This is a genomic window from Gammaproteobacteria bacterium (assembly GCA_029862005.1).
Lineage (GTDB): Bacteria > Pseudomonadota > Gammaproteobacteria.
In genome coordinates this window covers 57,672-106,982 of sequence record JAOTYD010000011.1, presented here as the reverse complement: position 1 = coordinate 106,982, position 49,311 = coordinate 57,672, and the positions used below count along the sequence as shown (strand labels likewise).

Genomic DNA, 49,311 nt, shown 5'->3' with positions numbered 1-49,311 from the left:
TGGTTCCGGTCAACAAGAACGCAATCAAGTCACTGAAGTCCGATCCGGTACTGGCCGAAATGCTGCAGCTGGAGCCTGAGGATATCAAAAAGCAATTGCGTGTCGATTACTCGAAGGCGGACATTTCAGATTGGACTGATAAATGGAATCGTTCGGTTTCCGGTCAGTAGGCATTGCGGGACAGGCTCTCAACGCCATTTTGAATCCAGGCCCGTCGGCCGAGTTACGGCCGACGGGATCACCTGGTAACAATCGCCCGATTATTACCGAACAGGGCAGCTTTAAGCACCGAGTGTGATATGTCACGTGTAAAATTAAGCAGTATTGTCAAGCGATTCGGCGACTTCACCGCATTGCACGAACTCGACCTGGAAATACAGGAAGGCGAATTTTTAAGCCTTCTGGGTCCTTCCGGATGCGGCAAGACCACAACCCTGCGCCTGATTGCCGGTTTTATCCAGCCGACCCAGGGAACGATTCTGCTTGGCGATGAAGACGTGACGCGCGTGGCACCGCAACATCGCGAGATCGGCATGGTATTCCAGGATTATGCGCTGTTTCCGCATATGACGATTGCCCAGAATATCGGATTTGGATTGCAGGAACGGCGCTATCCAAAAGCGCAGATCGATGAACGCGTTAAAGAACTGCTGGACCTGATACATCTGTCCGATGTCGGTGATCGCTATCCCGCCGAGGTCAGTGGTGGTCAACAGCAAAGAATCGCGGTCGCACGCGCGGTCGCCTATCCGCCGAGAGTGCTGTTAATGGATGAACCGCTCGGTGCGCTCGATTTGAAACTGCGTGAAACCATGCAACTCGAATTGCGCCGCATTCAGCAGGAATTGAAAATTACCACGGTTTATGTCACCCACGATCAGACCGAGGCGATGAATATGTCTGACCGTATCGTGGTGATGAATACCGGCAGAATAGAGCAGATTGGCGGCGCAGAAGATATATACAACGAACCGCGCACGCGTTTCGTCGCCGATTTCGTCGGGCAGATCAACTTGCTCGATGGTGAAATCCTTGGATCCGAAGGTGAATTCCTGATGGCACAAATATTGGGCACGAAAATTCGGGTACCCAGGGTCAATGGCACTGAACAGGGCGAGGTGTCGATCGCGGTGCGACCCGAGCATTTACATTTACTCGACAACGATGCGACCGACGGGGATTTAAACGTTATCCGCGGCACGCTCTCGGGCAGAACCTTCGCCGGTAACCTGACGCGCTTGTTTGTCGACGTGGGCGATGAAAAACAAATTGTCATCGAGGCCAGGTCGCAGGATGCGCCGAGACAAATGGGCACCAGCATCAATGTCGGCTGGCAACCCGCGGATTCCAGGGTACTGATGAAATAAGGCTGGGTGCCGGTTTGTGATCGGCATGCCCCGGCCCGCAAGACGGTAGTAATGCCGAATCGGTTCGATTATCATATTACATAATTCTTGAATTTGATTAGGCCAATTCCAGTAATATTATAAGTTGTTTGATGAAAACCCGATAACCGTTTGTTTTAAAAGTAGAATTCCCAGCTAATCCGCAGCGCGGTGGAACATGAATCACTCATGAAGAGCTACGACCACTTTATCGATGGCGACTGGCGACAGCCCGATAGCGGAAACTATATCGACTCGATCGATCCGGCGACCAATGCAGTATGGGCCCGGTTTGCACGCGGTAACGATAAAGACGCGGATGCCGCGGTAACGGCGGCCCAGCGTGCGTTATTACACGGCCCCTGGTCGGAATATTCGGTACCGCAACGGGCCGCTGCCCTGAACGAAATTGCCGATGTGCTGCAGCGAGACTGGGAAAAGCTGGTGATGTCCGAAGTGCGCGACAATGGCAAACGCATCAGCGAAGTTAACGCTCAGTTCGCGGGACTGCATAGCTGGTATCGGTATTTCGCCAACCAGGCCCTGCAGATAGAGCCCCAGCGACTCGATAACCAGGTACCCGGCGTCGTCAACGAGGCGCACTATCTACCCTACGGGGTAGTCGTCGCAATTACGCCGTGGAACTCCCCGCTGATGATCGCCGCATGGAAAATAGCGCCCGCGCTCGCCGCCGGCAATACGGTAGTGATCAAACCCTCTGAACTCGCGTCGGCATCGACTCTCGAATTCGTCATGCTCTGCGCCGAAACCTCGCTTCCATCTGGTGTTATTAACGTCGTCACCGGTTTCGGTCAGGAGGCGGGAGAAGCACTGGTCCGGCATGATCTGACCCGCAAAGTGACGTTTACCGGCTCGGATAGCGGCGGTCGTAATGTGGCGGCCGCGGCCGCCGCCGGTGTCAAACCGGTAACGCTGGAGCTCGGCGGCAAGTCGCCGCAGCTGCTATTTGCGGATGCCGACCTGGATAATGCCGTGAATGGCATCCTCTCCGGGATTTTTTTATCGAACGGTCAGACCTGTGTCGCGGGTTCGCGCCTGCTCGTCGAAAACAGTATTCACGATGCGGTCGTCGAACGCATCGTGGCGAGAGTCGAACGTCTACGGGCAGGCGATCCGATGTCGCCGCAAACCGAGATCGCGCCACTGGCCAACCAGGCCCAGCTGGACAAGGTAATGTCGATGATCGAGCAGGCCAGGTCGCAGGGCGCCTCGTGCGTTTGCGGCGGGGCCCGGCAATATCCGGCCGATCGACCCGACGGGTTGTATGTGCAACCGACCGTTTTCACCGGGGTAACAACCTCGATGACGCTGTGGCGCGACGAGGTGTTTGGCCCGGTGCTGGCGGTTACCGGATTCGACAGCGAGGACGAAGCCGTGGCACTGGCCAATGATTCCAGGTACGGACTCGCCGCCGGCATCTGGACCTCCGATGCCGGGCGTTCCGAACGCATAGCCGCAAGGCTGGTTGCCGGTACCGTTTATATCAATCACTACCGCAGCGTCGACCCGGGATCGCCGATCGGCGGATTCAAGATGTCGGGTTACGGTCGCGAGCTGGGACCGGATGCCATCAGGGATTTTATGCAAATCAAGTCAGTCTGGTCGGGATCGGCGGCTTGCGCGGATCCGTTTCCGCCCCGACTGGACTAACAATTTTTGGAGTAGCGAAAATGTCAGCAAATTTTGAAGTTCCGAAAGGTGATTTTCGAGGCCATCAGCGGCAGTTTATCTGGCAGGCTGAGCCTGATCCCGAGTTGACCGAGGTCGGGCCGGGTACGCCCTGCGGCGAATACCTGCGACGTTACTGGATGCCGGTGGCGATGATCGATCAGGTTGGCGATCTGCCGTATCGAATCCGCATCATGGGCGAGGACCTGGTCATGTTCCGCGAAACGGGCGGACAACTGGGTCTGGTGCACCTGCATTGCGCACATCGCAGCATGTCTCTCGAATTCGGCATCATCGAGGAAGGCGGCATTCGCTGTAGCTATCACGGCTGGAAATACGGCATCGACGGCTCGATCCTGGAAAGACCTTGTGAGCCAGCTGCGAGCCGGCTCAAGGAAGGGACCTGCCTTGGCGCTTACCCTGTGGTTGAATACAAGGGTCTGGCGTTTGCCTACATGGGTCCCAACGAAACCATGCCGCCATTTCCGGTCTTCGATACCATGGTCGAGGAGGGCGATGACATGATGCCTTACTTGATCGAATCACCCTGCAACTGGCTACAGGTGATGGAAAACGCCTGGGACCCGTTCCACGTGGTTTACCTGCACACCAAAGCGGTGCGCACCCAGTTTACCGATGCCTTTGCAGTGATGCCGAAAATTGAATATTTCGAACGACCGCTCGGGGATTTCTATACCAATACCCGCCGCGTCGACGACATCATCTGGTTGCGAATTCACGACCAGATGCTGCCAAGCTTCACCCAGAACGGCGGGCATTTTCCACTGCCCGAACAATCGCTGTATTTCGGACGCTGCGGCCTGTCGCGCTGGATTACGCCGATCGACGATACCCATACCCTGGTTATCGCCTGGCGGCATTTTCGCGGCGACGACGACCCGCAGGGGCTGACCAACAAGGATGAAGTCGGCTTTGGCAAAACCGATTTCTATGGCCAGGGTCCGGATCGCAGCTACGAGCTGCGCCAGCGTGACCCGGGCGATTACGATGCCTGGGTTTCGCAAGGGCCAAAGAATGTTCACAAGCGTGAACACACCGCCTTCACCGACCGCGGCGTGTCGCTCGCCAGGCGTAAGCTGCGCAAGGCCATTCGTAAGGTGAAAGCGGGTGAAACCTTGCCGCAGCCGACCGATATCTATAGCAACCCGATTCCCACCTACGGTGGCGACACCATGTTGCGCATTCCGGTACAGGCCGGTAAGGACGATGACGATTTGCTCAAGGAAGTGGCGCACAAGGTTGCAGAAATATACATGGCCAACGATGGCTTCCAGGGCCAGCAGCGGGCCGATAATATCCGTACGGCGCTGCGGGAGTACGAGGCCGGCTGGTCATGAAGAGAATATCGATCAATCCCGGCCGGGTAGACTGGAGCGGCGAAAATCCGGGCATCTATCTCAAGCATCATCAGGACGACGAGGCCTATTGTCTGCTGTCGCTATTTTTCCGTGTGGTTTTGTCGCCTTATGGCAAAGGGCATGCTGCTATCGTGTTAGCGGCGCCTGACACGGCCCAGGGCTGGCCGCAGGAGACTAATTTTATCATGACTGATAACCAGCGCATGATGCGCTGGATCGTCGACGGCTGGGTGAGCAAAATGCCGACCTTTGTCGGCCGCGCCGGGTTGCAGCAGATGAGCTGGCTCGATCTCGACTCGGTGCAACGTCAACCGGGCGACCTGAAAACTGATTACCGGGAAATTCTGCGCGGTTCCGGCGTTACGCTCGAGATGCACTGGTCGAACCTGGGTGACCCGCTGCCGGTTGAAGTAACCGCTGAAAACTCCGCCACCAAAGAACATGAAATGTATTCGGTATTTCTCGAGGCGAAATCGGCCGCGGTAACGGTAAACGGTACCGAGTTGCCCGGTGCGGTGCAGTCGCGCCAGTTTTTCGGGCGCACCATGAGCACCGCCTTTCTCGCATTTTCAGAAACCTGGGTTACCCCAGCCAACCAATAGGGATCGACATTATGCCGCTTTCTGAACCCATCACGCCTGGTGTCGTCGACTGGACCGGCGAAAACCCGGGCATACTGCTGAAAAACGACGATGACAGTTTTGCCGCCATGGCCCTGTTTTTCCGGGTTGCCTGGTCTCCGGTCGGGCAGGGGCAGGTGTTGTTGCTTTACGGCTCGCCCAACGAGGTCGACGCGCCGACCGATGCGCCCAATATCCTGGTCAGCGACAATGCCGACTTAAGCGAGTATCTACTGGAGAATTTCATCGGCAGACTCGCTGCGTTCCGCGACGCACCGGCATTCGACAACCTGCATCACATCAACGCGCAATCGATTCACAGTTCCGGGGATCCGATGAGCCATCGATATACCGAAACCGTGTCCGGCGAAGGTTACACGGTCGAGCTGGTGTGGGAAGACCTGGAACCGCCGCGCGCGCTGGAATTGATGCCAGACCAGGTCGGCTCCGGCGTTCACACGATGTTTACGGTACTGGTACCGGCACAGGCCGCGCAGATCATCGTCAATGGTAGATCCCTGCCGGGCAAGCTTGGAACGCGGGTACAGGCCGGGTTCGAAACTACCTCGGCGTTCCTGTATTTCTCGGAAACCTGGATTATTCCGCCGCAGGTACCGTGACATGGAAGAGATCGAATTACATGCTTCCGATCGCACTGCCTTCGAACAGGCGATACAGGCGGTTCCGGTCTGGGATCGAATCGAGTCTGCGGCGAGTGCCTTTGGCCTCGGTGAAAATATACTGTTGCATGCGGGCCCGGCCTTCGAATCGAAGGCTTCGATTTCGAAACCGATTTTGAACTCGGCCTGCGTGGCCGCCGTTTATGAAGGCATTGCCGCCGATTTCGAACAAGCGCGAGCGATGATTCAGGCGGGTGAAATCGAACTCAAACCGGCGCAGGATTTTGCCACCGTCACGCCGCTGGCCGCGGTCGTCAGCGCCTCGATGCCGCTGCATCGCGTGGTCGACGCGTCGAATCCCGGGATCAGGATCTATTCACCGATAAACGGCGGCGGGCGACCGGCGTTGCGCCTGGGATTGTGTGCTGACGCGGTGCTTGATCATATCCGCTGGTTAAACGACGAGTTTTGTGATCTGCTCAGCGCCGGCCTGACCCGGCCGATCGAAATGCTGCCGATAGCCGTTGAGGGCTTAAGGCATGGCGATGACTGTCACGGCCGCACCCCGCACGCGACCGAGGTGTTGATGGCGCGGCTCACACCCGGAGGCATTGACGATAGCAACCTGCAGGATTTTATCAGTACCTCCCCAAGTCTATTCCTGAACCTGTGGATGGCCGCCAGTAAATGCATCATGCAGCGGGCAGTCGGAATTAAAGCTTCGAGTTTTGTCACCGCCGCGGGTGGCAACGGGATCGCCACAGGGATCCAGATTTCGGCCTTTCCCGGGCGCTGGTTCAGTGCCGCGGCCACAGCGCCGCGCGGCAGGTTTGATGTCGATTTGCCGCCTGCAAGGGGCTTGCCTGCAATAGGCGACAGCGCCGTGGTCGAGGGATTAGGTCTCGGCGCTATGGCGATTCGGCATGCACCCGAGCAGGAAAAAAACCTTGGCGATTTCCTGCCGGACGATTATCGCGAACGGGGGACGCACTTGCTCGCCGGGGTACATCCTGAATTTAACGAGCTTGAATGTAGAATCGGATTGCTGGCACGGGCCGCGGTTGCGCGACAGCAGGGCCCGATTATTGGCCTTGGTATACTCGATGTCGAGGGTGAGCTGGGCCGTTTGGGCGGCGGCATCTACGATATGCCGGTTACCGTTTTCGAAGCGGCGCTAACCGCGCTCGAAACCTGACGGGCAAGCCGGGCGTGACGCTGCCTCTCAACCAGTCAGGTATGGCCGCAATCGCGCGCTTGATTCGCGACCGCGAGGTTATTGCCGAGGACGTTATGCAAGCCTGTCTCGAGCGAATTCGCGAGCGCGAAGACGCAGTCGGCGCGTTTACCTGCCTCGACGAAGCAGCAGCAATGGCGGCGGCGCGGCAGGCCGACCAGTCGGAAATCGGTGGGCCGCTGCACGGCATCCCGGTCGGGATCAAGGATATTATCGACACCGATCAATTTCCAACTGGCTGGGGCACCTCGTTTTACGACGGCTTCCAGCCATCTCGCAATGCCAGTTGCGTGGAAATGTTTCAACGCGCCGGCGCGATTATCGTCGGTAAAACGGTAACCACCGAATTTGCCTACTTCAAACCGGGCAAAACCGCAAATCCGCACAATCTGGGTCATACCCCCGGTGGTTCTTCCAGCGGTTCGGCCGCGGCCGTTGCCGATGGCATGTTGCCGTTTGCTTTCGGTTCGCAAACCGCGGCATCGCTGATTCGGCCGGCCGCCTATTGCGGGGTAGCGGGCTACAAGGCTAGCCACGGCAGTTTCGATCTGCAGGGCGTCATGGCGCTGGCGCCGAGTCTGGATACCCTGGGCTTTCTCGCCCGCGACATCGAAGACTTCGAGCTGGCGCGCTCGGTACTTTGCGGCAGTCACCCCGCGGATCTGCCGGATACCGAAGAACGACCCCTACGCGTTTCGCTGTTTCGCGGTCCGCACTGGTCGGAGGGTTCGATTGAAATGCGCGATGTTTGCCAGCGTGCGATGACGGTGCTACGAGACACAGGCGCGCAAACCGGTGAGTTGGCCTTTCCCGAAGTGTTCAACGATCTGACCGAGAGCCAGAAGATCGTCATGGCCTACGAAGTGGCACGCGCGCGAATTTACGAGTACAGCCGCTACCGTGAACAAATCAGCCCGGCGTTCATCGACCTGTTCGAAAGCGGGCTGAGGGTAACCCGTGAGAGCTACGAGCAGGCCTGCCGTACGCGTGACCGCGCGGCGCGTATGTTGCAGAGCATGTTTGTCGATACCGACGTGATTCTGACTCCGGCGGCCCCGGGCGAAGCGCCTGCTGGCCTCGACGCCACTGGCGACCCGCTGTTCAGCCGCGGCTGGAACCTGCTGCAGGTTCCTTGCCTGTCGATCCCGTTTGGCAGCGGCCCCAACGGGTTGCCGTTATCGGTGCAACTGGTCGGACCCATGGGCGGCGACGACGAACTACTTGCGGCTGCCAGGTGGATCCACCGGCAGCTCAATCCGGAGGCTTGATCGATGATGGTTGCAATAGCAAAGATGCGCATTAATCCTGATGGCACTAAACTGGTAATTAAGGGCATTCCCGCGCCCCGGGTCATTCCCGCCCAAGCGGGAATGACTTTTGACACTGAATATGGGACAGACGAGGCTTACCCGGATGGAAACAGGATCAATTCCGAAAATCGGAATTCGACTCCTATTGCTTCAAACCGCACATTTAGAATTTAGTATAATGCCGCTTTAAACTCCCACACAAACATCAATGCCCGACTATTACGAAACAGGCGCACAGGTCAATGAATACCTGGTTTTCCATTATGCCAATATTGAACAGACTTTACCCTGGGAATTTGGCCCACACCAGGCGTTCGGTTTTCATACCCGTCTTGCCGAATGTATCGATTCGTCACAACTACCCGAAAATTCGCGCGCTCTCGATCTGGGTTGTTCGGTCGGCCGTACCAGCTTTGAGTTGTCCCGATTTTGTTCGGAGGTTGTCGGCATCGATTTTTCACATGCCTTTATCGAATCGGCCAACAACATTCTTCACAGTGGAGAAATACCGCTGGTACTGAAGCGGGAAGGCCAGCTGGGTGATGCTGTCACAAATAAATTACCGGATGGCGTACATCCCGAGCGGGTCAGTTTTTTACAGGGTGATGCCGAGGCATTGCCCGACTCGATTGGTCGGTTTGATGTGATTACCTTCGCCAATGTACTGGACCGACTGCCCCACCCGGGACGTGCCCTCGATAAACTGGCTGAAATTACTAATCCTGGTGCCCAGGTAGTGATTTGCTCGCCATTCACCTGGTGGGACGAATTCACCATCCCCGAAGAGCGTTTGGGAGGCTTTAAACGAAATGGTAAAGAAGTCACATCACATGACTCCATCGTATCGGCGCTTGAACAAAATTTTACGCTGAAGGCGACTTGCGATCTGCCATTTTTAATTCGTGAGCATGAACGCAAGTATCACTTCAGTATTGCGCAAACCAGCATCTGGACTCGATTAGCCAGCTAAACTTATATTGGCTTTTTTAACGGCTTAGCATCGAAACTGCCGGGGATAAAAGGAATCCATCCCCTTTATTCACTTTTAGCAATTCGGGGGACGGTATACCTATCCATTCGAAAAAGACCGGCTCTGACTGCTAATCTGAATTAAGTATACTGTCCCCTTAACACCCCGCATCAGTGGCGCGGCTTTGCTGCGTCCGATTGCAGTGCCTTGTTAGGCACGGCACTTTAGTCCTGCTCACCACTTCTCTTTGTATGGAGAGGATTCTGTCTTTGCCTGCCATAGAGCGCTCTAAGTTCATCCTTTGCCTCCTCTAAAAGCTCACGCTGTGCGGCCGGAAGATGCCGGCCTGCTCTATTAATGTAAAAAGTGAGCATGGACATGGCGGACCGGAAAGGCCCTGATTTCCTGCGCCGGCTATTGTCCGCAGCATTTTTAAGCGATTGGGCAATGTCTTTGGGATTGGCGAGTGAAAATACACCAGCCTCCAGGTCCAGGGCATCACTTGTTTCGCTTACATGCTGTGACCAATGATCGTCCCCTGCGGCTGTTTTCTCAATATCTTTTTGAATAGACATGTGTTGCCTAAAGCGAATTAGACAGAATCCATGCTAACAGAATTAGGCTGATTCTGGATAAAACCGTAACACCGGTATTCCACGAAAAGAGTTTGGGCACGCTATTCCTTTTCCCGCGAAATATTTATTGTGGTCCCCGAAATTCCGGATTCATTCCCGATCGACCCGTATGTCCAGCAGGTAAGGGTGTCCCTCGGCCACGACGGCAAGTGCTTTCTCGAGCTCGGGGACCAGGTCGCCGTAGCGCGTTATCGGGCCTTCTGCGGCGACGCCCTGAGCGATCGCCAATGCGGCCAGGTCGATCGCGGGATCGTCGATGTGCTGGCCAATACCACTGTTTTGCAGTGGGCGGGCGCGTTGGCGCGCCATGGTTTTCTGGTGCGCCACGTCGGTGTAATTTGAACGATTATTGGAGATGATAAACAGCGCGGGGATGGCATAGCGGGCCGCCGTCCACAGGGCGCTCGCGGCTTGCATAAAATCGCCGTCGCCCAGAATGCCGATTACCCTGCGATCGGTGTTGCACAGACCCAGGGCCGCGCCGATGGTGTTACCGGGACCGGAACTCAATCCGCCGCCGCCGTCGTATCCGAGGAAGTCGAGCGGCTCCTTGAAGGCATAAATGTCGCCCTCCCAGGCAATCGGAACTCTCGCCAGGGTGAGTTTATGCTTGTCGCGGAAGCGATTCAGTACCAGGCCGATATCGGACGGCGCGATGCCGTCGTCGTCCGATTTACTGTTTTGGCGTGGCGCTGGTTGCACTCCCGCGTTAGCGGAATCTACCCATTTCGGCCGGCTGTTTAGTCGGGAATCGACTTCGCTCAACAGATCGGCGACAAAGGATTCCGGATCGGCCAGCACCGATATATCAGCCGGCGCCAGGCCGTAATGTTCCATCGATGCACCGCTATGCACGTAGGTATCCAGCGAGCAATTGATAATCCTTGCCGAAATTTCACCGCCGGCCTCGCGCAACAGGCTTGCACTATCGATCCAGTCGAGTAGCAGCACCAGGTCGGCGTTACGCACCGCCGCGATCAGCTGCTTGCTGATACGCAAGGTCAGGCCGGAAAGATGCAGCGGATGATCGGTCGGAAACGCGGCGGGTGACTTGAGATCGGTCGCCACGCACGCACCGCTCAGCTCGGCCAGGCGTACCCGCTGGTCCCAGGCGACTGGCGAGCGCGAGCTTCGGCCCACCAGTATCACCGGGCGTTGCGCGGCGACCAGCGCATCGGCAACCGTGGCAACCACCTGCGGCGAGACCATCGGGTTCTGCGCCGGTTGAAAGCGCTCCACTGCCGGTATTTCGACCGGATCACACAGCTTCGATTCCTGTAGTTCGACATCGAGACAGATGTAGACAGGACCCTGCGGCGGCGTTCGCATCAATATGTTGGCCCGCAGCATGCTCTCGACCAGGGCGGCTGCAGAGCTCGGTTCGTCGTCCCATTTGACGCTATTGCGCAGCAGCGCACCCTGGTCCTTTTGGGTGTGAATCCAGTCGATCCAGGGACGTCGCCGGGTCGTATCGAAGGGCCCATTGGCACCGATGACGAACATCGGCACACGATCGCACCAGGCGTTAAATATACCCAGTAGCGCGTGCATCAGGCCGACGTTTGCGTGGAGCGCAACCGCCATGGGCTTACCGGTCGCCTTAGCATAGCCGTGTGCAATGGCAACCGCATGATCTTCGTGCAGGCACAGCAGGATTTGCGGATCGTGATTGCCGAGGTAATTGACCAGGCTGTCGTGGAATCCGCGAAAACTGGCCCCCGGGTTTAGCGTAATGTATTCGATATCGAGGCGGCGCAGCATTTCCGCGGCGACATCGCTGCCCCAGTCCATCGACATCTCGTCTTCGATGTCCGGTATTTCTGGCCGTTGTGGATCTGTCATACGCTTTCTCCGGAAACCTGGCATCGCGGTTCGGCATCAGGTCGAAACGTGATCGAGGCCCTTCCTGGTATTGCAATTCCTGGGCCCGGCCCGCAGAGGCCATGCATTATCTTGTTGCCGTATCTCGGCTTTTGCCGGAACCTTGTGTTGTCGCAGAGTTCTGCCATCTGCAACCGCTTAACCTGGATCTGAAATGGACACTTATAAGAATTCCAGGTGGCCGGTAAATCAAGCAGGCAGCGCCTAGAAAAACTTGAGATAACGGTCGCGTTCCCAGTCGGAAACATGGTTCAGGTAGCTCAGCCATTCGGCGCGTTTAAACTCGAGCCAGGCGTCGAACATCACATCACCGAATACCTGGCGGGAAAGCGGGTCGGCAGCAAAGGCTTCCACGGCTTCGTCGAGGGTTCGCGGTAACCAGGATACGCCCTCGGCCATGCGCTCCTCATCGGACTTGTAATAGAGGTTATCGCGGTGGGGTTCGCCCGGGTCGATCTTGTCTCGAATGCCTTCGAGGCCGGCCGCCACCATCATCGCGATACCGAGGTAGGGATTACAGGCACTGTCGGCTGATCGGAGCTCCACGCGACCGCCACCGCCGGGTATGCGCACCGTGTTGGTGCGATTATTGTTGCCGTAGGAGATAAAGCAGGGCGCCCAGGTGTAACCCGAGGTACTGCCTTTTACGATCAAACGCTTGTAGCTGTTAACCGTGGGCGCCGATACTGCCTGCACCGCAGGCAAGTGTTTTAACACGCCGCCGATAAAGTAATATCCAAGTTCGGACAGCCCGCATCCCCGCGGATCGTCGCCGTCAGCCACGAACAGGTTACTACCGTCTGCTGTTGCCAACGACACATTATAGTGCGCGCCGCTGCCGGCCTTGTCGCCATAGGGTTTGGGCATGAAGCTCGCGTAGGCGCCATGTTTGCGCGCCATTTCGTGCGCGAGCACGCGCAAAAACACGTAACGATCCGCCATGGTCAGGGCATCGGTATAGCTGAAATCGATTTCAAACTGACCGATCCCGTCCTCGTGATCGAAGGAATAAACATCCCAGCCCAGCTGATTCATCGCGTCGATCGTGTCGGCTAGCCAGATATCGAGATTATCCATCAGCCGCACGGTGTCGTAGGCGGGTTTTTCGAGGTGCGGTAACGGGCTTAGCGGCTCCGTCCGATTGTCGTTATCGGCGAACACGTAGAATTCGGCTTCGATACCGCAGTTGACCTGGTATCCCATGTCGGCGGCCTGCGACAATACTTTCTTTAAAATACCACGGTTACAGGGCGCAAACGGTTTGCCCTCGGTCCACAGGTCGCTGGCAAACCAGGCGCAGTCGTCGCGCCACGGAACCAGCATGCAGGAATCGGGATCGGGGTGCGCCGCCACTTCTTCGTCGGAAACATCCTGGGGCACACCGTCCAGGGCAGCGCCGGTAAACAGTTCCGAGCCGCCCATCATATGCTCCAGGTGGGCGATCGGCACCATCTTGGTTTTGGGCACCCCGTGCATATCGACGTAACTGGGTATCAGGTACTTTACCCCCTGTTCACGGAGTTGCTGCTGTAACTGTTTTAAATCGGTCTGACTCATAAATTATTCTCCGGCTTTTGCTGGTGGCGGGATTTGACGGTTTTTAGTATTCCTAGCAGCGCTTGTTTGTCCGGCGGAATCCGGTAATGCGCACAGTGCTGCAGGTCACGCTCGAGCGAATCCCATTGAATCGCCTGCAACTGTTTTTTGCTAAAGACTTCGAAGACGCGTGGATCGCCCATTTGCGCAACCGGGTTACAGGTTCCCTCGATAAAGGCAATTTGCACCGCGGTTTCCGGTTGCAGCATAAACTGCAAAAATTTTACCGCAAGGGACGGTGACTGCCCGTGCTTTAGCAACGACGTGATTTCCGAAAACACGATGCCGCCCTTGCCGTCGATTGGTCCACGTTCAGGCGTTACCGCGAAGATATTCGTGTAACCTGCCAGTCGGGCAGGCGAGGCGGTATAGATACCGCCGCTCAAATAAAAGCTGATGTCACCATCGGCCAGGGCGCGATTCAGGCGGTGATGGTCATCATCGATGATGACGGCCTTACCGAACCAGCGCTCCGCGGTGGCTTCAAAACTTGCCAGGTTGTCTTCAGACATTGTTACGAATGGATTGAGGCCCGCGCCGATGGCAACATGAAAAAGGTTGAAATCGGGGTAGTCGAGAATGGCATAGCGGCCGTGATTAGAGGGCTCGTCGGCGAGACCAAAACCCTCGTCTATGGCGGTTTCACGGCTGATCTTATCGAGATTGACGACCAGGTTGAACGGGCCGAAGCGCTGGCCGATGCCGATCAGGTCGCCGGCGGCATTGTAGCTCCAGGGCAGTAATGGTTCGTACACCGGGTGCATCGAGTCGAGGTAGGTTGCCCGCAGATCTTCATCGAGGGTTTCGATCAGACCCGCGGGTTCGAGGCAGTCGCGCACATATGCGTTGTTGATATTGATGATGTCCCAGTCGCGGTACTCGCCGTCGAGCAACCGCTCGGCGGCGGCTGCATCCGACAACAGGGTTTGCGCCTGCAAATCGAGATCGGTCGCCGCCTGGAAACGCTGCCGGATCGTATCCGCGTCGTAGCCTTCCCAGCACAGCATCCGCAAGGACGTTTCGTCGACCAGGTCAGCTAGCATCGGTGTTAGTGTCCGAGCAGCTGGCTCAGGAATAATTTCGCCCGCTCGGTTTGCGGGGTGTTGAAAAATTCTTCGGGTTCGGCGACTTCGACAATTTCGCCGTGATCCATGAAGACGATCCGGTCGGCGACGCGCCGCGCGAAACCCATTTCGTGCGTGACGCAAATCATTGTCATGCCCTCCTCGGCGAGTTCGATCATGACATCCAGAACGCCGGCGATCATCTCCGGGTCCAGCGCCGATGTCGGCTCGTCGAACAGCATGATCTTGGGCTTCAGGCACAGTGAGCGGGCGATCGCAACGCGCTGTTGCTGGCCCCCGGACAGCTGCGGCGGGTATTTATGCGCCTGTTCCGCAATGTGAACCCGGTCCAGGTATAACATGGCGCGCTCTATTGCCTCGGTTCTGGAAACGATTTTGTTCCTGATCGGACCGATGGTCAGGTTTTCGACCACGGTCAGGTGAGGGAACAGGTTAAAACTCTGGAACACCATGCCGACGTCGCGGCGTACTTCCTCGATTTTTTTCATGCCGGGTTTTACCTCGCGGCCATCGACCCGGATGGTACCGGCCTGGTGTTGTTCCAGCTGATTAATGCAGCGAATCATGGTCGACTTACCCGAACCTGACGGGCCGCAAACAACGACTTTTTCACCGCTGGCGACATGCAGGTCGATATCGAACAGGGCGCTGAAATCACCGAACCATTTACACAGCCCGGTAATTTCGACGAGTGGGGTTTCGGGAGTGTTTTCTATCATGGGGTAGCGTTTACCTCTGGCTGCGTTTGGCGCGTCTTTCGAGGTGCGCGAACAGCACCGCGAAACTGTAACAAAGTACGAAATACATCGCACCCACCAGGATCCAGGTTTCGAACACCCGCGTGGTGGTCGCGGCGACTTCGTTGGCGACGAAGGTCAGTTCCTGGATCGAGATCAACGAGATGATCGCCGAGTCCTTGATCAAGGTGATGAATTGCCCGGCCAGCGGCGGCAGGATCTTGCGGACCGCCTGCGGCAGGATGATGTCGCGTAGCACATTGAAATGCGACAGACCGATCGACCGGGCCGCCTCCCATTGACCCCTGGGGGTCGACTGGATACCGGCACGCACGATTTCGGTGATGTAGGCCCCCTCAAACAAAGACAGGCAGATCATGCCTGCAAGGAAATTCGAAAACAACGACGCCTCGCCGAACATGAAAGTGAAGATCGGGCTCGAAAACAGGGGATCGTCCCGGTCGATGTAATCGATACCGATTGCCGGGAAAATCTGGCTAGAGACGAAGAAGTAGAAAATAAAGATAAATACGACGGGCGGAATGTTGCGTATCAACTCGACGTAACAGCGGCTGACAATTCGTAATGTCAGGTTTTCGCAGGTACGCCAGTATCCCATGATGACGCCGACGAGCGTGGCGAATACTGTCGCCCAGATCGCAAGCCTCAAGGTCGTCGCCAGTCCCTGCAATAGTAGATTGGCAACCCAGGATTGGGATTCGGCATCGAACTTGACCAGGAAACCCAGTACCCGCGTCCAGTTCCAATGGTAAACCAGCACGTCGTTGACTCGATAGCCGGCATATAGAATCAGCGCCGCGACGGCACCAAAAAGCAGCAGATCGACGCCGCTGAACGATTTCTTCTGCGTTGCAGGGGGAGGTGAGTTTCTATCCACGGGGCATCGGTTTTCGGGGGCTGGCCTCCACCAGCCCCCGAATCACGGATTTATTGTGGTGCCACCATGTCCTTCCAGCCCGACTGATCCTGGAACCAGTAATCGTGACGTTCTTTCAACCAGCCGTTACTGGTATTGACGATGATCCAGTTGCTGAAGAAATTAAGCGCGTCGGGATCGGCTTTACGCAATGCGAAAGCTTCATCGCCCCGGGTCAGGTTTTCGTTGCCAAACGGTAAAAAGACCTTGGTGGGGTGGGCATCCGACCAGAAGCGCGGCTTGGGTGCGCTCGAAATCATAGCATGCGCATTGCCATTGACCACTTCCTGGAAAGCCTGCGCATCGTCGTCGAAACGGCGTACGGTGGCCTTGGGGAACAGTTTCTGCGCGGCTTTACAGGGTGTCGCGCCGCGGCGGCAGGCGATGGTGACGCTGCTGGAATTGAAATCGCCCCGGGTTTTGAAATTACCCGCCAGTTTGGTGCTGGCTGCCATTTGCTGGCCTGAGTGCGCATAGGGTGTAGTAAAGTTAACGGTCAGGTTACGCTGAGGCGTAATCGACATGCCACCGATGATGATATCGAATTTCTTGGCGATCAACGCCGGTATGATACCGCTCCAGGCAGTCGGTACGAATTCGACCTTGACGCCCATGTCTTCCGCGACCTTGGTGGCGACATCGATTTCGAAACCGATCAGGTTGCCGTCCTTGTCACGCATCGCCCAGGGCACAAAGGTCGACATGCCAACCCGCAGGGTGCCGCGTTTTTGCACGTCCTCGAGCATGCCGGCTGCGGCAGTGGTTAGTGTGGCTAGGTTACCCGTCAGTACCAGCAATGCCGCCAGTAACAGGGGTTTCAGGTTTGTACGAAATGTCATGAGTATTTACCTCCTTAGGTCTTATTACTCGAATGTGCAACGTTCATTTTCTTCTCCAACTGTCCCACGGCCATCGATAGTGAAATAGTCAGAACAAGATAAATACCGGCAACTATGAACCAGATCTCGAACGCCATAAAGGTATCAGAAATCAGATTCAAACCGGTGGTCGTCAGTTCGGAAACCGCGATGACACTGACGATGGCGGAATGCTTGATCAGCGAAATCAGCAATCCGGTGAGCGGTGGCAGTATAAGTGGCATTGCCTGCGGCACGATGATATAGCGGTACTTGTCGACGATGTTAAGTCCGACCGCATCGCCTGCCTCGTACTGGCCGCGGTCGACGCCCTCGATGCCGCCGCGGATGATCTCGGCAGCGAAGGAACCTTCGAAAAATGCGAGACACAGTACGCCCGACCAGAAACGATCGATGCCGAAAATAGGGGCCAGGACAAAATAAAACAGGAACAGCTGGACCAGCAGCGGGGTATTGCGGATCGCCTCGAGATAACAGGTTGCGATAATGCCGCCCGCCCTCGAGTGGGACATCCGGGCGAACGCTGTGGCAAACCCGATCGCGATCGCGAGTATGCCGCTGACGATTGCGAGTTTGAGGGTTTGCACCAGACCCCAGAACAGCGGTCCCCAGATGAACTCACCGTCGACAACGCGATAAAAAAACGGTTGAACGCGGTACCACTGCCAGTTGTATTCCATCGCTTCGGCGCCACGCCAGATCAGCCAGGCAATGGCGACAAAGGTGAAAATTGCCCACCCGATCTGACGCCAGGTGCGGAAGAAATTACCCAGATGAAACGTCTGGTCCGGGCGCCGACGTCGGTCGAGGTCGCTCTCGGTTTTGATGTCGATAGACACGAGCCCTTCCTTAATTATTTTAGTAATCGGGGGCGCAGCGGGTAACTGCCGACTCTCTACCCTAATTAATCCATCGAGTTTGCGCAACACGTATAGCTTTGTCAACCGCATACCAAAGGCAGCTTTAAAAAATATTATATATTAAACCGCGCCTGTAGTATGGTTACTGCGGAATATGGCTGCTTTTCTGCGATTGATATTCAGGTTTTTGACGAAAAATAATTCGAACACGATACAGGGAATATAATGCCACGCTATGCACCGCAATACGTAAACCGGGAATCGTCGTTCCTCGACAATGCCTGGTACGTCGCTGCGCAATGCCATGAAATCGACAGACAGCTGAATTCGATACGTATTCTCGGTGACGATATCGTTTTTTACCGTAACAGTAACGGCGTGCCGTTCGCGCTGGAAGACGCCTGCCCGCATCGTAAGCTGCCCTTGTCGATGGGAAAGCTGATCGACGACGTGCTGCATTGCGGTTATCACGGATTACAGTTCGACTGTACGGGTAAATGCGTGGGCGCACCAACCCAGGATAAAATCCCCGGCAATGCGTGGGTACGCAGTTATCCCGTGGTGGAGAGATACCGGCTGATCTGGATCTGGATGGGCGATCCCGAACTGGCTGACCCGGCCGATATTCTGCAAATCCCCGACTACGAGGATCCGGACTGGGGTCTGACCGATGGCGGGGTGCTCGAATGCAACTGCAACTATCTGTACCTGTTGGATAATCTTCTCGATCCTTCGCACGTCGCATGGGTGCATGAGACCTCGTTTGCGTCGGCAGGCACCGAAGACGCGGCGCTCGATATCGAGCAGACCGATACCGGGGTGCTGGTGTCACGCTGGATAAAAGATATTGAGCCGCCCCCCTACTATGCGGAAATGTTGTCGTTTGCGGGACATGTCGACCGTCTGCAATATTACCAGGCGGTGATTCCGTCGATCGCGATCAATATGAGCACCTATACGCGTGCCGGGTGCGGCGGTAACGACCGGGAATTGCCCGACGATACATATCGTATGCGTTCGTATCACTTCATCACGCCCATCGACGACGACAGTTCCCGCTACCACTGGTTTCAGCATTACAATACCAATACCCGTGACGAGGCCACACGTCTCAAACTCAACGAGGGCGCGCGTAACGCGTTCGAGGAGGATCGGCTCGTACTCGAGGCGGTACATCACGGTATGGCAAACAAACGCACGGCCAATCTCGACCTGCGTCTCGATATCGGTTCGCGAATGTTTCGCCAGCAACTGGCCGCGCGGGTAAAGGCGGAAAAGGCCGCAACCGGTTTATAAATGCCTTGAAAATTACCTTTCGCCAGATCGACGCATTCAAGAGGGTGGTACAAACCGGTAGCGTTACCGAGTCCGCCAGGATTCTCGGCATCTCGCAGCCGGCGGTAAGCCGGCTGTTATCCGACCTCGAAACTCAGGTCGGATTCCAGCTGTTTAGCCGTTCCGGCCGCAACCTTAAAGCTACTCCTGAAGCCTTGCTACTGGTTGAAGAAGTTCGCAGGGCGCTCAGCGGGCTGGAGCAGATCAAGCACACCGCGGCCGCGATCAAAAACTTCAAACACGCCCAGTTGCGCCTGATTTCGACGCCGGCATTCTCGACCTTGATCGCCCCACAATTAATCAGGCAGTTCGCGGCACGGCAACCCGCGGCGATGGTGTCGCTGGAAATCCAGTCGATCGACGTCGCGCTCGAGTGGATGGTATCGCAGAATTTCGATTTCGGGATTGCGCCGGCCACGCTGGTCAACCCGGCGATCATGAGCCATTCGTTAACCGATACCCAGTCGATCTGCGTACTCCCGAAAGGGCACCGGCTCGAGGCTAAGGAGAGCATCGAACCCGGGGATCTCGACGGTGAAAGTTTCGTTTCCTACCTGCCCGATTCACAGTTCCGTTTCGAGGTCGACGAGATTTTCAGCAAGGCAGGCATCCAGCGCAGGCTACAGTACGAGGCCCGCACCACCGATGCGATCTGTCGCCTGGTAGCGCAGGGGCTCGGCGTATCCATAATCGTCACCATGGGCACCGGGTCGGCTGCCGGTGAAGATTTCTCGACCGCCCCATTTGCACGAGAAATTCCGTTCAACGGCGCGCTGATCTGGTCGCAACAAAAGGCCATGTCGGCGGTGGCCAAGGATTTCCTCAAAATGGTCGAGACCGAGTTCAGCTCGATGCCAGCGCGTTCCTGAAGCGCGCTCGCGCCTCGGCGCTGTGTATATAGGCGTAATCCCGGGGGTAGGATTTCCCGGCTTCGATCTGCATCGCCGCCAGTGCCGGTCCGGGTTGCGCCAGGAAATCGCCAAGCCCGTGCTCGAATTGATCCAGTTCACTAAAGCTAAGCGTGTGCCGGTAACCCGCAGCCCTTGCCATGGCAGCGAAGTCGATCTTGTCGGCGCCCGGGATCGGGTGCGCGCCATTGACTTCGTAGACCTTGTTGATAAAAACGAAATGATGAAAGTTTACGGGGGCCGCGTTGGCGATGGTGACCAGCGAGCCGAGGTTCATCAACAGGCTGCCGTCACCGTCGAATACCAGGACTCGCCGACCGGGACAGGATAAGGCCAGCCCGAGTCCATGCGACGATGCCTGGCCCATGGCACCGGTAGCGACGTAGTTGAGGTCGCGCGGATTGATGACCATCCAGTCGAACAGGGTTTGGTAAACAGCGACGACGATTTCATTGCTGACGTGACGTTTCAGGATTTCAAGTGCGTGATCGCGTCTCATGCCGTGGGGGAGCGTCCAATCAGAAAACAGCAAACCGACGAATCCCGATAAGCCAGTTCGATATCGGCCGTTATATGGGCGACATCTGCGGGCGCTTCGATCAGCCGAAAGGGAATATCCATCGCCTGCAGCACGGGTTCGACGATGCGTACGCCGTAAGCGGCCGACGCGTCGGGTTTCAATTCCGGTTCCTTACCTTGTAATCCGACCATCATGCAGATCGGCAACTGGTAATCCATGCCAATCGCGCGGATTGCGTTGAGTGAATCCATCAAGCCCGTTTGTTGCATCAGTAACAACGCGCGGGTCCCGCTGTATGACATCGCACCGCAGATAGACACGCCCTCGTCTTCCTTGCAGACCCGCAACAGTTCGAGATCCGGGTCACTTGCCAGTGGCCATAACAGGCCCTCGCTGGTCACGATATCGGGTACCGACACGACAAATTTTATCCCGGCCCGCTTGAGCGCATCGATAATTGCAGCGCCCGAGGGATGCTCGATTGCAGACGAGGCCTGATTGCCATTCATGCTTCAGGCAGCCAAAAATTGGGTGATCGCATCCAGCGTCTGCTTCATCTCGGCTTCGAGGCCAATGCTGACGCGAATACAGTCCCGGTAAGCAGGCGCCGCGAACCGCCTTACCGCGATACCCTGGCGACGCAGGTAATCGTCGCACTCGATCGCGGTTTTGCCGGCATCGGCGAAATTCAGTAACACGAAATTGGTCTGGCTCGGATAAACCCGGAGGCCGAGTTTGCTGATGGCGGCGGAAAATTCATAACGCAGTCGACGATTGGATTCGAAAACCATGGCCTGGTGCGGTTTGTCGTCGAGCGCGGCGAGTGCCGCGGCCAGGGAGCTCGATGCCAGTGGAAAAGTGAGCCCGATACGGGTTACCAGGTCGATAATTTCCGGCGCGGCGTAAATCCAGCCGACACGGGCCCCGGCAAGACCATGGATTTTGGAAAAGGTGCGCGCCATGACGACGTTTTCGGCGCTGCCTGCCAGATGCTGCCCGGACTCGTAGTCATCGGCATCGACGTATTCCTCGTACGCGCAGTCGATCACCAGCAATACCTTAGCGGGCAACGACTCGTGAAGCCGCCTGATCTCGCGGCCGCCAAGATAGGTACCGGCCGGGTTTTCCGGGTTTGCCAAGTATACCATTCTCGTGTTGTCGGTGACTGCAGCCAGTATCGCATCGACCGACGGGGTAAAGTCATCGTCAGCCGCCGCCACTGGTTCGGCGCCGTTAGCATAGGCATAGTTCGGCGTCTTCAGATAACCGTTGCAGCTACGGATCATTTCGCTACCCGGTTCGAGATAGATTCGCGCCAGGCGCGCCAGTAACTCGTCCGAACCGTTACCGATCGTGATTCGCCGGGCATCCAGACCGTGGCGGCGCGCCAGCGCGGGCGCGAGCAGGGAGGCGGGATTCTCGAGGTAGCGGTGCAGCGTCGTTGCTGCCGCCCGCGCCGCCTGAACCGCATACTGGCTCGGTCCAAACGCACTCTCGTTCGAATTCAACAGGATAGCGGGCGGCGGGTAATCGCCGGGCTCCGCAGACAACATATGCGCCTTGATCCTGTCGATACTCTGTTTCGGGCGGAGCTGGGACATGTGGGGTCAATTCCTGGCGCGGTGGTAGCGGCTAAGGGTATGCGGTACCATATCACAAACACTTTCGATTTCTCTATCTCGATTCCAGATATATTATGTATCGAATGGTTTAGCGGGATAGCGAATAATTGGCAGTCCCGCGGCTGGAATTCCCAAACTCATGAACAAGCCATCGATACCAACCAGAATACAACTCGACATCGACCTCGAGCAAAAGGGGCGACAAATCGGTGACCTGCACCTGAAATGGTCGGATAATCACCGCCCATTGGGGGTGTACCCGGTACCGATCGCCTGCATCGCAAACCGGGACGGGCCGACGATACTGTTGACCGGGGGCGTGCACGGCGACGAGTTTGAGGGACCCGCCGCGTTGATGCGTCTGCTGCAAAACCTGGCGGCAGAGGATATCAATGGCAGAATCATCATTATTCCCGCTTTGAACGCACCCGCATTACAGGCCTCGAGCCGGGTATCGCCGCTGGACCTGGTTAATATGAATCGCGCTTTTCCCGGCGACGCCGATGGCGGGCCCACGCATATGCTGGCGCAGTACGTCGAACAGGTTCTGATGCCGGAATGCGATGCCGTGATCGATTTGCACAGCGGTGGCAAGGCTTCCGTGTTTGCACCCTGTGTGCTGACGCAGGCCGGTACCGATAGCGAAATCGGCGACCGTAACATGGCTCTGGCCAGGGCATTTGGCGCGCCTTATATCTGGTTATCGGGTGCCCATAACGACGACCGTTCGTTGAATGCGGCCGCTACCCGCAACGCCGTGCCGATGATTGCCGCCGAGCTCGGTGGCGGTGGCGGTTGCGATCCGGCAATGACCGATTTTGCCGAGCGCGCGTTGCGGCGTTGCTTAAAACATGTCGGGATTATCGACAACGCGGACAGCGGCGATAGTGCTGACCCACTGCTGGTCGAATTCGGCTCGTCCGAGCAAAATTTCATCGCCCCGGCTGCCGGATTGCTGGATCGCAAATTCGATATCGGCGACGCGGTGACGGTAGGTCAGGCGGCGGGTTTTCTGCACTTTATCGGCGAGCCGCAACGGCCATCGATGGAATTATATTTTCCGGTGTCGGGTATCGTTTTCGCTTACGCCAATCGAGGCATGGTCGAGCGCGGCGAAACCATCGCGCTGATTGCTCAGCAGGCCGTGGTGCGCGCCAGGTAGTCTTCAATCATATCGGCAAAACTCGACTCGACGGCGATCTCGAATCCCCCGGGAATACGAATCAGCAGTCCCTTGAGACCGAAGACCTCGGTATAGCTAACGCCATTTTCAGGAAATACTTTGGCATGCGTATCGAGCGGACTGGCGATGGCCACGATCTGCTCGGCATCGGTGCCTTCGATGCTGAAAAACTGCAGCGTATCGCTGACCAGCACGATGCTGATATCGACCGGCGCCGATTGCAGCCGGCTAATCGTCTGCAGCTCGTCTTCCCGCCCGGCAGGCGCACGCAGCAACCATTTTTCGGGGGCGAGCCAGTAAAGTGACAGTCCCTGGTGCGTGACCGCGGTATTGGGGGTGGTCGGAAAATCCGGAAAACCCGGATCGACCCAGTCCCGTATCCGTTCTTGAGCGCCCTGCAAATCGATCAGGGCGCAGGTTTCGAGTCGCTGGATATCAACCTCGTAACTCATGTCAGTTTCTCAAGCGCAGTCCCGCGGCGTCGTGGAAACAGGGCGCGGTAATCTGCGCCGTGACGACGTCGTCTTTCATACGTATAAAAACGGTTTCACCGATACGGTTTCGACCATCCATCAGCAGTGCCAGCGCGATGGCGCGATTTTGCACCAGACTCCAGACACAGGCGGTGACGAAGCCTTCCGTCTTTTCGCGTCGCCCGCCCGGTGTGATTGGTGCGTTTTCTTCGACCAGGCGCTCGCTGTCGTCGATCAGTAAACCGACCAGTTCGCGCCGTGGCAGATTCGCGCCACGGCGTATTTCGACGGCGCGTTTGCCGATAAAATCGGCCTTCGACGACGACATGATCCAGCCCATACCCAGATCGTAGGGATCCGTGGTTGCATCGGCTTCGTGACCCAGTGACAGAAATCCTTTTTCCACGCGCAGTACATGATTGGCTTCCGATCCGATCGGGGTGATTTCATACTGTTGGCCGAGCGTGATGATCGATTCCCACAGTCGCCGGAAATAACGTGGCCAGACGTTGATTTCGAAGCTCAGTTCACCGGTAAAGCTGACGCGACAGACACGCGCGGGCAAGCCGGCAACGATGCCATTGCGCATTGCCATGAACGGGAACTCGTCCGCCGACAGGTCGATATCGGTACCGAGCAGGTGTAGCAATTCCCTGGCCCGGGGGCCGCAAATCGTGGCATTCGCCCATTGCGTGGTCACCGTGGTGATGCGGACCTGCCACTCTGGACGGTGGGTCTGCAGGAAAAATTCCATGTGTTGGTTGACCGCATCGGCATTCCCGGTCGAGGTCGACATGAAATAATGGCCGTCGGCAATTTTGAAGCTAAGGCCGTCGTCGAGGATCCTGCCGTCCTCGGTCAGCATGATGCCGTAACGGCCCATGCCCGTTTTCAGGTTGGTGAAGTTATTGGTATACAGCATTTCGATAAAGGCGGGTGCGTCCCTTCCCTTGATTTCGAATTTTCCAAGCGGCGCGCCATCGTAAACGCCGACATTGTTGCGCACCGCGAAACTTTCACGATTCACAGTTTGCTGAAAACTTTCACCGGCGCGCGGATAGTACCCGGGTCGGCGCCAGCGTGCGCCGGCCTCGTACATACAGGCGCCGTTTGCCTGGTGCCATCGGGTTATCGGCGTATGCCGGTAAGGAAGATAGACGCTGCCTTCGCGGCTGCCGCTGAGTGCGCCGAATTCGATCGGCACATAAGGCGAGCGAAACGTCGTCGTGCCGATTGCCTGCGGCTCGACACCTGTGGCGTTGGCAATCGCGCCGATAACGTTGAGATTTCCGGTCTTGCCCTGATCGAGTCCCATGCCGGCGGTCGTATAACGCTTGACGTGTTCGACCGCTTCGAAGCCCTCACGCAGGGATAAATGCACGTCGGCCAGGGTGACGTCGTTCTGCAGGTCGATAAAACTCTTGCGTGCGAGCCTGGCGTTGCATTTGACGTGCCATAGCGGTTCGATGGCGTAATCGGCTTCGGCTTCGCAGTCGGGAAGATTGGGCTCATGGCGGACATTGATGCCCAGCTTTTCGAGCAGGTTGCGCATTTTACAAAGCGCATCGGCAAATACTTGCGGCAGAGAAAAATTACCCGCGGCTGCACCGATGCAAACGCATTCCTGTGATACGCCGGCCGCAACAAAGGTAGCGAGGCCGTCATCCCAGGCAAGTTTGCCGCGCGCCTGTGAAAACAGGTGCAGGGTTGGATTCCAGCCGCCGGAAACGCAGATCAGGTCGCAATCGATCTGGCGGGCTTGACCGCTGTTGTTGTCGCACAGTGTAACGCCCTTGACGCGGCGTTGACCGTGGGTAGTTACGATCATGTGGTTGGAGATAATTTCGATGCCCGCTACCAGCGCGGCAGACCTGTCACCTATATCCTGCCGGCTGTCGATGATTGCCTGCACTTCGATACCGGCTTTACGCAGGTCCGCGGCAACACGGTAGGCGCTGCTGTTGTTAGTGAAAATGACCGCATGTTTTCCGGGTTTTACCGCAAACCGATTGACGTAGCCCTGCGCTGCCGAAGCCAGCATGATGCCGGGGCGGTCGTTGTTGGCGAATACCAGGTTGCGTTCGATGGCGCCAGTTGCCAGTAGTACCTGTGCGCTGCGTACCCGCCAGCCACGCTGGAAAATACCCTCTGTTTGGGGCGAGCGTTCAGATATCATCAACAGGTTGTCTTCGCGATAGGCCCAGACGCTGGCCTCGTGCAGGCGGAGGACGTTGTCGCAAGTGTCGAGTTCGGTTATCACCATGTCAACCCAGTCTAGTGCCGCCATGCCATCGATGGTCGTATTCTGATTCAGCAGCGACCCGCCGGGCTCGATGCCATCGTCAGCAAGAATGACGCGGGCACCATTACGTGCGGCGTAAAGCGCCGCGATCAAACCAGCTGGACCGGCGCCGATAACGAGAAGATCGCAATGCGCGTTGCGCACCTCGTAGCGCCCCTGGTGCAGATTTTGCTCCGGTGCCGAAGCGAGACCGGCCGCGCGCCGGATCGACGGTTCATACAGCCTCCAATGTGGCCACATGAAAGTCTTGTAATAGAACGCGGCCGGAATCATGCGCGCAAACATCTGGTTGACTGCCATCAAATCGAATGCGGCCGATGGCCAGCAGTTGACCGATTTTGCTTGCAGGCCTGGCCGGATCATAATCCGGGTGATCGACTGGTTGCCGGATTGCTCGTCACCGATTAATTCGACCAGCGACGAGGGCTCCTCGTAACCCGCGCCGACGATGCCACGTGGCCGGTGATACTTGAAACTGCGCGCGGTCAGGTAAATACCGTTTGCGATTAATGCCGAAGCCAGCGTATCGCCGGCAAAACCCTGGTAAGTTTTACCGTTGAAACGAAACGGGATCGGTTGCGTGCGATCGAGGCGACCGCCGACAGGACAGCGCATATCCACCGCCACTAGGCGTCGCTCCCCGATTCGAGTATTTCGTGAGTTAAGGTGTCGCGTCTTATCGTGATCCAGCGACCGCAGCCGCGCACATGCCACCAGCGCTCGTCTATCGGTCCGATCGGGTTTGGTGGCACCGTCAGGTATTCGATCCATTGCGGTTCGCTGAGCTGTCCGGGATCGTCCGTGCGGCGTGGTTTCAGTGGGCCGCCGTGAATAAATTCGCTTTCGTTGCGCGGACCGCAGAACGGGCAGATTATTTTCAGCATGCCGTCACCATTTTATGTTGCCGTAGTGGTGCCGGCTTCGAGGATGAAGTCGAGCCGGCGAAAGCGCGCCAGCGAGAACGGCGCGATCAAAGCGTGAGGCTGGTTAGTTGCGATCAGATGCGCGAGCGTGTAACCACCCGCGGGCACGGCTTTGAAGCCGCCCCACCAGCCGGCCGAAACGAACAGCCCGGGAACGTCGGTTTTGCTGACGATTGGAGAAGCGTCGTGTGCGATATCGAGCGTGCCGCCCCACTGGCGCATCAGCTTGAGGCGTTTGAACGACGGAAATAATTCGAGCATCGAAACGACCGCGTCTTCAAACACATTTTGCTTGATATCGCGGCAAAACGATTGCCCGGGGTCGGGTGCGCCACCGATTACCAGTTCGCCCTTGTCAGACTGGCTTAAGTAAACTCCGATGTCGGGGCAGTTGACGACGACATCGATCAGGGGTTTAACCGGCTCGGATACGAACGCGGTCAGGTTAAACGATTTGAGTGGCAGCTTGAGTCCGATCGTATCGGTGATCGACGTGGTATGGCCGGAAACGACCACGGCGACCTTGTCGGCGTAAATTTTGCCCTGGTTGGTTTCGACTCCGGATATTTCACCGTTGGGGCCATCCCGCAGCAACCGGGTGACCTCGGTGTTTTGATGGATTTCGACGCCGCGATCGTCGGCGGCACGCGCATAGCTCCAGGCCACGGCATCATGTCGGCAAACCGCAGCCTGGCTGTGTACCATGCCAGCGATAATCGGCAGCCTCGAATCGGGCCCGCCACCGGTCAAAGGTGGTATGCGCCGGCGGAGTTCATCCACGCTGATTCGGTCGTAGGTGGAACCGTAGAGATCACCATTAAACATGCGGCGTTTGATTTCGCGCAGCTTGGGGTAGGTTTGCACCACGTCGATCATGCTGCGATTCGAGTACATCAGGTTGTAATTGAGTTCGCTGGTCAGGCCTTCGTAGAGTGCGACCGATTTGACGAAAAACGGGATGCTTTCGTCGCGCATGTAATTCGAGCGAATTGTCACCGTGTTGCGTGCAATATTGCCGCCGCCCAGCCAGCCGCGCTCGATGACCGCGACATTGGTGATGCCATGGTTTTTCGCCAGATAATATGCGGTGGCGAGGCCGTGGCCGCCGGCACCGATGATGATGACATCGTAGCGCTGTTTCAAAGGCGGACTACGCCAGATCCTGGACCAGTCGCGATGTTCGCTGAACGCGTTCCGCGCCAGGCTGAAGAGGGAATAACGTTGCATGGTGTAGTAGTTTAAAACTTAATGCTAAAGATATAAAACAAGAACTTATATAATTCTATATTATGTTTTAATTCGGCAGATATGTTGCCGACTCGCCGCTAAGTTTCAAAATCAGCCAGTTGGATCGACTTTTCATCGGGCATAAAAATTTGGCTCACTTCGTCGTGGTTGGGCAACGGACGCTCGGTGGGCAGAGTATAGACAAAGGAGCGATGCATTAAGCGGTGATCGTCTTCGTAGGTCAGCGTCGGCGTACCGCTGTGCAGCATCGCGTGGTTATCCCAGATAATCAGGTCCCCTGGTTGCCAGCGGTGGCGGTAAACGAAATCCGGCGTCGACGCAATTTCCAGCACTTCCTCAAGCAGGCGCTTGCCAGTAGCTCTGTCAATCCCGTTGAAATCGAGAGGCTCCAGGCTCAGATAAAACAGTTTTCTGTCGGTCACCGGGTGGGTCTGGATTACCTTGTGCCACACCGGCGGAAGCGCATCGCGCTCGTACGGGGTTAGCGCAATAAACGAATCGGGATCGGATTCGTACAGGGGATCGTTGTGCGCGTGAAAGCTGCTCAGAAAGCTAACGTTTTCGAGTGCCATTTTCAGTCTACCGGGCACTCTGTCGTACGCGTCGGCAGTGCTCAAAAACAGGGTGTCGCCACCGTCGCGGGGAACTTCGACGGCATAGAGAAAGGTCGCGGCATCCACATGGCAGGCCGCAGTACCATCGGTATGCCAACCGAAACCGCCCCGTACGAAGAACGATAGCAATTTGCCTGATTTATTTTTGATGTTGCCAATCGTCGAGACTTCGGGGTGTTCTTGAAAATTAAACTGCTTACGAGTCTCTATTTTCGGTTTTCCGAATCGGTGTGCGAGCGACGCCTGAGCCTGGGGCGGCAGGTCCTGATTGCGAAACAGCAGCATCGAATGCCGATAATATAGTTCGATCAAACTGGAGAAGTCTGCATCGCTAATATCGATATCAAGTCTCAGGCCGCTGATTTCGAGGCCAAACGTGCTCGTAATTCTAAGTGTTTGAAAACTCATGATTGCCTGTTTCTACCCAAGTACGCAGCAGCGGTTATCTGTCAACGATAGAGTGCCAGTCTACATTTCGCCTGGCGTCGAGTTTATCGACCTGTCGTTTCTTTGCACAATACTACAGCTCATGATTCAATTATGATAATCACGACAGTTAACTTGTAACCATCAGCGGGGTAGGATATGGGCGCCTGGATAAAAATGATTTCGGATGAACAAGCAGATCCCGATTTGCTCGACGCTTTGCAGCTTGCACGGACACCGCACGGTACCGTGGATAACGTTATGCGTGTGCATTCACTGCGGCCCAATACGATGCGCGGACATGTTGTTTTGTACCGTGCGACGCTGCACGATGGCGCTAATACGCTGCCGATGTGGTTACAGGAAACGATTAGCTCCTATGTTTCAATTCTGAATCGGTGTGATTATTCGCTGGCAAATCACTGGGCGAATGCGCGTCACTTAATCGACGAAGATGAAAGGGCCGATGTGATTGAACGTGCACTCCAGCGACGTCGACCACAGGATGCTTTCGAAGGCCGTGAATTCGCGCTGTTGAAATATGCTGAAAAGCTCACATTAAACCCCGGCGATATGCAAGAGGCAGATGTAAAGGCCCTGAGAGACGCCGGGCTAGATGATGGCCAGATTCTGGAAGCTAACCAGATCGTATGTTACTTCAACTACGCCAATCGTTGTCTGAATGGACTTGGCGTAACGCTGGAGAACGACATAGTCGGCTACTACTCGAACCTAAACGCCTGACCTGCAATGTGCCCTGGAACTAGAATGCCCGACGAGTCGAATCCGGTTAGGGCAGCAGACAACCTTTTGTTGAACTGTGCCGAACTAAACGCGGGGGATTCGTTGCTTATCGTCCGGGAAGACCCGAGATTGGGCTGGTACGATGCCGCGGTCAACGATCTGATTACCCGGGCCGCCATTGCTTTGGGCATAAAAGTCGAGCATCTCGAAGTAGCTGCGCCCCAAAATATACGTAATTCCGAGGTCGCCGCCGCGATGCGGCACCATGACTGTACTTTGTTTTTAGCTCGTATCGGAGATCAGGATCGCTTCGCGATCCCGGTACCAGGCAAGAAAATCGTCATGTGTTATATCCGGACGCCGACGATGCTGGGTTCAGCATTCGGCCAGGTTTCCTATGCAGCGACACTCGAGATGAAACAATCGCTCGATGCTTTGATTCGCCGTGCGCGTCGGGTCGAGATTAGCTGTCCTCTGGGTACCGAGTGCAGCTATAGTCATAGACCACCGGAAGCTACTGCGTTATCCGATGTTTCAGTGCTGCGCTTCCCCCTTGGGGTAGTGACGCCTATTGACGCGACCAGCGCGAAAGGTCGCGTCGCACTGAGCGGTTACCTGACACCAACCGGTTCGAGGGTTTATCAACCACCAAATCTCGCGATAGATGTTCCTGTTTTTGCCAATATTCAGGCAGGACGGATCATCGAATTCGAAGGACCAACGGGGATGGTAGCAGCTATCGAGCAGCACTATGCAAATATCGCAGAGCAATTCGCCATCGACGCCAAAGTCGTCCACTCCTGGCATGCTGGTCTGCACCCCGGGTTGTCCTATGACCAGTCAGCTGCGGAAGATCCCGATCGCTGGTCAAATACCGTGTTCAACCACCCCAGAGTTCTACACTTTCATACCTGCGGTAATTATGCACCGGGTGAAATATGCTGGATTATAAAAGATCCGACCGTTATGCTCGATAATAAACCGCTGTGGCGAGATGGGCTCTTGCAGGTACTTGATTTTAGCGAAACCGCTGAATGCCTTGAAAAATGGCCTGAACTTGAACAAATCTATGCTGAACCCAGTAATCAAACAGGGTTTTAATGATTAATTTTCTGCCAATAATAACGGTGACACCGATGATTGGAGGCCTGGGAGCTGAAATCTCCGGGATCGCTCTCGATAGTCCACTCGATGATGAAACAATCGATACGATAAAGGCGAACCTGTGGCGTTATCAGGTCGTAGTTTTCCATGATCAGCCACTCTCACCACAGGCCCTGGTCAGCTTTGGCCGCAAGTTGGGACGATTGAAGCAGCATCCATTTATTGGCAGTCTCGAAGCGTTCCCCGAAATCATGGTAATTTGTAAGGAAGCGGAAGATTTACACAACTTCGCGGGCGCCTGGCATACCGATACCAGTTACCAGGAAGTACCAGCGCTGGCATCGATGTTACTCGCCGTGGAGGTTCCAGAGAAGTTGGGCGATACCCTGTTTTGTAACATGGTCGCCGCGTTCGAGGCGCTCAGCGATTCGATGCGGTCGTTTATCGACAGTCTGGAAGCGGTGCATAGTTTTACCGGTCGCAGCATGGCAGGCCGCGAGCAAGATCTGGGTTACGGCTCGTTAGCCAAGGATCACCAGAATGCGGTCAAGATTGTACAACCCGTGGTCAGGACCCATTTCGAATCGAAGCAAAAAATGATCTATGTAAACCCGATGTTTACCGAGTCGATCCTGGGCCTGACCGATGCGGAAAGCGCCGCTATCCTGTCATTCCTCTATCAACACTGCATCCAGCCCGAGTTCATCATGCGCCTGCGGTGGCGACCCGGCACCGTTGTGATCTGGGACAATGCGGCCACCATGCACTATCCACTGAATGACTATGCCGGTCATCGGCGCCTAATGCATCGGGTGGTAATCGCTGGCAATGATCATTGCGGTAGGCCGCTGGATTGATCAGGCCTGCTTGGGTTTGCCTCTTTCGGACAGCCAGATGCCACCAAGTACTAGTCCCAGTGAAATCGCATGGTAAAGTTCGAACACTTCCTTCAGGATTACTACCGCCAGGATCGATGCAAAAACCGGCACCAGGTTGTAGAAGGCGCCGGCTCTAGCAGGGCCAATTAGTTTTACCCCGAAAATAAAAAACAGCTGAGCTAACAGGGATGGCAGCAGCGTGATCAGGGTAACGATTATCCAGCCTTTCGTGGATGGCGTCTGCCAGCCCTGCAGGTAGGTTTCGACCAGGATTAGAGGCAGTGAAATCAGCCAGGCGACGAATGCCATGATCGAAAAAAGACCCAGCGAACTTACCTTTGGCCCACGGCTCAGGCCTAATGAATATGCGGCGTAAATAAAGCAGGCGATCAGCATGAATAAATCACCCCGGTTGATCGTGAAGCCGGCCAGATCGACCAATTTTCCTCCGGAAGCTACTGTTACGACGCCAATTAAGGTTGTCGTGACCCCTATGCTTTGCAACGCCGTAATCCGTTGGCCGAAAGCCAGGAAACCTCCGAGCAGCACGAATATTGGTACCGCACCCTGCAGTATGCCTATGTTGATTGCGCTGGTGTGATGCGCGGCCACATAAAACAATGCGTTGAACACGGTAAAACCGAAGCCGCCCATAATCGCAAGAAAGGGCAGGTGCCGCCGAAGCATAGGCCAGTCGCGGATAATATTTTCACGGGCAAATACCAACATCAGCAGCACCACGCCCAGCCAGCGAAAAGTGACGATTTGCATCGGTGAAATTTCACCCACTGCAAGCCGACTAAAATTTGCGTTAAGACCCCAGCACAAGGTCGCAACCAGCAGGAAAAAATAGGCACGTGGTTGATGATTATCGTTCATATATGCGTCCTCGCACCGCGGATCAATTCGCGATGCAGGGTATAGAGTCCACTTACGATAATGACACTGATGCCGAGTACGCTTTGCAGGTCGGGAACTTCACCCCAGACCAGAAAGGCGATGCTGCCTCCAAAAACAATCGACAGGTATTTTAGCGGTGCCACGATTCCAACCGCGAGTCGTTGATAGCTCAGGTTCATCAGGTATTGAGCCATGCCTCCGAATAATCCAACCATAATGAATAGCGTGAGATCCATCAGGGGAGGCGACTGCCAGCCCTGGATAAGCATGCCGATAATACTAACCAGCACCCCGGTCACGGTAAAATAGAAGGTGATACAGACAGGATCGTCAATCTTGCCGAGATGACGAATGATAATCGTAGTGCAGCCAATTAAAAATGCAGCAGTTAGCATGAAAAGGCTGCCGCTCGCGAGCATATCGGCACCAGGACGCACGACCATTAACATACCGATAAATCCGAGGATGATTGCTGACCAGCGACGGATACCAACTGTTTCACGCAGTAAGATGACCGATAGAGCAGTCATGAATAGCGGTGCGGTGTGCAGTATCGATATCGCTTCCGCCAACGGCATCAGCGAAAATGCATAGAATGCAAAGCCCATCGCCCCGATACCCAGTAAGCTGCGCAGCAGGTGCAGTTTTTTCTGTTGTGTTCTTAAAATGCTCGAGCCACCGCGCAGCAGGATAATAACAAGTACGGGGGCCAGGGCCACGCTGCAGCGGAAAAACATGATCTGTGCTGTCGGATAGTTGGCCCCGAGCCATTTCACACTCGCATCCATGAGTGAGAACAGCAGTATGCTGAGCAGCATCGCACTGAATCCGAGCGCAGGATTGTCGATGTGTCTTATTTCTAATGAAACTGGATTACTTGAAACGGAAATGCTCCTGTCAGGCGAGTATCAGGTCGGCGGCTTTTTCAGCTACCATGATTGTCGGGGCGTTGGTATTGCCGGAGGTAACCGTCGGAAAGACCGAAGTATCGACTACGCGCAATCTATCCACGCCGTAAACCCGGCATTTTGAATCAACCACGGCGGTTTTTGGATCAGGGCCCATCATACAGGTACAGCTGGGGTGATACACCGTGTCGGCGCGCTGACGAATATCGGCGATCAGCTCATCATCGCTTTGCACGGAGGGTCCGGGTTTCATTTCATGGTCGATAATTTCGGCCAAAGCGGGTGCGCTTGCCAGGTGGCGCAGCAGGCGGGCGCCTTCGAGCATTTGCGTTACGTCATCGTCACTCGACAGGTAATTCGGCTGAATCCTGACCGGGGCAAACGGGTCAGGGGAATCAATTTGCAGGTAACCGCGACTGGTCGGGCGCAGTTGTCCGATCGAGTTTAAAAATCCGGGGTAGGGATCCGGTCGCATCAACGGACGTTCGCCCGGTGGTGATGTGGTGTAGGTAATCGCGGCGAAATACAGCTGGATATTGGGCCGGGGGCGTGATGGGTGACTGCGCAGGAATCCACCCGACTGGTTGACGCTTAATGACAACAGCCCGTTCCTGAAAACCAGGTAGCGCAGGCCGGCTAACATTTTTCCCCACCAGGGATAGAGCCGGTTGTTCAGCGTTGGTACTCGAGAGCGATAGTAAATACAGTAGTCCAGGTGATCCTGCAGGTTGCGCCCAACCCCCGGCAAAGCCACCCGTGGCGAAATGCCGAATCGCTTGAGCAAATCGGGATCGCCAATACCCGATAGCTGCAGAATCTGTGGTGAATTGATCGCACCGGCGCTGACGATGACCTCGCAATTTGCTTTCACCTGGCGTGTCTGGTTGTTATGAACGAACTTGACGCCGTTAGCCACTTTGCCGTCGAACAGGATACGCGTGACCTGGGCACGCGTAATAATCTCGCAATTGGCCCGCTTCAGTGCCGGATGCAGGTAGGCCCTGGCCGCTGACATCCGCCGCCCGTCCCTGGTCGTGATCTGGTAGAAACCAACGCCTTCCTGGGATTCACCGTTAAAATCAGGATTCAGGGTGAAACCCTGTTGTTGCGCGGCCTCGAGGAAAACGTTACACAGCGGGTGATACTGTGAACTGACATTGTTGACGTAAAGCGGCCCGCGGTCGCCGCGGTACTGATTAGCGCCGTCCGAGTTGGTTTCGGATTTTATAAAATAGGGCAAAACGTCCTGCCAACCCCATCCGGGATTGCCAAGCGCGAGCCAGTCATCGTAATCCTGTGGGTTGCCGCGAATATAAACCATGGCGTTTATCGAGCTCGAGCCACCGACTACTTTTCCACGCGGCCAGTAGCTGCGTCGGTTATTGATACCGGGCTCAGGTTCGGTGGTGTATTTCCAGTTGACGGATTCGTCGTAGAAGGTCTTGCCGTAGCCGATCGGTGTCTGAATCCAGAAACGCCTGTCACTGCCGCCGGCCTCGAGTACTAGCACTCGATTTTTACCATTCGCGCTGAGACGATTGGCGAGTACACAGCCTGCGGAACCTGCTCCGATAATGACGTAGTCGAACTCGAGTTCCACGTTGCTTACAGGAAAAAATGATTGTGGATTATAGACGGTACAACGCTTGCGTAAAGCATAAATCGGGTTTCGCCAGGGCCCTGCTTGATGCATAATCTGAGCGCAAAACCTGGTGGAGCAAATTTTGAAGTTCAACATCGATGAATTCCGCGCCTGGGAAAATAAAAGGGTAACGCTGGTCGGTATGTCCGGAGTGGGCAAGTCGTATTTATCGGCCAAGCTGCGCGGCCGTAACTGGTTCCATTACTCTGGCGATTACCGTATCGGTACGCGTTATCTCGACGAGCATATTGTCGATATGATCAAGCACCAGGCGATCAGGATCCCGTTCCTCAAGGAGCTCTTGCGCAATGACTGGATTTACATCAAGAACAATATCCGGGTTAACGATCTGGGCCCGGTCCTGAGTTTCGTTGGTAAGCTCGGTAATCCTGAACTGGGAGGGGTAGAACTGGGTGAGTTCATTGAACGACAGGCGATATATCGCCAGGCCGAGGTCGATGCGATGTACGATATCCCCCATTTTGTCGAGAAAGCCCAGGAGATTTACGGTTACCCGCATTTCGTTAATGACGTTGGTGGGAGTCTCTGTGAACTCGACGAGCCCGGTGTTATGGATATCCTGGTGGATAACACCCTGATTCTATATATCCAGGTCACCAATGACGCGCAGGAGAAAGTGCTGATTGAGCGCGCGGTTTCGGATCCCAAGCCGTTGTACTATCGGCCGGAGTTCCTGGAAGAGCATCTGCAGCTCTACTACCAGGAGACCGGGCTCGAGTACGTGGCACAAATTGATCCCGACGAGTTTGCACGCTGGGTTTTCCCGCGCCTGTTTCATTCGCGTCTTCCACGCTACGATGCGATCGCAAAATTGGGGTATACAGTGACATCCGAGGAAGTCGACCAGGTGGAAAACGATACCGACTTTCTGGACATGCTGGAAATGGCCATCGAGAGACAACAAGGGGAAGACGCGTAATGCCACTGGTTGCTCACAACGACTTACCGACCTTTGCCAAGCTCAAGCAGGAAGGAATGCAGGTATTGACGCCGGGTCTCGCCAATCAGCAGGACATCCGTGAATTACATATCGGACTGTTGAACATGATGCCCGATGCGGCGTTGGCGGCTACCGAACGTCAATTTTTACGTTTAATCGGCGAAAGTAATCCGATCGCCCAGTTTTTTGTGCATCCTTTTACGCTTGACGCACTTCCGCGTGATGACTCGGCTCGAGATCATATTGCGAGGTACTACGATAGTTTCGAGCAAATTAAACAGCAGGGTCTGGATGCCCTGATAATAACCGGTGCCAACGTTATCGGGGCGGATTTGTCGGGTGAGGTTTTCTGGGAGGAACTGATCAGAGTGGCCGATTGGGCTCATGAAAATGTGACTTCGACGCTGTGTTCCTGTCTTGCCACGCATGCGGTGCTCGATTTCCGTTATGGGCAGAAGCGTGAAAAGCAGCGCCGAAAAAAATGGGGCGTTTATCGACACCAGGTCGTCAACGTTTCGCATCCACTGGTTGACGACATTAATTCGGAATTCGACGTACCACATTCCCGCTGGAACACTGTTTACCCGCAACAGTTTGAAGCCAGTGGTCTGAAGATCCTGGTTACCGGAGACGATGGATGTGTTCATCTATCAACCAGTCCGGACGGTTTTCGCACCGTGTTTTTCCAGGGTCATCCCGAATACGATACCGTATCCCTGTTGAAGGAATACAAACGTGACGTGAACCTGTATATTCGAGGGGCAATCAGTCATTATCCGCCGATGCCTGACAATTACTTCAGCGATTTTAACGCCGCGATTCTGCGCGAGTACCAAATGCGTGTTGACCAGTGTCTGGCACGGCAATCAGCGATACCGGAATTCCCTGAACATCTGGTGGTGAATAATTTAAAAAACACCTGGCAGGACACCGCAAGCGCGGTCATCGGCACCTGGTTGGGCTTGATCTACCAGGTAACCAATGTCGATCGAAGCAAGCCTTTCATGGACGGCGTAGACGCCAACAATCCACTGGGATTGTAACCTCAATCTTTGACCGGTTCGTGACGAACCCGGAAGCGATGTTACTTGCTAATAAGATCCCCACGAATCCTGTTTCTTCCAGCGAATTCGGGTAACGACGATGCCAATGACGAATGCTATCAGGCTAACCGCTCCGCCGCGCACGAACCAGTCGAGTCGGGTACTGTCATTTAACTCGGCGACCGTGTCAACAAGTTCCGTTTTTTCCTGCCGCAACTGATCGACCACTGTTTGCAGGCGCTTGTTTTGCTCGAGTATGCTCAGGGTTTCCTGTGCCGCGGATCGAACCTCCGATAGCTCGCGCTCCGAAGCGCGCAGGGTTGAAGTCAGGGTGCTATTGTCAGATTTCTCCTGATTCAGCGATTTTTTAAGTTCGCCGATTTCGGATGCCTGTTCATCGAGGCGATCTTTCTGTCTTGCGAAGCGCTCTTCAAGTTCTGCCAATCTTTGCCTGGCGGAAGGAATTTTCATCAGTTGACGTGTCAGTACATAACCGGTCTTGCCATCACTGGTTTCGACCAGAGAGTAATCCGAAGTCAGGTCCTCCTCCAGTATGGTGACAGCTTCACCACTGGGCAGCACGCGGATAATCTTGTTCGAGGTGCTGGTACCAGTGCGCATCATGACTTCGAATTCATCGGTGATATAGCGGGTTTCTGCCGCAAGCAACGGGCTCGTCGTGAAAACATAAACTAGCGCCAACAGGACAATTCGTGTCATAGATCTAGGTACCTCGTGAGCGATGGATTCTGGCAAGTCTGCGCCTGGTTCGTATGGTCGATATCGGCCATTATTGTCAGGCTAGCTGCGAGTTGCAACCGCAATTATATTTTAGTTGGCGCGGAGTTCAATTTGCATTTTGCAACATAGTTACTAAAGTAAGATTTAAGCTATGCCCGGGAGCCTTAATGAAGCAGGATGTCGATGATCCAAGGCGAGAATTTTTAATCAGATCCCTTACCCTGGGTCTTTTTGCCGGCTCCAACCTGGCAAGTCTGTTTCAGCCCGGCCATGCGCTTGGCGACGTCCCTGAAAAGTTACCTGATGGCCGTTCAATATATAAATTGGAGGGCAGGGTAATGGTCGATGGCAGGCTCGCCGATATCGATACCCGCATCGGACCCAACTCGCGCATCAATACCGGCAGCAATAGCAGCATCAAATTCGTCGTCGCCAGTGATGCGTTCATTTTACGCAGCAACAGCCAGCTCGAATTGGGGAGCAGCGAGGCCCCGATCATTGAGGGCATGCGTATTTTCTCAGGCAAGCTCTTATCGGTTTTTGGCAAACGTGAAAAGCCGCATGAGATCACGACATTAACGGCGACAATAGGCATCCGTGGTACCGGGATTTACATCGAATCCGATCACGAAAAGTCCTATTTCTGCACCTGTTACGGACAAACCCGAATCGTCGCAACGCTGATCCCGATGTCAGCATCGACCTGGCCACAAAGCATCACGATGAGCCCTACTACGTGCTCCCGGCAGCTGCCAGCAGTGGCAAACTCATCGTACCGGCACCAGTGATCAACCATACCGACGCAGAATTGACGTTGATCGAGGAACTGGTAGGCAGGACGCCGCCATTCGACTTCCCGGGTGGCGGTTATCAATTAAAGCGTGAACGCAGCTACTAGCGGTTACTCGGCAGTTGTCGATTCCGTTTCCAGCGGCGCTTCTTCGAAATCTTCAGGTACTTCATAGGGTGTAATCAGAACCAGCAATCCAAACTCGGGATTGTCGAGATAGTGCAGGTTTTTACTGCGCATGCGACGATGTTCCCTGAGAATGTGATTGTTCAGGATACGCGTATCAGTAGAGAAGGTAGCCAGTGGTCGCTCCTGGGCAGAACTGTTCAATACCGGATCAATTGACTGGCGCGGGCGTCTCAATACAAGGTCGGTGTAGAGGTGCAGGTAACGTGATAGTGCGACCGTGATCTTGCCCTCGAGTTCATAGAGCCCGTGGCCACGCCTGCTACTCTGCTGTTCCAGCTGCTGCAGCTCCAGCGCCTCCAGAGTCTGCTCATTAAACTCGTTTGTCGTGCCGTCGGCCTTCTGCAGGTTTGTGCCGAGAGCATTTTCCTGCAGGTCGATTGCATCGTCGATCGACATGTATTCGCTGCCGAAAACTCGTCCACCCCTGATCCAGACTGGTAATGCCTGTTCCCGATCGCGCCCCGGTTGACGCCACGCGGTGTGCAATAGTAGCTCGTAGCGCGATGATTTAACCAGCTTCTTGACTGCCTCGGTCAACCGAAACTGCTGGTCCGGAAGTATTACATAGCCCAGCTTGTTTGCTGCTGCGATGCTACGGACTGACGACAGGTCGAGAATTTTCTTGTCTTTGCTGGGAGAACCGACGGGTAATATGAATTCCTGGCTCTTTGGTGCCTTGATATTTTTGAATATTACTAACTCAACGTCGTAGAGAGGCAAGATTTCCGTGTCTGCTGACTGCGCAGGTCCGAAGCCGGGGAGCAGGCCCAGGAGCGCCATTAGGGTGAATAATTGTCGGTTCATACTATTCTGCAGCCAGCCTTGCGACCAGGCCTTCAACCTGATTTAGTCTGGGCTCAAGTTCAACATTTTGACAAACAATACGCAAGGTTTGTTTCCCATCGAAGCGATATTGTTGCGGATCAGATTGTATCAGCTCGATTATCTTCATTGGGTCGATATTTGGTTTACGACTGAATACGATCTTTCCATTCTGTTCACCCACGTCTATTTTGTCGATGCCCAGGGCCAGGGTTTGCAGCTTGATCTGGGTGACTCTGAACAATTGTTTGAGCGGTTCCGGAAACAGACCGAAACGATCAATAAGTTCCATCTGGATCTCCTTGAGGTCATCGTCATTTTTCGCGGAAGCGATGCGCTTGTATTCGATCAGGCGTCTGTGAATGTCCGGGATATAGGTCTCCGGAATCAATGCAGGAACATGAAAATCAACCTCTGAAGCACGCATGATCGGTTGGTCGAAGTCGATGGGTAAATCTGATTTTAGCGAGGTCACCGCACGTTCCAGAAGCTCTGAGTACAAGGTAAAGCCGATTTCAGTAATTTGCCCACTTTGTTCCTCACCCAGAATTTCACCCGCCCCGCGAATCTCCAGATCATGGGTAGCCAGGGTAAAACCGACGCCGAGGTCTTCCAGTGATTCGATTGCCAGCAAACGTTTACGCGCATCTGCAGTCATCGCAGGTTCCGGCGGTACGATCAGGTAGGCATAGGCCCGGTGGTGGGAACGTCCTACCCGACCTCGAATCTGGTGTAGCTGGGCGAGTCCCAGTTTATCGGCACGGTTGATGAAGATCGTGTTGGCGGTGGGTACATCGATTCCGCTTTCAATGATCGTAGTGCAAACCAGCAAATTGCATCGATGGTGATAAAAATCCAGCATGACCGTTTCGAGTTCTTTTTCTTTCATGCGTCCGTGCACGATGCCGATGCGTGCCTCTGGCAGGAGCTGTTGAAGTTCATGCGCGGTCTTCTCGATGGATTTAATCTCGTTGTGCAAGAAGTAGATTTGCCCGCCGCGCTTGAGCTCACGTTGACAGCCTTCGAGAATCGTGTCCGGATTCCAGCGCGATACGAAGGTCTTGATTGCATGACGTTGCATCGGGGGTGTCGCAATAATTGACAGGTCGCGCATTCCGGATAATGACATGTTCAGGGTTCGCGGTATCGGGGTCGCCGTCATTGTCAGTAAATCGACGCTGGCTCGCAGCGCTTTCAATTTTTCCTTATGACGAACGCCGAAGCGATGTTCTTCGTCGATAATAACCAGGCCCAGGTTCTGATACTTGATGGTATCTGACAGGAGTTTGTGGGTGCCGATTACAATATCGATTTTACCGGCCTGAATTTGCAGCAGCGTATCTACCAGACTTTTTTGTGCAGTAAAACGCGTCAGGCAGGCAATGCGGATTGGCCAGTTGGCAAATCGATCACGAAAATTATGAAAGTGCTGCTGCGCCAGCAGTGTGGTTGGTACCAGTACCGCTACCTGTGAACCGGAAATGGCGGCGACAAATGCCGCACGCATACAAACCTCGGTTTTACCGAAGCCAACATCGCCGCAGACGATACGATCCATGGGCTGCGGTGATTGCATATCCCCGATGACCGATTCAATCGATGTTTCCTGGTCAGGCGTTTCCTCGAATGGAAACTCGCTGGCGAACTGTTGATATTCGTCGAGCGTAATCTGGTGGGCAAATCCCCGCATCGCTTCCCGCCTGGCCTGGATATCAAGCAACTCGACGGCTATATCGTGTATTTTCTGCTGCGCTTTTTTGCGCGTGCGTTGCCAATGATCGCTACCGAGGCGGTGCAAGGGGGCATTATCGTCACTGGCACCCGCGTATCGATTGATCAAGTGTAGTGAAGAGACCGGTACGTAAAGCTTGTCTTCGTTGGCATACTCGATACAAAGGAATTCGGTTGCGATCCCCGATACGGTGAGTGTTTTCAGGCCCTGGTAGCGTCCGACGCCGTGGTCTTCGTGGACCACCGGTGCACCAAGCTGCAGGTCTTTGAGGCTCTGGATGGTCGATTCAGCATCGCGGGTTTTGCGGTATTTGCGACGCCGGCGCTGCATCGCGCGATCCCCAAAGAGCTGATTCTCGGTGATAACAGCGATACCCTGCCGTTTCAGGGTCATGCCATTTTGCAGGGCCGACGCGATGATGAAACAGCGGTGGTCATCGCGCTGCATAAATTCGGCCCAGCTGTCTACGGGATAGATCTGAATCGAGTAGTGGCGGAGCATTTCATGTAAAAACTCACGTCGTCCAGCAGATTCAGCGCTAAACAGTATTTTTTTAAACTCTGGTTTCGATATGAATGCGCGCAATGCTTTCGCTGGTTCGTCAGTGCCGGATTGCAGGGTTAGCTGCGGAATCGACTGGGAATCGCAATTGACGCTGGATTGATTCAGATGATCCAGTTTGAACGCTGTGAAAAACAGGCATGTAAAATCACGAAATCTCTGTTGCAGTGCATCGCTGTCCAGAAACAGTTCTCCGGGTTCGAGTAATGGTCGTTCGAGGTTATGTCGTCTCGACTCGTAGCGTTCCTCAACCTGCTCTATAAATGATGCTGCGTATGTCATCGCCGCATCGTCGACAAGCAGGCGACTGTTGCCCGGTAGATAATCAAACAGGCTTACGAGGTTCTCGAAAAACAGTGGCAGATAATACTCGACACCGGGCGATGGAATACCCTCGGAGATATCAACATATAGCGGGCAGCTGTTTGGGTCGACGTCAAAGGTTTCGCGAAACCTGAGCCTGAAATGCTTGATGCCAGCTTCATCCAGCGGGTACTCCTGCGCCGGTAACAGTTTGATCTCATTGATTTTTTCGACTGAGCGCTGGGTCTCGGCATCGAAACTGCGAATCGACTCAACCTCATCGTCGAAAAAATCGATGCGAAACGGCAGCGCACTGCCCATGGGATATAAATCAAGGATCGATCCGCGAGCGCTAAACTCGCCATGTTCTTCAACCTGGGATACCGAGCGGTATCCGTAAAGACTGAGTTTCTCGCGTAAAGCGATCGGGTCTATGCGGTCGCCCCGATTCAAAATTAGCGAACGCTGATGAATGAAATCAGGGGGCGCTATCTTCTGCAACAGCGTACTGACCGGGAGGATTAGAACACCCGAGTCAGCGCCGGTGATCGATGCGAGACAACGGATCCGCTCGGAAATAATATCCTGGTGCGGCGAAAATTGATCGTAGGGCAAGGTTTCCAGATCCGGAAAACGATAAATCCTCGGCTGGTTGATACTGAAGAAACGAACTTCCTGTTCCAGCTGCTCGGCATCGGCCATATCACAGCAAACAATAACCGACAGGCCCGCATGCTGCGCGATCTGCTCGCTCAGCAGCAGGCTGCGACTGCTACCGTAGAGCTGGCCAACGCGAATCGGTTGCGCGATTGAAGGCGCTGGAGTATCAAGAAGACGAGAGGGCACTTATGCCTGTAAAAAGACTATTCCTGTATCGGTTTTACGGTGGTCAAGCCAAGAATTTCCCAGTTTTGCATGCCGCCGCGATACCACTTGATCTTGTGGGCGGGGTAACCGAAAGCCAACAGGTTCTTGATGTTATTCGGCGACTGTCCACACCACATCCCGTTGCAAAACATAACCAGGATTCGAGCGTCCCTGAAGTCCCATAAACCTTCGAGGTTCCTGGCGTTAAATTTTCCCTCGAGGATTTCCCCGATTGAAATCGGATCCGCGCCCTTGGCTGGATTGAGGCTGGTCCACGGAATATTGATTGCCCCGGGGATAGTACCCTTGGCAACCCAGGCAGGAGTACGCGAATCGATAACCAGGATACTGTCATCACCCTCGCTACTGCGACTGAGGTATTGCAGCACCTCCAGCTCGGCGATCGTTTCGACGCCGGCTGCGATGTTCGCGGGCTGAATACAAAACGGAGGACATTTACGAGAGGTCTTGGCGAAAGCAGGATTTACCGTGTTTTTCTGGTTCTGGTTACGCATGATCTTTACTTCATTCTCACCGTGTTTGACGGTAATACTTTCGACCTCGCCTGTTATGTTTACCTCGGCCGCATACAGGCCTGAACCCGCAAGGCCGAGACCCAGCGCGCTTAGAACAATCAAAAGTCTTGGAGTATTCATTGTCACTCTCTTTGGTTTAATCAGGTAATTCCGGTTTCCGTCTTTTGTTTGTATTTATTTCGGACCGAATAACTTAACTGCGGTTCTATTTTGGCATAATAATAGTATTCAGGTCGACGGTATGCAAAACGATCTGATATTCGAAATAAACCCTGAAGGATCCGTAAACCCATTCTGTGATCGGGGGTTCGCCAACCGGGCCAAAGCGCTGGTCAGGTTCTCCAAACTCACTCAGTACATCATCCATTTTAATGCCGCGTTTCGGCATCATCTGCTTGCTGGTTACCGGAACGTGTCCCGGAATAGTCAGCCTGTCTCCGGCAGCCGCGGGCTGCAGGATTAAGCCTAAACCCAGGAGTAACAAATATAGTCCTGTGCGCATGTTATCGTCTCCAAATTTAACGTATATAACTATAGCATGCCTTTGATAGGTAACAAGGGTGAAGCATGTCGCAGCTGCAGCGGTGGTGGCAGGCCGTTATTCATGGTTTAATCCGCCGCATGAAAATGCCGCTCGAAGTCTTCGTAGGCTTGCGCTACACGCGAGCCAAACGTCGCAATCACTTCATATCGTTCATCACGATGATTTCCATGCTTGGAATCACGCTCGGTGTCATGGCCCTGATCGTGGTGCTGTCGGTGATGAACGGTTTCGAGAATGAATTGCGCGGGCGTATTCTCGGGATGGTCTCACATGTCACGGTATCGAGTTTCCGGGGTCCCCTACAGGAATGGCATGCCCTGCGCTCGGAGACGCTCGAGCATCCCGAGGTTATTGGCGCCGCTCCCTATACCGAGGCCGAGGCAATGATCTCGAATCTATCCTCGGTCAGCGGCGCGCTGATACGGGGAATTGACCCGGAATTCGAAACCAGCGTATCCGAGATTCACGACAACATGAAATTTGGTGTGCTGGGTGACCTGGTGGCAGGAGAGTACGGGATCATACTCGGTAGCGGGTTGGCAAATACGCTGGACGTGGTCCCGGGTGATCGCGTTACGATGGTCACACCACAGGCGACTTCATCGCCGCTGGGTTTCCTGCCGCGCTTGCGTCGTTTCAAGGTTGTCGGAATATTCGAGATCGGCGTATACGAGTATGACCGCAGTAGCGCGATTATTCATTATCAGGATGCTAGTCGCTTGTTTCGGCTTGACGGAGGCGTCAGCGGGCTGCGCCTGAAGCTTGAAGATCTCGACCTGGCGCCGCAGGTACGACAGGAACTCAAGCAAAGCATCGGACTTGAATACTGGGTCTCGGACTGGACCCTGCGCCACAGCAATTATTTCAAGGCAGTAAGAACCGAGAAAACCGTAATGTTCATTATTCTCTCGCTGATTGTTGCGGTGGCAGCGTTCAACATCGTATCGACCCTGGTAATGGTAGTGACGGACAAGCAGTCAGATATTGCGATCTTGCGTACCCTCGGAATGTCGCCGTTATCGATCATGTGGGTTTTTATGGTGCAGGGAACATTGATTGGATTGATCGGTACCTTGCTTGGTCTCGTCAGCGGGGTCGTGGTCGCCTCGCATATTGATGTCATCGTGCCCGCACTGGAGCAGTTTTTTCATACCCAGTTCTTACCGCGGGGTGTCTACCCGATTACCGATCTGCCCTCTGAAATGAAGCAAAGCGATGTAATAAAAATAGTGTTGCTGTCTTTTGGATTGTCAATTGTTGCAACCCTGTATCCGGCACTCAGAGCATCCAGGACCAGGCCTGCTGAAGCGCTAAGCTATGAATAGAGGAGAACCTTAGTGTCTGCAACTGTGATCGAGGCTAACGCGGTACACAAGGTATTTCGCCAGGGTAAACTTGATGTCGAGGTGCTCAAGGGCGTCGATTTCAATGTTGACGCAGGGGAGAGCCACGCTATCCTCGGCGCATCGGGCGCGGGTAAATCAACACTGATGCACTTGCTGGGAGGTCTCGATCATGTAAGTAGCGGGGAGATCAGTATCCTCGATACCCGCCTGTCGAAATTGTCGGAGGCCAACCTAGGCAAGTTACGCAATCGGCACCTCGGATTTATTTACCAGTTTCATCACCTGCTACCCGAATTCAGCGCCGTCGAAAACATCGCGATGCCATTACTGATACGTCGGATCCCTTTGCCTTCGGCGCTCACAGAGGCGCAGGACTGGCTTATCAAGGTAGGGCTCGAACAGCGCGCCGACCATAAACCAGGCGAGCTGTCGGGCGGTGAACGCCAGCGCGTTGCCCTGGCGCGGGCATTGGTAACCCGACCGGATTGCCTGCTCGCCGATGAACCAACCGGGAATCTTGATCAGCATACAGCCGCCCAGATGCTCGAGTTGATGCTTGTTTTAAACCAGGAAACGAATACCGCGCTGGTGGTGGTAACCCATGACCTCGCAATCGCTGAACGGATGCAGTATCGCTCACATATGCAAGACGGTGTCCTTACACCCGAAACCTGAAAACGCGGTCCATCCCGGACGGGTCAGGGGAGCTGTAGTCTCAGAAAACTGCTGTAAACCAGCATCACGGGTATCTGCAACACCAGGTAGATGGCCTCGGAAACTAGGCGAATACTGCCGGTGACTGCGAACCTGGTATCAAGCGCACGCGAAATATAACGGCTCAATTCACCTGTCACATAATATGCGAGCATCATGTAAACGATGATTTTCAGGATGGTTGCCATCGATGGAAACAGGTGCAGCGATACGATTGAATCCGCATATTGCCAGTGAAATACCAGGGCTATGGTGAGTAAGCTCTGAATCGGCAATGCAAACACCGGATGACTCAATACCGGTATGAATGACAGTAACAATCCCGCAAAAAACAAAATGTTGATCAAATGGTTAAATTGTTGTTGTTGGAAAAGAATAGACCAGAAACCTGTGCGCGCGGCATTGGCGTCGATCGCGGGGTAAATCTGGCTGACAATAATAAACAGAACCATGATGCGAATCACGGGACACAAAATATTCTCGAAGACCCAGGTTGGAGAGCCGATTTCGTGTGCTTTAGTTATAATCCAGAAACATAACCAGGTGCCCAGGATTACGCTGATAGCAGTGACCAGTACTATCCAGGGCAGATTCACGTATTTTTACGCATGCGCCGGCGACGATTATGGAGGCGCCTGGCCCGGATCTGGATGTGTCTCAGGATGTGCAAATGCCACAGGATGCGAACCAGCACGAAAGCTGCCAGCGCGGTGATCGTGCCCACCAGAAAACAACCGAGCAGGAAAGGTTGCCAGATAGCCGCCAGGCGGGTGACCAGCCATTCGAAACTTGGTTCGAAGTTAAACCTTTGCGGCTCCAGTCCCAGCATTTCAGCACCGACAAGGTAACAGAAATAATACATGGGTCCCATCGTGAACGGGTTGCTGATCCAGACCATCGGCACCGTGAGCAGGATATTAGCCCTGATCCAGATTGCCAGCGCGGCCGCGATAACCATTTGAAACGGGATCGGGATAAAGGCACAGAATATACCCAGCGCGACCGCTAACGAGCAAGATCGCCGGTTGATATGCCACAAAGACGGGTCCTGCAATCGTGGGCCAAGTAACTTGATCCAGCGATTTTTGGTGACAACGTCAGGATGCGGCAAAAACTTTCGTAAAAACTTCCTTGCCATGATTATTGTATTATCGGTACTAATTGAATATTCTGCAAAGTGTTGGGCCACACAACAGGGAAACAGGGCAGGGAAAGCATGCCTCAACACGCACTTGCGATCGTGCTTGGTTCGCTCGTCGCTTATTATGGCAACGAACTTCCAGATCAATACTGGTCGGCTTTGGTACCGATCCTGCTGCTGTTTTTCTACTGTTGCCCGGCCTATCGATTCATTCTGTTACTAAGCGCTGCCTATCTCTGGAGTAGCGCCGCGTTTCATCATCATCTTGAACACCGGCTTGATGGCAGCTTCGACAATCGTATTACGCTGATGCGCGGAATCATTGCCGATATTCCCCAGTTGAAACAGGGGCGTATCAGCCTGTCCCTGAACATTATTGAAATCGAGCATTATGCAGGATCACTGCCGCGCCATGCCCGTCTCAACTGGTATCAGGATGAGCGGTTGCCTCTTGCCGGAGAACTCTGGGAATTCGAGGTGAAGCTGCGACAACCGATCGGGACGATCAATCCCGCCGGTTCCGATTTCGAAGCATGGCAATTTGCCAATGGAATCGATGTCTCTGGATATATCCGTAAATCGAGCAAAAACCGCAAGCTCGAGGACGCGGGCTGGTGGAGCGTAAACCGTTGGCGCACTAGCCTTGCTGCTGGCATTGATCATAGGTGCGGCCGATGTGAGCATCGAGGTTTGATCAAGGCACTGGCATTGGGATACCGGGGTGATATACCAGTAACGCAACAGCGCCTGCTCCGGTCCGGTGGTATCGCGCATTTACTCGCCATATCCGGTCTCCATATCGGCACGGTGTCACTATTGTTCTACGGTCTCGGTCGCCAATGCTGGCGCCTGGGTCTTTACCGGTGTGGCCTCAATCGTGCACAGGCGGCCTGGCTAATAGCGATTGTTGCAGCCACGAGTTACGCGGCTCTGGCCGGGTTCAGTCTGCCCACGACGCGCGCATTAATCATGTTCGCGGCGCTCGGGATTGCACTGCTGATCCGCAACCGGATCAATCTGTCGCAATCGATCGCGCTGGCGCTAATGGTGATAATCATCGTTGATCCCCGGAGTATTGGCTCAACTGCCTTTTGGTTGAGTTTTTGTGCATTACTGGTGATCGCTTTTGTCCATTTTCGTTTGCCGGGTAATCTGCGCTGGTGGCAACAGTTACTGGCCCTGCAGTGTTGTTTTTCCGTTTTGTTCGCACCCCTGGGCATCCTTATATTCGGCCAGTTATATCCGGCGGGATTGCTGGCTAATATCGTCGCAATTCCCGTGGTCAGTTTTACGGTATTACCGGTGGTGATGGCCGGTTGTTTGTTCGTAATGTCGGGCCTGCCCGGGGGCGGCATGTTGTTTCATATTGCCGACAGCTTACTTCGATGGTTGTTGGGCTATGTCAATTGGTTGATCGATTCCGGCCTGCAAGCCAACGCGGTTTTCTACCCGTCAGTGTTGATACTGATGGCCTT

46 protein-coding genes (1 of these 46 cut by a window edge) are annotated in these 49,311 nt (G+C 54.9%); 20 read left to right on the top strand and 26 right to left on the bottom strand.

Annotated elements, in window-relative coordinates:
- Positions 1-299: 299 nt before the first annotated feature.
- The 8 genes from OES20_09525 to OES20_09490 all read left to right on the top strand — a co-directional run bounded on the left by OES20_09525 (position 300) and on the right by OES20_09490 (position 9,207).
- A complete protein-coding gene (locus OES20_09525; protein ID MDH3634933.1) occupies positions 300-1,367 on the top strand; it encodes an ABC transporter ATP-binding protein in 1,068 nt (355 codons plus the stop codon).
- Positions 1,368-1,574: 207 nt separating this feature from the next.
- Positions 1,575-3,056, top strand: a complete 1,482-nt coding sequence (locus OES20_09520; protein MDH3634932.1) for an aldehyde dehydrogenase — start codon at positions 1,575-1,577, stop codon at positions 3,054-3,056.
- Positions 3,057-3,076: 20 nt separating this feature from the next.
- Positions 3,077-4,432 (top strand): Rieske 2Fe-2S domain-containing protein, encoded by a 1,356-nt coding sequence (locus tag OES20_09515; GenBank protein MDH3634931.1) that lies wholly within the window; start codon positions 3,077-3,079, stop codon positions 4,430-4,432.
- Positions 4,429-5,055 (top strand): hypothetical protein, encoded by a 627-nt coding sequence (locus OES20_09510; protein MDH3634930.1) that lies wholly within the window; start codon positions 4,429-4,431, stop codon positions 5,053-5,055. The genes OES20_09515 and OES20_09510 overlap by 4 nt, the downstream gene beginning before the upstream one ends.
- Before the next feature lie 11 nt (positions 5,056-5,066).
- Positions 5,067-5,693 carry a hypothetical protein gene (locus OES20_09505; protein MDH3634929.1) on the top strand — a complete coding sequence of 209 codons (627 nt, stop codon included), beginning with the start codon at positions 5,067-5,069 and terminating at the stop codon, positions 5,691-5,693.
- A gap of 1 nt (position 5,694) precedes the next feature.
- Positions 5,695-6,888: a DUF1116 domain-containing protein gene (locus OES20_09500; protein MDH3634928.1), complete on the top strand. Its 1,194-nt coding sequence runs from the start codon at positions 5,695-5,697 to the stop codon at positions 6,886-6,888.
- 14 nt (positions 6,889-6,902) lie between these two features.
- Positions 6,903-8,195: an amidase gene (locus OES20_09495; protein ID MDH3634927.1), complete on the top strand. Its 1,293-nt coding sequence runs from the start codon at positions 6,903-6,905 to the stop codon at positions 8,193-8,195.
- 250 nt (positions 8,196-8,445) lie between these two features.
- Positions 8,446-9,207, top strand: a complete 762-nt coding sequence (locus OES20_09490) for a putative 4-mercaptohistidine N1-methyltransferase (GenBank protein ID MDH3634926.1) — start codon at positions 8,446-8,448, stop codon at positions 9,205-9,207.
- A gap of 224 nt (positions 9,208-9,431) precedes the next feature.
- Here the strand turns inward: OES20_09490 and OES20_09485 are convergent, their stop codons facing one another.
- The 8 genes from OES20_09485 to OES20_09450 all read right to left on the bottom strand — a co-directional run bounded on the left by OES20_09485 (position 9,432) and on the right by OES20_09450 (position 17,795).
- Positions 9,432-9,782 carry a DUF3175 domain-containing protein gene (locus tag OES20_09485; GenBank protein MDH3634925.1) on the bottom strand — a complete coding sequence of 117 codons (351 nt, stop codon included), beginning with the start codon at positions 9,780-9,782 and terminating at the stop codon, positions 9,432-9,434.
- Positions 9,783-9,932: 150 nt separating this feature from the next.
- Positions 9,933-11,684 (bottom strand): thiamine pyrophosphate-binding protein, encoded by a 1,752-nt coding sequence (locus OES20_09480; GenBank protein MDH3634924.1) that lies wholly within the window; start codon positions 11,682-11,684, stop codon positions 9,933-9,935.
- Positions 11,685-11,927: 243 nt separating this feature from the next.
- On the bottom strand, positions 11,928-13,280 hold the full coding sequence (gene glnT / locus OES20_09475; GenBank protein MDH3634923.1) for a type III glutamate--ammonia ligase: 1,353 nt from the start codon (positions 13,278-13,280) through the stop codon (positions 11,928-11,930).
- Complete coding sequence (locus OES20_09470; GenBank protein ID MDH3634922.1) at positions 13,277-14,362, bottom strand: PotD/PotF family extracellular solute-binding protein; 1,086 nt, start codon at positions 14,360-14,362, stop codon at positions 13,277-13,279. Before OES20_09470 ends, glnT begins: the two co-directional genes overlap by 4 nt.
- 5 nt (positions 14,363-14,367) lie before the next feature.
- Complete coding sequence (locus OES20_09465) at positions 14,368-15,123, bottom strand: amino acid ABC transporter ATP-binding protein (GenBank protein ID MDH3634921.1); 756 nt, start codon at positions 15,121-15,123, stop codon at positions 14,368-14,370.
- A 10-nt stretch (positions 15,124-15,133) separates the two neighbouring features.
- Positions 15,134-16,039: an amino acid ABC transporter permease gene (locus tag OES20_09460; GenBank protein MDH3634920.1), complete on the bottom strand. Its 906-nt coding sequence runs from the start codon at positions 16,037-16,039 to the stop codon at positions 15,134-15,136.
- Positions 16,040-16,089: 50 nt separating this feature from the next.
- Positions 16,090-16,917, bottom strand: a complete 828-nt coding sequence (locus OES20_09455) for a transporter substrate-binding domain-containing protein (GenBank protein MDH3634919.1) — start codon at positions 16,915-16,917, stop codon at positions 16,090-16,092.
- 14 nt (positions 16,918-16,931) lie between these two features.
- Positions 16,932-17,795, bottom strand: a complete 864-nt coding sequence (locus OES20_09450) for an amino acid ABC transporter permease (GenBank protein MDH3634918.1) — start codon at positions 17,793-17,795, stop codon at positions 16,932-16,934.
- A gap of 246 nt (positions 17,796-18,041) precedes the next feature.
- Between OES20_09450 and OES20_09445 the strand changes: the two genes are divergently transcribed.
- Positions 18,042-19,112: an aromatic ring-hydroxylating dioxygenase subunit alpha gene (locus OES20_09445; protein MDH3634917.1), complete on the top strand. Its 1,071-nt coding sequence runs from the start codon at positions 18,042-18,044 to the stop codon at positions 19,110-19,112.
- Positions 19,113-19,117: 5 nt separating this feature from the next.
- Positions 19,118-20,020, top strand: a complete 903-nt coding sequence (locus OES20_09440; GenBank protein ID MDH3634916.1) for a LysR substrate-binding domain-containing protein — start codon at positions 19,118-19,120, stop codon at positions 20,018-20,020.
- Here OES20_09440 and OES20_09435 read toward each other — a convergent pair.
- Genes OES20_09435 through OES20_09425 form a run of 3 tightly spaced genes read right to left on the bottom strand, consistent with a single transcriptional unit; the run spans position 19,995 to position 22,180 of the window.
- Entirely contained in the window at positions 19,995-20,558 is a 564-nt protein-coding gene (locus tag OES20_09435) for a thiamine pyrophosphate-dependent enzyme (GenBank protein MDH3634915.1), read from the bottom strand. The two genes, OES20_09440 and OES20_09435, sit on opposite strands and share 26 nt — an antisense overlap.
- Positions 20,555-21,088 carry a decarboxylase gene (locus OES20_09430; protein ID MDH3634914.1) on the bottom strand — a complete coding sequence of 178 codons (534 nt, stop codon included), beginning with the start codon at positions 21,086-21,088 and terminating at the stop codon, positions 20,555-20,557. The genes OES20_09435 and OES20_09430 overlap by 4 nt, the downstream gene beginning before the upstream one ends.
- Before the next feature lie 3 nt (positions 21,089-21,091).
- Entirely contained in the window at positions 21,092-22,180 is a 1,089-nt protein-coding gene (locus tag OES20_09425; protein MDH3634913.1) for an aminotransferase class I/II-fold pyridoxal phosphate-dependent enzyme, read from the bottom strand.
- A 160-nt stretch (positions 22,181-22,340) separates the two neighbouring features.
- On the opposite strand from OES20_09425, the gene OES20_09420 reads away from it, so the two are divergent.
- Entirely contained in the window at positions 22,341-23,363 is a 1,023-nt protein-coding gene (locus tag OES20_09420) for a succinylglutamate desuccinylase/aspartoacylase family protein (protein ID MDH3634912.1), read from the top strand.
- Here OES20_09420 and OES20_09415 read toward each other — a convergent pair.
- The 5 genes from OES20_09415 to OES20_09395 all read right to left on the bottom strand — a co-directional run bounded on the left by OES20_09415 (position 23,336) and on the right by OES20_09395 (position 29,352).
- The gene (locus OES20_09415; protein MDH3634911.1) at positions 23,336-23,836 is read right to left on the bottom strand and encodes a sarcosine oxidase subunit gamma; all 501 of its coding nucleotides are present in this window, start codon (positions 23,834-23,836) and stop codon (positions 23,336-23,338) included. The genes OES20_09420 and OES20_09415 overlap by 28 nt on opposite strands.
- A gap of 1 nt (position 23,837) precedes the next feature.
- Complete coding sequence (locus OES20_09410; protein ID MDH3634910.1) at positions 23,838-26,786, bottom strand: sarcosine oxidase subunit alpha family protein; 2,949 nt, start codon at positions 26,784-26,786, stop codon at positions 23,838-23,840.
- The gene (locus OES20_09405; protein MDH3634909.1) at positions 26,786-27,043 is read right to left on the bottom strand and encodes a sarcosine oxidase subunit delta; all 258 of its coding nucleotides are present in this window, start codon (positions 27,041-27,043) and stop codon (positions 26,786-26,788) included. Before OES20_09405 ends, OES20_09410 begins: the two co-directional genes overlap by 1 nt.
- 12 nt (positions 27,044-27,055) lie before the next feature.
- Entirely contained in the window at positions 27,056-28,309 is a 1,254-nt protein-coding gene (locus OES20_09400) for an FAD-dependent oxidoreductase (protein MDH3634908.1), read from the bottom strand.
- Positions 28,310-28,407: 98 nt separating this feature from the next.
- Positions 28,408-29,352: a TauD/TfdA family dioxygenase gene (locus OES20_09395; protein ID MDH3634907.1), complete on the bottom strand. Its 945-nt coding sequence runs from the start codon at positions 29,350-29,352 to the stop codon at positions 28,408-28,410.
- Positions 29,353-29,529: 177 nt separating this feature from the next.
- Between OES20_09395 and OES20_09390 the strand changes: the two genes are divergently transcribed.
- The 3 genes from OES20_09390 to OES20_09380 are packed head-to-tail and all read left to right on the top strand — an operon-like array spanning position 29,530 to position 32,075.
- Positions 29,530-30,114, top strand: coding sequence for a peroxidase-related enzyme (locus tag OES20_09390; GenBank protein MDH3634906.1), 585 nt, complete (start codon positions 29,530-29,532; stop codon positions 30,112-30,114).
- Positions 30,115-30,138: 24 nt separating this feature from the next.
- On the top strand, positions 30,139-31,215 hold the full coding sequence (locus tag OES20_09385; protein ID MDH3634905.1) for a hypothetical protein: 1,077 nt from the start codon (positions 30,139-30,141) through the stop codon (positions 31,213-31,215).
- A gap of 35 nt (positions 31,216-31,250) precedes the next feature.
- Positions 31,251-32,075, top strand: a complete 825-nt coding sequence (locus OES20_09380; GenBank protein MDH3634904.1) for a TauD/TfdA family dioxygenase — start codon at positions 31,251-31,253, stop codon at positions 32,073-32,075.
- On the opposite strand, the gene OES20_09375 is transcribed toward OES20_09380, so the two are convergent.
- The 3 genes from OES20_09375 to OES20_09365 form a co-directional block, all read right to left on the bottom strand.
- The gene (locus tag OES20_09375) at positions 32,076-32,975 is read right to left on the bottom strand and encodes a DMT family transporter (GenBank protein MDH3634903.1); all 900 of its coding nucleotides are present in this window, start codon (positions 32,973-32,975) and stop codon (positions 32,076-32,078) included.
- Positions 32,972-33,814, bottom strand: a complete 843-nt coding sequence (locus tag OES20_09370; GenBank protein ID MDH3634902.1) for a DMT family transporter — start codon at positions 33,812-33,814, stop codon at positions 32,972-32,974. The genes OES20_09375 and OES20_09370 overlap by 4 nt, the downstream gene beginning before the upstream one ends.
- A gap of 79 nt (positions 33,815-33,893) precedes the next feature.
- Positions 33,894-35,597 carry a choline dehydrogenase gene (locus tag OES20_09365; GenBank protein MDH3634901.1) on the bottom strand — a complete coding sequence of 568 codons (1,704 nt, stop codon included), beginning with the start codon at positions 35,595-35,597 and terminating at the stop codon, positions 33,894-33,896.
- A 31-nt stretch (positions 35,598-35,628) separates the two neighbouring features.
- On the opposite strand from OES20_09365, the gene OES20_09360 reads away from it, so the two are divergent.
- A complete protein-coding gene (locus tag OES20_09360) occupies positions 35,629-36,486 on the top strand; it encodes an ATPase (protein ID MDH3634900.1) in 858 nt (285 codons plus the stop codon).
- Positions 36,486-37,550, top strand: a complete 1,065-nt coding sequence (locus tag OES20_09355; GenBank protein ID MDH3634899.1) for a homoserine O-succinyltransferase — start codon at positions 36,486-36,488, stop codon at positions 37,548-37,550. The genes OES20_09360 and OES20_09355 overlap by 1 nt, the downstream gene beginning before the upstream one ends.
- Positions 37,551-37,598: 48 nt before the next feature.
- On the opposite strand, the gene OES20_09350 is transcribed toward OES20_09355, so the two are convergent.
- Positions 37,599-38,270 (bottom strand): TIGR04211 family SH3 domain-containing protein, encoded by a 672-nt coding sequence (locus OES20_09350; GenBank protein ID MDH3634898.1) that lies wholly within the window; start codon positions 38,268-38,270, stop codon positions 37,599-37,601.
- 188 nt (positions 38,271-38,458) lie between these two features.
- Between OES20_09350 and OES20_09345 the strand changes: the two genes are divergently transcribed.
- The gene (locus OES20_09345; protein ID MDH3634897.1) at positions 38,459-39,079 is read left to right on the top strand and encodes a FecR family protein; all 621 of its coding nucleotides are present in this window, start codon (positions 38,459-38,461) and stop codon (positions 39,077-39,079) included.
- 113 nt (positions 39,080-39,192) lie between these two features.
- Here the strand turns inward: OES20_09345 and OES20_09340 are convergent, their stop codons facing one another.
- The 4 genes from OES20_09340 to OES20_09325 form a co-directional block, all read right to left on the bottom strand.
- Positions 39,193-40,074 (bottom strand): peptidoglycan binding protein CsiV, encoded by an 882-nt coding sequence (locus OES20_09340; protein ID MDH3634896.1) that lies wholly within the window; start codon positions 40,072-40,074, stop codon positions 39,193-39,195.
- Between the two features lies 1 nt (position 40,075).
- Positions 40,076-43,534: a transcription-repair coupling factor gene (mfd, locus tag OES20_09335; GenBank protein ID MDH3634895.1), complete on the bottom strand. Its 3,459-nt coding sequence runs from the start codon at positions 43,532-43,534 to the stop codon at positions 40,076-40,078.
- Between the two features lie 17 nt (positions 43,535-43,551).
- Positions 43,552-44,211 (bottom strand): rhodanese-like domain-containing protein, encoded by a 660-nt coding sequence (locus OES20_09330; GenBank protein ID MDH3634894.1) that lies wholly within the window; start codon positions 44,209-44,211, stop codon positions 43,552-43,554.
- An 85-nt stretch (positions 44,212-44,296) separates the two neighbouring features.
- Positions 44,297-44,593: a hypothetical protein gene (locus OES20_09325; GenBank protein ID MDH3634893.1), complete on the bottom strand. Its 297-nt coding sequence runs from the start codon at positions 44,591-44,593 to the stop codon at positions 44,297-44,299.
- Positions 44,594-44,712: 119 nt separating this feature from the next.
- Between OES20_09325 and OES20_09320 the strand changes: the two genes are divergently transcribed.
- Positions 44,713-45,960, top strand: a complete 1,248-nt coding sequence (locus tag OES20_09320) for a lipoprotein-releasing ABC transporter permease subunit (protein ID MDH3634892.1) — start codon at positions 44,713-44,715, stop codon at positions 45,958-45,960.
- Positions 45,961-45,972: 12 nt separating this feature from the next.
- Positions 45,973-46,656, top strand: a complete 684-nt coding sequence (locus tag OES20_09315; GenBank protein ID MDH3634891.1) for an ATP-binding cassette domain-containing protein — start codon at positions 45,973-45,975, stop codon at positions 46,654-46,656.
- A 23-nt stretch (positions 46,657-46,679) separates the two neighbouring features.
- Here OES20_09315 and OES20_09310 read toward each other — a convergent pair whose 3' ends face one another.
- Positions 46,680-47,291 (bottom strand): hypothetical protein, encoded by a 612-nt coding sequence (locus OES20_09310; protein ID MDH3634890.1) that lies wholly within the window; start codon positions 47,289-47,291, stop codon positions 46,680-46,682.
- Entirely contained in the window at positions 47,288-47,833 is a 546-nt protein-coding gene (locus tag OES20_09305; GenBank protein MDH3634889.1) for a DUF2062 domain-containing protein, read from the bottom strand. Before OES20_09305 ends, OES20_09310 begins: the two co-directional genes overlap by 4 nt.
- A gap of 78 nt (positions 47,834-47,911) precedes the next feature.
- Between OES20_09305 and OES20_09300 the strand changes: the two genes are divergently transcribed.
- Positions 47,912-49,311, top strand: the 5' portion of a protein-coding gene (locus OES20_09300; protein MDH3634888.1) for a DNA internalization-related competence protein ComEC/Rec2. Its footprint extends 889 nt past the window's final position; the window shows 1,400 of its 2,289 coding nt (coding positions 1-1,400); it begins with the start codon at positions 47,912-47,914; its stop codon lies beyond the right edge, outside the window.

Bases quoted from the DNA above. Each gene is read 5' to 3' on its own strand.
- OES20_09420 (MDH3634912.1), top strand. From the start codon at position 22,341: ATGAACAAGCCATCGATACCAACCAGAATACAACTCGACATCGACCTC.
- OES20_09520 (MDH3634932.1), top strand. From the start codon at position 1,575: ATGAAGAGCTACGACCACTTTATCGATGGCGACTGGCGACAGCCCGAT.
- OES20_09425 (MDH3634913.1), bottom strand. From the start codon at position 22,180: ATGTCCCAGCTCCGCCCGAAACAGAGTATCGACAGGATCAAGGCGCAT.
- OES20_09320 (MDH3634892.1), top strand. From the start codon at position 44,713: ATGAAAATGCCGCTCGAAGTCTTCGTAGGCTTGCGCTACACGCGAGCC.
- OES20_09400 (MDH3634908.1), bottom strand. From the start codon at position 28,309: ATGCAACGTTATTCCCTCTTCAGCCTGGCGCGGAACGCGTTCAGCGAA.
- OES20_09330 (MDH3634894.1), bottom strand. From the start codon at position 44,211: ATGAATACTCCAAGACTTTTGATTGTTCTAAGCGCGCTGGGTCTCGGC.
- OES20_09340 (MDH3634896.1), bottom strand. From the start codon at position 40,074: ATGAACCGACAATTATTCACCCTAATGGCGCTCCTGGGCCTGCTCCCC.
- OES20_09510 (MDH3634930.1), top strand. From the start codon at position 4,429: ATGAAGAGAATATCGATCAATCCCGGCCGGGTAGACTGGAGCGGCGAA.
- OES20_09380 (MDH3634904.1), top strand. From the start codon at position 31,251: ATGATTGGAGGCCTGGGAGCTGAAATCTCCGGGATCGCTCTCGATAGT.
- OES20_09515 (MDH3634931.1), top strand. From the start codon at position 3,077: ATGTCAGCAAATTTTGAAGTTCCGAAAGGTGATTTTCGAGGCCATCAG.
- OES20_09350 (MDH3634898.1), bottom strand. From the start codon at position 38,270: ATGACACGAATTGTCCTGTTGGCGCTAGTTTATGTTTTCACGACGAGC.
- OES20_09500 (MDH3634928.1), top strand. From the start codon at position 5,695: ATGGAAGAGATCGAATTACATGCTTCCGATCGCACTGCCTTCGAACAG.
- OES20_09445 (MDH3634917.1), top strand. From the start codon at position 18,042: ATGCCACGCTATGCACCGCAATACGTAAACCGGGAATCGTCGTTCCTC.
- OES20_09390 (MDH3634906.1), top strand. From the start codon at position 29,530: ATGGGCGCCTGGATAAAAATGATTTCGGATGAACAAGCAGATCCCGAT.
- OES20_09415 (MDH3634911.1), bottom strand. From the start codon at position 23,836: ATGAGTTACGAGGTTGATATCCAGCGACTCGAAACCTGCGCCCTGATC.
- glnT (MDH3634923.1), bottom strand. From the start codon at position 13,280: ATGAGTCAGACCGATTTAAAACAGTTACAGCAGCAACTCCGTGAACAG.
- OES20_09370 (MDH3634902.1), bottom strand. From the start codon at position 33,814: ATGCTGCTCAGCATACTGCTGTTCTCACTCATGGATGCGAGTGTGAAA.
- OES20_09365 (MDH3634901.1), bottom strand. From the start codon at position 35,597: ATGCATCAAGCAGGGCCCTGGCGAAACCCGATTTATGCTTTACGCAAG.
- OES20_09435 (MDH3634915.1), bottom strand. From the start codon at position 20,558: ATGAGACGCGATCACGCACTTGAAATCCTGAAACGTCACGTCAGCAAT.
- OES20_09490 (MDH3634926.1), top strand. From the start codon at position 8,446: ATGCCCGACTATTACGAAACAGGCGCACAGGTCAATGAATACCTGGTT.
- OES20_09465 (MDH3634921.1), bottom strand. From the start codon at position 15,123: ATGATAGAAAACACTCCCGAAACCCCACTCGTCGAAATTACCGGGCTG.
- OES20_09395 (MDH3634907.1), bottom strand. From the start codon at position 29,352: ATGAGTTTTCAAACACTTAGAATTACGAGCACGTTTGGCCTCGAAATC.
- OES20_09470 (MDH3634922.1), bottom strand. From the start codon at position 14,362: ATGCTAGCTGACCTGGTCGACGAAACGTCCTTGCGGATGCTGTGCTGG.
- OES20_09345 (MDH3634897.1), top strand. From the start codon at position 38,459: ATGAAGCAGGATGTCGATGATCCAAGGCGAGAATTTTTAATCAGATCC.
- OES20_09430 (MDH3634914.1), bottom strand. From the start codon at position 21,088: ATGAATGGCAATCAGGCCTCGTCTGCAATCGAGCATCCCTCGGGCGCT.
- OES20_09485 (MDH3634925.1), bottom strand. From the start codon at position 9,782: ATGTCTATTCAAAAAGATATTGAGAAAACAGCCGCAGGGGACGATCAT.
- OES20_09455 (MDH3634919.1), bottom strand. From the start codon at position 16,917: ATGACATTTCGTACAAACCTGAAACCCCTGTTACTGGCGGCATTGCTG.
- OES20_09405 (MDH3634909.1), bottom strand. From the start codon at position 27,043: ATGCTGAAAATAATCTGCCCGTTCTGCGGTCCGCGCAACGAAAGCGAA.
- OES20_09480 (MDH3634924.1), bottom strand. From the start codon at position 11,684: ATGACAGATCCACAACGGCCAGAAATACCGGACATCGAAGACGAGATG.
- OES20_09355 (MDH3634899.1), top strand. From the start codon at position 36,486: ATGCCACTGGTTGCTCACAACGACTTACCGACCTTTGCCAAGCTCAAG.
- OES20_09385 (MDH3634905.1), top strand. From the start codon at position 30,139: ATGCCCGACGAGTCGAATCCGGTTAGGGCAGCAGACAACCTTTTGTTG.
- OES20_09325 (MDH3634893.1), bottom strand. From the start codon at position 44,593: ATGCGCACAGGACTATATTTGTTACTCCTGGGTTTAGGCTTAATCCTG.
- OES20_09505 (MDH3634929.1), top strand. From the start codon at position 5,067: ATGCCGCTTTCTGAACCCATCACGCCTGGTGTCGTCGACTGGACCGGC.
- OES20_09305 (MDH3634889.1), bottom strand. From the start codon at position 47,833: ATGGCAAGGAAGTTTTTACGAAAGTTTTTGCCGCATCCTGACGTTGTC.
- OES20_09525 (MDH3634933.1), top strand. From the start codon at position 300: ATGTCACGTGTAAAATTAAGCAGTATTGTCAAGCGATTCGGCGACTTC.
- OES20_09375 (MDH3634903.1), bottom strand. From the start codon at position 32,975: ATGAACGATAATCATCAACCACGTGCCTATTTTTTCCTGCTGGTTGCG.